This window comes from Herbaspirillum sp. 1130, assembly GCF_017833835.1.
Classification (GTDB): Bacteria; Pseudomonadota; Gammaproteobacteria; order Burkholderiales; family Burkholderiaceae_D; genus Herbaspirillum; species Herbaspirillum huttiense.
On sequence record NZ_JAFICQ010000004.1, the window covers coordinates 736,440 to 791,862 of the forward strand.

Here is a 55,423-nt window from a genome sequence, read left to right on the forward strand (position 1 = left end):
GCAAGACACGCTCGCCGAAGGGGCGCTGCACCTGCTCTTCCACCACCTTGCGGCCGATGTCGACCAGGCGCCCGTACTGCACGCCGGAGGGGCAAGTGGATTCGCAGTTGCGGCAGGTCAGACAGCGGTCCAGGTGCGATTGCGTGGCGGCCGTGGCGGGCTTGCCTTCGAGCACCTGCTTGATGAGATAGATGCGGCCGCGCGGGCCATCCAGTTCATCGCCCAGCAGTTGATAGGTGGGACAAGTGGCGGTACAGAAACCGCAATGCACGCAGGAACGCAGGATGCTGTCGGCTTCCTCGCCGGCCTGGGTGTTGCGGATGAAATCAGCCAAGTTGGTCTGCATGATGATCGCTTGGAAAAGAGGCGCTTACAGGCTGGCGTACAGGCGGCCGGGATTGAAGATGCCCTGCGGGTCGAATTGCTGCTTGAGACGGCGATGGATCGTTTCCACCGCCGGCTGCAAGGGGTGGAAGACACCGATGGCCTTGTCGCCGCCACGATGCAGGCTGGCGTGTCCGCCCACGGCCAGTGCGGCGGCACGGATGGCAACGGCATCCACATTTCCCTCAGGCCGCAGCCAGCGCTGCGCCCCGCCCCACTCGATCAGCTGGCGGCCCGGCAGGTCGACGGGCGGGGCCACCGACGGCACCGACAGACGCCACAGCGGGGCTTGCGGGTCGGCGAAGAAAGGATGGGTCTGCTCGCGCAGGTCGGTCCAGTAATCTTCCGGATTGCTTAATTCGGTGCCACCCATCTTTTTGATTGCTGAATCCACGGCAGCCTGTGCACCCGACAAACGGATCGTGAGCACATTGTTGACCCAGGCGCTGGCCACCAGCGGCAGGGGTTGCCCTGCGCTCTGGTTGAGCAGGCGCAGCGCACCTTCCTGGTTGATCTCGAAGACGCGGGTACTGCTGGCGATGGGACGCGGCAAGACCTTCAGCGAGACCTGCAGGATCAGTCCCAGCGTGCCCAGCGAACCGGCCAGCAGGCGCGAGATGTCATAGCCGGCGACGTTCTTCATGACCTGTCCGCCGAAGTGCAGTTGCTCGCCCTGTGCATCCATGAGCACGGCACCCAGTACGAAATCGCGCACGGCACCTGCGCTGGCGCGCGAGGGACCGGACAGGCCGGCCGCGACCATGCCGCCGACGGTGGCCGCACCACCGAAACGCGGCGGCTCCCAGGCCAGCATCTGCTTGTGCTGGGCCAGTGCCGCATCGATCTCGGCCAGGGGCGTACCGCAGCGGGCGGTGATGACCAGCTCGGTCGGTTCATAGTCGATGATGCCGCTGTAGGGGCGTGTGTCGAGCAGGTCACCGGCGGGCGCTTGTCCGTACCAGTCCTTGGTGCCGCCGCCACGGATCTGCAGGGCGCGGCCGGAGAGAATGCGTTCGCGGAAGGAGGCCAGCACGGCGTCCATGTCTTGTTGTGCTTGCATGGTCAGAATCTCGGCAGATCGGGAAAGCGCAGCTGGCCGCGCTGCACGTGCATCTTGCCGTACTCGGCACAGCGATGCAGGGTGGGAATGGCTTTGTCCGGATTGAGCAGGAAGGCCGGGTCGAAAGCGCGCTTCAACTTGAAGAAGGCCTCGCGCTCGGCGGGTGAAAACTGCACGCACATGGAGTTGATCTTCTCGATGCCCACGCCGTGTTCACCGGTGATGGTGCCGCCCACTTCCACGCACAGCTCCAGGATCTCGGCACCGAACAGTTCGGCGCGATGGAATTCGTCAGCGATGTTGGCATCGAAGAGGATCAGCGGATGCAGGTTGCCATCGCCCGCATGGAAGACGTTGGCGCAGCGCAGGCCGTATTTCTTTTCCATCTCGGCGATGCCCAGCAGCACTTGCGCCAGCTTCTTGCGCGGGATGGTGCCATCCATGCAGTAATAGTCGGGCGAGATGCGGCCGGCGGCCGGGAAGGCGTTCTTGCGGCCGGACCAGAAACGCAGGCGCTCGGCTTCCGACTGCGAGCAGGCAATCGCCGTAGCGCCGCTGGCGTTGAGCACGTCGGTCATGCGGCCGATTTCTTCCTCCACCTCTTCCACGGTGCCATCGGATTCGCACAGCAGGATGGCTTCGGCATCGATGTCATAGCCGGCTTTGACGAAGGGCTCGACCATGCGCGAGCTGGTCTTGTCCATCATCTCCAGTCCGGCCGGGATGATGCCGGCGGCGATCACGTTGGCCACTGCATTGCCGCCTTTGACCACATCGTCGAAGGAGGCCATGATCACGCGCGCGGCCTGCGGCTTGGGCACCAGCTTGACGGTCACTTCGGTGACCACGCCCAGCATGCCTTCGGAACCGATGAAGACGGCCAGCAGGTCCAGGCCCGGGGCATCCAATGCACCGCTACCGAGTTCCACGACCTCGCCTTCGATGGTGACCATGCGCACGCGCAGCACGTTGTGCACCGTCAGGCCGTATTTCAGGCAATGCACGCCGCCCGAATTCTCGGCCACGTTGCCGCCGATGGAACAGGCGATCTGCGAGGACGGGTCCGGCGCGTAATACAGGCCGTGCGGGGCCGCTGCTTCGGAGATGGCCAGGTTGCGCACGCCGGGCTGGACCACGGCGGTGCGCGAGTACTTGTCCATCTTGAGGATCTGGTTGAACTTGGCGGTGGAGACCACCACGCCATCGGCGATGGGCATGGCCCCGCCCGACAGGCCCGTGCCAGCACCGCGCGGCACGATCTGCACCTGCAGCGCGTGGCAGGCCTTCATGATGGCGATGACCTGCGCCTCGTTCTCGGGCAGCACCACCACCATGGGCAACTGGCGGTAGGCGGCCAGGCCGTCGCATTCGTAGGGGCGGGTGTCTTCCTCGTCGAACAGCACGCAGTGCGCGGGGACGACCCGGCGCAGGGCATCGACGACTTCGCGCTGGCGGGCCGGCGCGAAGGACGGTTGGGCGGGAGCATTCATGCTGGACCTCGGCGGTAAGCTAGGCAGGCGTGCGGCGCTGGATGTCCCTCTTCTTGCATCCGGTGCTGCGGCTCACGCTGTCTCGTTTGTTGTCAGCCCGCATGGTGCGGGCTTTTTCAGTCCGACAAGTGTAACGAATTTTGCCGCCCTGCACGGTGCCGTGTTGCCTGGCGGCCCACTGAAAAGAATTTCCGGCCGCCGTGAATTATTTTCAGGGCGGCCGGACGGGGCGGGCGATGCAAAGCCGGGTCAGATGTTGCGGAAGGCGTTCTGCATCCAGCTGATGAAGGTATCGACCTCCGGCCGCTCGCGCACCGCGCGCTCGTAGACCACGTAATACGCATGTGGCGGGGTACGCAGGCGCACATCGAACAATTCCACGATCTCGCCCCGGGCCAGCAGTTCTTCGGCGAAGTGCTGGCGCGTCAAGCCAATGCCGTAGCCGTGCCGCACCGCTTCCAGCAGCAGGCCCAGGTCGTCCACGCGCAGGCCGGACGAGGGTTCCACCCAGTCCTTCAGGCCAGCCGCTTCGAACCAGGGCTGCCAAGGTTCCAGCGCCGAGCGAAGCAGGGTCGCATGCTGCAGGTCGGAGGGCGACTTCATCGGCGGCAGGGTCTTCAGGTAGCCGGGGCTGGCCACGGCGAAGGCCGGTTCCTCGAACAGCTTCTCGGTGATGATGTTGGGATAGTTGCCGGCACCGAAGCGGATCTCGACATCGCTCTCCGAGAGCGACAGGTCATACAGCGGTACCGAGAGGTACAGCTCGACCACGATCTCCGGATGGCGCTGGGTGAAATCGGCGATGCGCGGCATGAGCAGGTGGCGCGCGAAAGTCGGCGGCAGCATCACCTTGATCTTGGGCTGTACGGCCGCATTGCGGTGGGGCATCGGGAAATCGGTCAGCGTGCGCAAGGCACTGCGCACCACGTCGAGGTAGCGGCGGCCGAATTCGGACAGGCCGATGGAACGGCCATCGCGATAGAACAGGCGCTCGCCCACAAAATCTTCCAGCAGGCGGATCCGGTGCGAGAGTGCCGACGGGGTGATGCACAGTTCCTCGGCGGCAATCGCAAACGAGTTGTGACGGGCTGCCGCTTCGAAGGCGGACAGGGCGTGAACGGGGGGAAGGCGGGTGGCCATGAATGGTGGATTCCTGCTGCGGTTCAAGCAAAACTGATGAAAACTAACATTGCGTTGCCGAAAAACTAAAAGGCCAAGCGCGTAAAACTAAGTTTTTCTCCCCTGGCCTGCGTGATGCATCGACCTCACTGCTCCCAGCGCAGGATCTTGCCGGGGTTCATGATGTTCTTCGGATCGAGCGCATGCTTGATGGCGCGCATGACGGCAATGGCGCCATCACCGTGTTCCTGGATCAGGAAATCCATCTTGTGCAGGCCCACGCCGTGTTCGCCGGTGCAGGTACCGTCCATGCCGAGGGCACGCGCCACCATGCGGGCGTTGACGCCTTCGGCGCGGGCGATGTCGGCCGGGTCGTTGGGGTCCACCATCATCTGCACGTGGAAGTTGCCATCGCCGACGTGGCCGATGATGGCGTGAATGAGCCCCTGCTCTTCGCAATCGGCCTTGGTGGCCAGCACGCATTCGGCCAGGCGCGAGATCGGCACGCAGCAGTCGGTGGAAATCGCACGGGCACCGGGGCGCAATTGCAGCAGCGCGAAGTAGGCGTTGTGACGGGCGGTCCAGAGACGGGTACGGTCTTCGGGGCGGGTAGCCCATTCGAAACCGAGCGCATGGAATTCCTTGGCGATGTCCTGCACCAGCTCGGCTTGTTCCTTGACGCCGTTCTCGCTGCCATGGAATTCGAACAGCAGCAGCGGGTTGACCGGCAGGTTCAGCTTGTCGTGGGCGTTGATGGCGCGCACGCCATTTTCATCGAGCAGTTCCACACGCGCCAGCGGCACGCCCATCTGGATGGTCTGGATGACGGTGTTGACCGCATCGGCCACGCTGGGGAAGGAGCAGATCGCGGCCGAAATGGCTTCCGGCTGCGGATACAGGCGCACGGTCACTTCGGTGATGATGCCGAGGGTGCCTTCGCTGCCCACATAGACGCGGGTCAGGTCGTAGCCGGCCGAGGATTTCTTGGCACGGGTGCCGGTCTTGATGATCTCGCCTTGTGCCGTGACCACGGTCAGCGTCAGCGTGTTTTCCTTCATCGTGCCGTAGCGCACGGCATTGGTGCCCGAGGCGCGGGTCGAGGCCATGCCGCCCAGCGAGGCATCAGCGCCCGGATCGATGGGGAAGAACAGGCCCGTATCCTTGATCTCCTGGTTCAGCTGCTTGCGGGTGACGCCGGCCTGGACGGTGGCCGTCAGGTCTTCGGCGTTGACGGCCAGGACCTGGTTCATCTGCGACAGGTCCACCGTCACGCCGCCCTGCAGGGCCAGCACATGGCCTTCCAGCGAGGTGCCGGCGCCGTAGGGGATGATGGGGGTGTCATACTGGCTGCAGAGCTTGACGAAGGCCGCGACTTCCTCGGTGCTGTGGGCGAAAACCACGGCGTCCGGCAGCATGGGATCGTAGGAGGATTCGTCGCGGCCGTGGTGCTCGCGCATGGCCAGGGTGGTGGAACAGCGCTCGCCGAAGAGGGCCTTGAGCTCGTCGAGCAGGGCCTGGGGCACGGGGCGTTTCAGTTTCCGGGCGTCAACTAGGTGGTTCATGCAATGTCTCTCAGGGGTCTGGTGTCTCGGTGTTCTTATGGTCTTGTGCGGGGAAGATGCAGGGCCGGTGAAGCGGCATCCCCTGCCGCTCCAGTGGACTGACCACTGATCCAATCGATGAATTTTACTCTCTTGCCGACTTTAGTTTGCGCAAATGTCCCCCTCCATGCTGCGTGATCGGACAAATCAAGTGAATTGTTTACGCCTTTTTCCAGCAGACGCGTCACGGCTCGCAGCGCATGGGAAGCGCTTGCCTTGGACGGGCCTTGCGCTTAAGCTCCCCGGCGGATCAACAAGGAGCAATGATGGGCAACCGACTTTCGAAGATCGCCACCCGCACCGGCGATGATGGCAGCACTGGACTGGGCGATGGCAGCCGCGTGGGCAAGGACAACCTGCGCATCCAGGCGCTGGGCGATGTGGATGAGCTCAATTCGCAGCTGGGCCTGCTGTTGTGCGAGACCCTGCCGGCCGCGCTGCGGGAGGAACTGGTGTCGATCCAGCATGACCTCTTCGACCTGGGCGGCGAGCTGTGCATCCCGGGCTATACGATGCTGGCCGATGCGCACCTGGCGCGGCTGGACGCCCTGCTGGAAAAGTACAACGCCACCCTGCCCCCGCTCAAGGAATTCATCCTGCCGGGTGGCTCGCGCACGGCCGCGCTGGCGCACGTATGTCGCACCGTGTGCCGTCGCGCCGAGCGCAGCGTGGTGATGCTGGAGAAGGCCGAGGCCGGCGTGAATGCGCCGGCGCGGCAGTATCTGAATCGCCTCTCCGACCTGTGCTTCGTGCTGGCGCGCGTGCTCAACCGGGAGGCGGGTGGACAGGATGTGTTGTGGGAGAAGGGGCGGGAACGCTGATCGGTGTTCCACCGCACGAGAAAAGCGAAACGCCCCGCGGGAAACCGGCGGGGCGTTTTCAGTTTGGGTGACGCAATGACTTAGATTTACGCGGCGATTTTCTTAGTTTCCGGCGGACAAAAACTAAGGTTGGGAAACGAGCATCCTCAGCCGTTGTTGACCACCAGCTTGGGCTCATCCTTGCCAAAGCGCTGGGTGATGGACTGGGCGATGCCATCGGCATCCAAGCCGCACTGGGCCAGCAGTTGCGCGGCGTCGCCATGATCGATGAAGCGATCCGGCAAGCCCAGGTGCAGTACCGGCTTGCTGATGCCGGCGGCGGCCAATGCCTCGGAGACGGCAGCACCGGCGCCGCCCATGATGCAGCCCTCTTCCACCGTCACCAGCGCATCGTGCGAGGCGGCCAGCTGCTTGACCAGTTCCACGTCCAGCGGCTTGATGAAGCGCATGTTGGCCACCGTGGCGTTGAGCTTGTCGCCCGCGCCCAATGCCGGTGCCAGCAGGCTGCCGAAGGCAAGGATGGCGACATCCTTGCCCTGGCGGCGGATTTCACCCTTGCCCAGCGGCAGGGTCTCGAGCGATTTCTCCACCGTCGCACCGATGCCGGCACCGCGCGGATAGCGCACCGAGGCCGGGCCGGGATACTGATAAGCGGTCGAGAGCATCTTGCGGCACTCATCCTCATCGGAAGCCGCCATCACCACCATGTTCGGGATACAGCGCAGGAACGCCAGGTCGTAATTGCCGGCGTGGGTCGCGCCATCGGCACCGACCAGACCGGCGCGGTCCAGGGCGAAGGTCACGTCCAGGTTCTGCAGGGCCACGTCGTGGATCAGCTGGTCGTAGGCGCGCTGCAGGAAGGTCGAGTAGATCGCCACCACCGGTTTCATGCCCTCGCAGGCCATGCCGGCGGCAAAGGTGACGGCGTGCTGTTCGGCGATGCCGACGTCGTAGTAACGGTTCGGGAATTTCTTTTCAAAGCCCACCATGCCCGAGCCTTCGCGCATGGCCGGGGTGATGCCGACCAGCTTCTCGTCGGCGGCGGCCATGTCGCACAGCCAGTCGCCGAAAACCTGGGTATAGGTCAGCTTGCCGCCCGCGCTGGGCTTGATGCCTTCGCTGGGGTTGAACTTGCCGGGACCGTGATAGAGCACCGGATCGGCCTCGGCCAGCTTGTAGCCTTGTCCCTTCTTGGTGACCACGTGCAGGAATTGCGGTCCCTTCAGGTGCTTCAGGTTCTGCAGCGTGGGGACCAGCGAGTCGAGGTCATGGCCATCGATGGGGCCGATGTAGTTGAAGCCGAATTCCTCGAACATGGTGGCCGGGACCACCATGCCCTTGGCATGTTCTTCCAGGCGCTTGGCCAGTTCCAGCACCGGGCCGGGCAGTACCGACTTGCCCACGTCACGCGCCTTGGCGTAGAACTTGCCCGACATCAGGCGCGCCAGGTAGCGATTGAGCGCTCCCACCGGCGGCGAGATCGACATGTCGTTGTCGTTGAGGATCACCAGCAGGTTGATGTCCTCGTGCACGCCCGCATTGTTGAGCGCTTCGAAGGCCATGCCGGCGGTCATCGCGCCGTCGCCGATGACGGCGATGGCATGGCGGTCCGAGCCCTGGGTCTTGGCCGCCAGCGCCATGCCGAGCGCCGCCGAGATCGAGGTCGAGGAGTGGGCGGTGCCGAAGGTGTCGTATTCACTTTCGATGCGGCGCGGGAAGCCCGAGATGCCCTCCTGCTGGCGCAGCGAGGCCATGCGCTCGCGGCGGCCGGTGAGGATCTTGTGCGGATAGGTCTGATGGCCCACGTCCCAGACGATGCGGTCCTGCGGCGTATTGAAGACGTAATGCAGCGCGATGGTCAGCTCCACCGTGCCCAGGTTGGAGGACAGGTGGCCGCCGGTCTTGGAGACCGAGTCCAGCAGGAAACCGCGCAGCTCTTCGGCCAGCGGCTTCAATTGATGGCGGGACAGGCGGCGCAGGTCGGCCGGGTCGTTGATGGTATTGAGGAGCATCTGTTCTTACCGTGTTGGGGTCTGAAGGCCGCGCCTGGCACATGCCGCGCGGTCCGTCTTCATGCCGGGTTACGTCGCTTAAGTCTTTCTCTGCACGATCAGGTCAGCCAGCTCGCGCAGGCGGCGGGCCTTCTCGCCGAAGGGTGCCAGCGCCGCGTGGGCATTGCCGCGCAGCTTCTCGGCCAGCGCCTGCGATTCGGCCAGGCCCAGGATCGAGACATAGGTCGGCTTGTTGTCCGCCGCATCCTTGCCGGCCGTCTTGCCCAGCGTGGCCGAGTCGGCCGTGGCATCGAGGATGTCGTCCACCACTTGGAAGGCCAGGCCGATGGCCCGCGCATACTCGTCCAGCGCTGCACTCTCGTCGGCGCTGAGCGCCTTGCCGCCCAGCGCGCCCAGCAGCACCGCTGCGCGCAGCAGGGCACCGGTTTTCAGGCGATGCATCTGTTCCAGCTCGGCCAGCGACAGGGTCATGCCCACGCTGGCCAGGTCGATGGCCTGGCCGCCGCACATGCCCACCGAACCGGCCGCCTGGGCCAGCAGGTTCAGCATGCGCAACTGGCGTGCCGTCACGCCGGCATCGCTCTTGCCAAGCTCGGCCTCCAGCGGGGCCGACAAGGTATCGAAGGCCTGCGCCTGCAGGGCATCGCCGACCAGCAGCGCAGTCGCTTCATCGTACTGTACGTGCACCGTGGGCTTGCCACGGCGCAGGGCATCGTCATCCATGCAAGGCATGTCGTCATGCACCAGCGAATACACGTGGATCATCTCCACCGCAGCAGCAGCCCGGTCCAGCAGCGCGCGCGGGGTGTCGAAGATGTCCCCGGCAGCATAGACCAGCAACGGACGCACGCGCTTGCCGCCATCCATGGCGGTATAGCGCATGGCTTCGTGCAGGCGCGCCGGCACCACCGAGGTCGCGGGCAGGAATCGGTCCAGCACGTCTTCCATGCCGCCCTGCACTTGGCGCATCCAGTCGGCAAACGTCAGCGGGGCCTGCGCACTGGCGGCCGGCATCTGTGCATTCATCAGTCGTCCCCGCCAGCAGCGTCCGCCGCATTGAACGGCTTGAGCATGTCGCCTTCGAGCAGCTTGACCTGGCTGTCCACCTTGTCGAGCTGGCCGGCGCAGAACTTCACCAGTTCGGAGCCGCGTTTGTAGGCAGCCACCGAGGCTTCCAGCGGCAGTTCGCCGGCTTCCATGCGGGCCACGAGCTGCTCCAGCTCTTCCATCGCTTCCTCGAAAGAAGCAGGCAAGGCGGCGCTCGCCGCAGAGGCGGCAGCAGAGGAAGCAGCGGCAGAGGTTCTAGGCATATCGACCCATTCAAAATTCCAACCCGGTATTTTAGAACAAACCGGCGATGCCCAAGTCAATCGAGGGCGTGGAAATGTCAGCGGATTTCGAGCCGAGCTTGTAAATTCGGCCAATTTACTGGCATTTTGGCCACAAAACCCGGCCCCTTATGGGGGTTTTGTGGCATAATCCTCGGTTCTGTCCAAAATTTCCTCTTCATATTATTTGAACACAGGTTTTTGCGGATTTTCTTCCTTAGGTTGGTGCAAATTAATTTGGGGGCGGAAATGTCCGATCTTGCTACTTTTGCCAAATTGGCGCGTTCAAACGCGCAACTTCCAGTCCACGTCTACTTTGACGAACCGCTCCATCAGCGGGAACTGAAACAACTCTTCCAGCAGGGACCTCGTTACGTCGGCCATGAGCTGATGGTGCCCGAGGCTGGCGACTACTCCACGCTGCCCTGGGAAAACGAAGGCCGCATGCTGGTGCGCAATGCGCAGGGCATTGAACTGCTGTCCAACGTCTGCCGCCACCGCCAGGCCAAGATGCTCGATGGCCGCGGTCACGCCAGCAACATCGTCTGCCCCCTGCATCGCTGGACCTATGATCTGAAGGGCGAATTGATCGGCGCGCCGCATTTCGGCGAGACGCCGTGCATGAACCTGTCCAAGACCCCGCTGCAAAGCTGGAATGGCCTGCTGTTCGAGAACAACGGCGTCAACATCGCCGACAAGCTCAAGCATCTGGGCGTGACGCGCGACCTGGACTTCTCCGGCTACCTGTACGACCACACCGAAGTGCACGAGTGCGACTACAACTGGAAGACCTTCATCGAGGTCTACCTGGAGGATTACCACGTCGAGCCCTTCCATCCTGGCTTGGGCAACTTCGTCAGCTGCTCCGACCTGAAGTGGGAATTCGGCCGCGACTACAGCGTGCAGACCGTGGGCGTGAACCACGGCCTGATCAAGTCCGGCTCGCCGACCTATGCCAAGTGGCAGGAAAAGCTGCTGCAATTCTCCAACGGCAAGCCGCCCAAGTACGGTGCCATCTGGCTCACGCTCTATCCCAACATCATGGTGGAGTGGTATCCGCACGTGCTGGTCGTGTCCACGCTCTGGCCGACCGGTCCGCAGAAGACCACCAACGTGGTGGAGTTCTACTATCCGGAAGAGATCGCCCTGTTCGAGCGCGAGCTGGTGGAAGCCGAGCGCGCCGCCTACATGGAGACCTGCGTCGAGGATGACGAGATCGCCCTGCGCATGGATGCCGGCCGTCGTATACTGATGGATCGCGGCACCAGCGAAGTCGGTCCCTACCAGTCGCCCATGGAAGACGGCATGCAGCACTTCCACGAGTGGTATCGCCAGCAGCTGGACGTGCCGCAAGGAACCAGCACACCATAACCAGGCCAACAGGCCGCGCAGGGGGAAAGCAGATGCAGGCATCGCGGCAAGCTCACGACGGACGTAGTCTGCGCCGTCATTGTCGCCCGCCCTCCCGCATCCGCCCCTCCCGCTCCAGCTGCAAGACGGCAGCCCCGGTTCACGCCGGGGCTGCCGTTTTATTTGGTGCTCGCCACGCGTGCGCCTTCCCCACTCTCCCCTCACACTACTGAACCGCCGCCATGCAATCGCTCTGGATGCTCGTCGCCTCATTCCTCTTTGCCGTCATGGGCGTGTGCGTCAAGCTCGCCAGCCAGTACTACACGACCTCCGAGATCGTGCTCTGCCGTGGCGTGATCGGCGTGCTCTTCATCCTCTGCCTGATCCGCCTGCGCGGGGGTACGCTGCGCACGCCTTTCCCGCGCGATCACTTCATTCGCGGCGGTGTGGGCGTGGTCTCGCTGTGGATGTGGTTCTATTCCTTCAGCCTGCTGCCGATCGCCACGGCCACCACGCTGAACTACATGTCCTCGATCTGGATTGCGGTGATGCTGTTCGTGGCCGGCTGGTGGCAGGGCCACAAGAAATTCGAATGGGGCCTGGCCGGCACGGTGGCGCTGAGCTTCCTCGGGGTGGCACTGCTGATGCGCCCATCGCTCAATGCCGAGCAGTTGCTGGGCGGTGCCATCTCGCTGGCCTCAGGTGTGCTCTCGGCACTGGTCTACTTGCAAGTACGCAAGCTGGGCCTGCTGGGGGAACCGGAGTACCGCGTGGTGTTCTACTTTTCTGCCACGGGCGTGTTGGCCGGCCTGGTCGGCAGCGTGGTGACGGGACGCGTGCCGCTGTGGCACAGCCACTCCTGGATCGGTGCGCTGCTGGTGCTCATGATAGGCTTGACGGCCACCACGGCGCAGATCGCCATGACGCGCGCCTACCGGCTCGGCAATACCCTGGTGACGGCCAACCTGCAATACACGGGCATCGTCTTTTCCAGCCTCTTCGGCGTGCTGATCTGGGATGATGCGCCGGGCTGGATCGGCTGGCTGGGCATGGCGATCATCCTGGCCAGCGGCATGCTGGCGACGTATCGCAACCAGCGCAAGAGCCAAGCCGTGGCCAAGAACGTACCCAAGGTGGACCCGATCGCCACCGAAGTCTGAATCCAGGAATCCATGAATCCCTGAATCCTGCCCGCTTGCAGGGCTTATGAACAAAAGGAGAGCCGCATGACCTACCAGACCCTCATCAGCGCCAGCGAATTGAAATCGCGTGCGCAGTATCTGAACGTTGTGGTCGTGGACTGCCGTCACGACCTGACCAACCCCGCCTACGGCCGTGAAGCCTATGCCGTCGGCCATCTTCCGCAGGCCCGCTTCGCCCACCTGGATGAGCTGCTCTCCGGTCCCAAGACCGATGCCGCCGGCCGCTTCCATGGCCGCCATCCGCTGCCGGACCGCCAGCAGTTCGTGCAGGCGATGCGCGACCTGGGCATCAACAATGACACCCAAGTGGTGGCGTATGACGCCCACGGTGGCATGTATGCCGCACGCCTGTGGTGGCTGCTGCGCTGGATCGGCCACAGCGACGTGGCCGTGCTCGATGGCGGCATGGAGGCCTGGCAGGCGCTGGGTGAAACGCTGACCAGCGAGACGCCGGCACCGGCTGCGCCGGGCAACATCCAGGATCTGTCCTCGCTGGTCAAGACCGTGGATGCGCAAGCCCTGCTCGACAATCTCAAGAGCCAAACCCTGCAAGTGGTCGACGCGCGCGCACCGGATCGCTTCCGTGGCGAGAACGAAACCATCGATGCAGTGGGTGGACACATTCCGGGCGCGAAGAACCGCTTCTTCAAGGACAACCTGCAGGCCGATGGCCACTTCAAGAGTGCCACGCAATTGCGCGAGGAATGGCTGTCGGTAGTGGGTGATCCGCAGGCTGCGGTCATGCAATGCGGCTCCGGCGTGACCGCCTGCCACAACCTGCTGGCGCTGGAAGTGGCGGGCTTGCCGGGGGCGCATCTGTATCCGGGTTCCTGGAGCGAATGGAGTTCCGATCCGCAGCGTCCGGTAGCCACCGGCAACTGATCCTTGCAGGGAGGCGGCTGCACCCTATGGCAGGTCGGGTGCCACGCTACCTGTCATTCCCGTGATCCCCGCCTCCTGCAGGCGGGTCACGAAAGCTTCCACGAACTGCTGCACCATGGCCGGCGCATCGCGTCGGCGCAGCAGGGCCACCTCCGAATGGAAATCGGCATCCTTGAGCGCGGGAAAACTGACGCCCGCCGAGAGTGAAATACTGGCCATGCTCTGCGGTACGACAGCGATGCCGAAGCCCGCATTGACCAGGCTCAGCAAGGAATTCTTGCGCGAGGTGGCACGCGCCACACGCGGATAGAAACCGTGCGCAATACAGCGCTCGGCCACCAGATAACTCAGCCCGCCGCGATCGCGGTGCGGCACCGTCACGAAGAATTCATCCCGCAATTCCGCAATCTCCACTTCGCTGCGCGCGGCCAGTCGATGGGTGGCAGGTACGGCCGCCACCAGACGCTCACGGTAGAGCACGGTGCTCTCCAGATTCGGATGCGCGCGCAGGATGGGCAAACGCGCCAGGCCGATATCGGCACTGCCTTCGACGATCTCGCGGGCCTGGTATTCGGAGGGAGCCTGCGAGATTTCCAGCGAGATGCCGGGGAAATCCTTCAACGCAGCATTGAGGGTCGGACCCAGCGGTGCCGACAGCGGCACCGAGCTGGAGTGCAGCAGGCGCAAGGCCCCGTGTTCGCCCTTGCCGATGGTGCGCGCCTGCGCTACGGCGCGGTCCAGGTCGAGCAGGATGCGGCGGCTGCGTTCATAAAAATCCTGGCCCGCCTGGGTCAGCTCGAAGGCCTTGGCCTCGCGCTTGATGAGCAGCACATCGAGGTCTGCTTCCAGCTCCTTGATCTGGCGGCTCAACGCTGATTGCGCGATGAAGAGGCGCTCGGACGCGCGGGTATAGCCGCGTGCCTCGACGATCTCGACGAAGTAGCGCAACTGCCGGATGGAAATCATGCTGTTCTCCCCTGCCCGGTTTCGCCGGCGCATCCATCTCGTTTCGAGATGGCGGGCCGGCTGATTTGATATTGGCGTACCGCGCGCGGCACCCCTACAGTGAAGCCATCCGCAACCCCGCCTTCAGGCGATGAAAGGATGGATCGTGCTCCAGGATCTCTTGTTGTTCTTCGGCCTGCTGGGCCTGGTCTGCAGCGTGGGCATGCGCTGGATATTGCGCCGGCAACGCGACACGTCCGCGCGGCCGGATGCCCTCAGTGAACGTGCGCCTGATGCGTCAGTGCCAGCACGATCAGCACGCCCGCTGCAATCAGGATCACCTGCGGGATCGTCTCGCGCAGCGTGGCGCGGCGCTGCATCTGCGGCATCAAATCGGAAACGGCGATGTAGATGAAGCCCGAGGAGGCAAACACCAGCACGAAGGGAATCCACTCCATGCCGCGTTCCAGCATGAAGTAGCCCAGCACGCCGCCGGCCACCGCCATCAGGCTGCAGATGAGGTTGTAGACATAGGCGCGGGTGCGCGAAAAACCGGCATTGAGCAGCACGATGAAGTCACCGATTTCCTGCGGGATCTCATGCGCGATGATGGCCAGTCCGGTGACCAGGCCCAGGTGCGGATCCGCCAGGAAAGCCGCCGCAATCAGGATGCCATCGGTGAAATTGTGCAGGCCGTCGCCGACCAGGATCATCCAGCCGGCCTTGCCGGCTTCCTTCTTGTCGTGACCGTGGTGATGGCCGTGGCCATCGTCTTCGTGGTGGTGCGAGTGGCGCAGGATGGCCGTCTTCTCCAGCAGGAAGAACACCAGCAGGCCACCCAGCAGCACCGCGAAGAGCGTATGCGGTTCGGCTTGCGATTCAAAGGCTTCCGGCAGCGCATGCAACAGCGAGGTCGACAGCATGATGCCCACCGACAGGCTGACCATGCGCTCGACCACCTTCGACAGCAGCGCGAAGGAGAACACCGCCGCAGCGGTAATGCTGACCACGCCGGCCAGGGTGGTGGCCAGCAGGATGGAGACGAGTGTGGAGTCGATGACGGACCTCGGGCGAAAGACGATGCAGGGGCAAATGGCAGGCGTGCCAGCCGCGCAGCCAAAGCCCGCTATTGTACGCCCGCCGCCCGGCCGCTGCCATCGACGCGGCGCGAGCCGGCCAGCAGCAGCGGATTGATGATGAGCACGATCTGCCCGTCCCCCAGTACGGTGGCCCCGACCATGCCGGCCAAGGTCGCCACCTGCGGCCCGACCGGCTTGACCACCACTTCGCGGCTGCCGCTGACGTGGTCGGCCATGATGACCATCAGTTCATCGCCGTTCTTGATGAGCAAGGCAAAGGCCGAACCGGCATCACTGGTGCCCGGCAGCGGCACTGGCGGCGGCTCGTCCAGCAGGACGTGCAGCGGATGCAGCAGCAGTTCCCGGCCATTGACCTCCAGCGTGCGCCGCGCCAGAGCCTGGCGCGCCTGGTCGCTGCGCAACTGGATGACGCTGTCGATGAGGGTGGAAGGAATGGCGTACTGCTGCTGCCCGTGATGCAGCAGGCAGACCTGCTGCACCGCCAGCGAGAGCGGCAGGTAGAGCGTGAAGAGCACGCCCTGGCCGGGCCGCGAATGCACCGTCATGCGCCCGCCCAGTGCCGCCACTTCGGCGCGCACCACATCCATGCCGATGCCGCGTCCGGCCAGGGCAGAGACTTGCGATTGCGTACTGAAGCCGGGTTCGAAGATCAGCTCGGCCAGGCGCGTTTCGCTCCACTGTTCCACGCCCGGCAATCCGCGTTGCATCGCCTTGTGGCGAATCGCGGCGAGGTCCAGCCCGCGGCCGTCGTCGCTGACGCGGATGACGGCTTCATTGCCCTCGTGCCCCGCCTGGATGCGCAGGCAGCCATTGGGCGGCTTGGCGGCCACGCGGCGCACCGGCGCTTCTTCGATGCCATGCACGGCGGCATTGCGCAACAGGTGCTCCAGCGGGCCCATGAGGCGTTCCAGGATGGCGCGGTCGATTTGCAGCCGGCAGTCCGACAGGTCCAGTACCAGTGGCTTGCCGGTTTCAGCCGCGACCTGGCGCACCAGGTGCTGCATGCGCGGCTCCATGCTGTTGAACTTGACCATGCGCGCATGCATCAGCTCCTGCTGCAGCTCGCGCGTGGTGCGGCCTTGCTGGCGCAGGCCTTCGCGGGTTCTCACCACCCGTTGCAGCAGCCGCTTCTGGCGCGCCACGGCAGCACTCAGGGCGGCTTCCATGGCCTTGGCCAGTTCGGTCAGACCGGTCGCGGCCTCGTCCCGGGGCTGCAGGCTGCCCTGCTCCCAACTGCGCTGCCATCGCTGCAGCTGCTGTGCCATGGCGTCCAGATCTTCACCCAAGAGGCGTGCGTCGCCCTGCAGGGCCCCGATTTCGTTGTCCAGCTGGGCACGACTGATGGAAACTTCACCTACCTGATTCAGCAGCTTGTCCAGCACGGTGGTACGGATACGGACCAAGGGCGCAGTCAGCCGCCCCTCTGCCGCTGCGGTGCCGGGCAAGGCGGAAGGGGCGGCCTGTGTGCCGGCTGCGGACAACGTGACCATGCCCTGTTCCAGCGTACTGAAATGCTCCACGGCCTGGTCATACAAGGCCAGCAGCGCCGCCACGCTCCGGGGGGCCGGGCTGCCCTCGCCGAGACGCTGCAGGGCTCCTTCCATGTCGTGCAGGCAGCGGCTCAGGTGCAAGGCCCCCACCATGCGCGCACTGCCCTTGAGCGTATGCAGCGGGCGCGCCAGTTCGGCCAGCAGACTGGCATCGACCGCACCAGGCTGTCCGCCCTCCGACAGCACCAGCAAGGTCTCGCCGATACCGGCGATGAGCTCTTGTGCTTCTTCCAGGAAGACCGGCAGCAGGAGTGGATCGATCAGCTCCGGTGCCTGCGGTTCGCTGGCCGGGGCAAGCGGGCCTTCCAGCTGGCTGGCCAGGGAATGGATGCCGGCTTCCAGCAGACTGCGGGTGCCTGCATGTGAGCTGCCATCGCTGCCCTGCTGCTGCAAGGTCTCCAGCAGTGCCGAGGCGGAGGAGGCAAAGGCAGCGGCACCGCTGGCACCGGCATAGTCACGCAGCGCCGCCAGCGTACGCAGGGCCAGTGCCGGCAGGCCGGGACGCGCTTGCTGCTGGTCGAGGCGGGCACACCAGGCGGCGCTTTGCTGGCGCACGATGGCCAGCAGCGGACGCAGGGTCTCGCGCAGACGCTCATCGCCCGCGCCGGACCGGATGCCGGATCCGGCCTGAGTCTGGACTGTTGCGTTGTCGGTACCGAGGATCATGGCAGCAGCACCGGCTCAGGAAACTTTGACGCGGAAACGCGAGACCGAGCTTTCCAGCTGGCGCGCCGCATCCCACAGTTCTTCATAGAGCGAGGCGACCTGTTCGCGGCTCTGCTCGATGATGTCGTTCTCGCTCAGGATGCCCTGGATCTGCTGGGCCACCCCATTGGCCGAGACCGCCTGTTCGCGGGTCGATACCGCCATGCCCTGGATCAGGTCGGCCAGGCGCTTGGAGACGCTGCGGATATCGGCCAGGGCGCTGCCGGCCGCGTCCGACAGCACGGCACCATCGGTGACGCCATTGGTGGATTTCTCCATGGCCACCACCACATCGCGGGTATCAGCCTGGATCATGCGCACCAGCGCGCCGATCTCGCGCGTGGCGGCGCTGGAGCGCTCGGCCAGGTGCTGCACCTCCTCGGCCACCACCGAGAAGCCGCGCCCGGCCTCGCCCGCCGACGCTGCCTGGATGGCGGCATTGAGGGCCAGCACATTGGTGCGTTCAGTGATATCCGAAATCAGGTCGGTGATCTCGCCGATCATCTGCGAGGACGCGCCCAAGCGCTTGATGCGCTCGGAGGTCTCGCGGATCTGCTCGCCGATGCCATCCATGGCCTTGACTGCATCTTCCACGGCACGCGCGCCGCGCTCGGCCACCACCACGGCGTGGCGGGCCACATCCGCGGATTCATCGGCCGACACCGAGATGCCGGTGATCTGGTTGGACATTTCCAGCATGGCCTGGGCGATGCGCTGGATGCGCCGGGCCTGCGCACGGGCAGCGGCCCCCAGCTCGGTGGTGGTGCCGCGCACGTGTTCGGAACTCCAGGCCACCTTGGCGGCCATCTGCGTGACCTGTTCGACCAGCCCGCGCAGGGCTTCCACGGTGTAGTTCACGGAATCGGCGATGGCACCGGTGACGTCGTCCGAGACCGTGGTGTGCACCGTCAGATCGCCATCTGCCACGCGCTGCAGCTCGGTCATCAGCCGCAGCACGGCGGCCTGGGTCAGGTGGTTGGCGCGCATGGCCTTTTCTTCTTCCTGCTGGGCCAGCTGGCGCTGCAGTTCGGCTTCCTGGCGGCGGGCTTCGGCGGCGGCGGCATTATTGCGGCTGCTCTGCAATTGCACCTGGGCGATGCCGATGGCACTGAGCAGGGCCATTGCCATGGCGCACAGCATGGCCCAGAAGGTCCAGGAGCGCGCTTTCAGGGCGACGCGGTAGGCATCCTGCAATTCGGTGAGGTGGCGTTTCAAGGTTTCGTTTTCCATGAACACCAGTTGCTCGGAACGCTTGGCCGCGATGAAATTCTGCAGGTTGCCGAGGATGCCGGCGATCTGCGGCTGGTATTCGCCGAAGACCCGCGTGAGTTCCTGCAGCTTGCTGCGCAGGTCAGCATCGGTGGCGGCGCGCAGGCGCAGCATCTCATTGCCTTCCAGCAGGCTCTTCAACAGGTCGCCAAAGGCGGTGATGTCCTTGCCGAGCATGAAGGCAGTTTCCGCATTGACGCCGTCGGAGGTGAGGAACTCATTGGAGCTGCGGCCCAGGCGCAGGGTCAGCATCACCAGCTGGCTGGCGGCGGCCATCTCGCGCGTGGTGGGCCGGCCCTGCGACTGCAGCATGGCGATCTGCTCGCTCAGATCCAGCATCACGGGCAGCAGCTGGTTGAGGCGCTTGAGCGTGGTACCGAAACCGGTCAATTCCTTTTCCATGCCGAGGATGGTCTCGGCGGCCAGATCGGTACGACGCCACATGCGGGCCACGTTGTCCAGTGCCGGCTTGAGCGCCGGATCGGGCAGGCCGATGTTCTGCCCTTGATACGGGCCGCCGCTGCTCAGCAGCAGCAGGCCGCGATTGAATTCGAGCCGGCTTTGCGCCAGCTGCACGAAGGCCTGGGGATTGCCCTGGATGGCATTGGGTACGGCCTTGCCAATGCGCTGGGAATGCATCACCAGATCCGAGGCCAGGTTGGTCTGCAATGTCGCCAGCAGGTACAGGCGCGCGCCCAGCCACATGAACAGGCACAGGGCCGCCAGCGACAGCGCCAGCACGCCCAGCAGCACCCGGGTCTGGGTACGCAGGGAATAACGGTGCAGCCAGGGCAGGCGCAGGCCAGGGCCGCCCTGCCCGGCCGACCGGCCTGGATCGTCTCCGGCCACGGCAGCGCTCCCGGTGCCGGCCCCAGGGGCGGCCGGGAACTTCTTTTTCGACAGATACGGCAAGGTCGGTTCCATGGCCGGCGTTCCTATTCCCTCTTTACAGATCTCGCAGATCTTCTGGATTTCTCAGGTTTTTCTGATTTTCAGGCCTGCAGCTGCAGTGGCTTGCAGAGGCCGCCTCGGCGTCGCTTGCGACACCGCTGCTAGCGGCCGATCTGCAGAAAACGGCTGTCCTGGCTCAGCAGCGACAGGTCCAGTTCATCCCATTGCTGACCACCGCTGTCTTTATAACGTCCGGCAAGGCCCAGCAAGGGAATTTCCGTATCGTAATTTTTCGATATTTGCGTCATTTCTGTGATGTCTCGCAGGCCCAATACCCTTGACACCAGCAAGCCGCATTGCGGTGCCAGGCCGTGAGCCAGCAGCAGGACGTGGCTGCTGCGGCCGATTTCCTGGGGGACGGCACCGGCCAGGCCCATGAGATCGGCCAGGCCGATCAGGCTGCCGCGGATGTTGAGCAGGCCGCGAAACCAGTCGCGGGTGGCGGGTACGGGGGTGATGGCAAGGCCGGACAGCGGTACGATCTCGCCGGCCTGAGCCAGCGGGACCAGATAGCAGTGTTCGCCCATGGCCACCGCCAGGCGGCGCGAGCGCATGCTTTCGTTGTCGGAAGCGGCCATGCGCGCCAGCAGCGAAGCCTGGAACTGCTCCAGTCCCTCGCGCTCCGGCAGGCCGGGAAAGCTGCGGGCGGCGGGCGCGTTGATGACGAAATCCTTGGTGTGTGGCATACCAGCCCTCATGAAGCGGTTAAGAAAGGCCATGCCGCCGCACGCTTGCGCGCACGCCGAAGCGGGCCAGCGGCGCGATGGCGGGGCTGGGCTCAATGGACAAGACCGTCGGGGGAGATGCCTTACAGGGGCCGGGCGGACGTCTGTGCGTCCTGTTATCCGGTCATGCGGGCAAAGCTGGTACTGCTCACGATTTTACCCAGAAAAGTTCGCTGCTTTTCCGCCCGGCAAAGACATGGCACCAGCAGGCAGAAAAAAATGATGGGAAAACGCGACGAAAACCGTGACAAAGCGAGAGTTTGATGTAGATCAAATCCCGTAAGGCGGGAAAACAGGAGGGTGAGCGGCAACTCCCGGCGAAGGAAGCGCCGCCAGCGTGCCGCCGGGCAGATGGCCGCGGGACGCAATGCCGAAGCCGTCGGCGGCGGTGCAGGCGATCAGGAAGCGATCAGATCGCGACCATCTCGAAATCTTCCTTGCGGGCGCCGCATTCCGGGCAGGTCCAGTTGATGGGCACGTCGTCCCAGCGGGTGCCCGGGGCGATGCCTTCTTCGGGCAGGCCTGCTTCTTCGTCGTAGATCCAACCACAGATCAGGCACATCCAGGTTTTGAATTCGGTTTGGCTGCTATTCGTCACGGCTGACTATCCCTAAAATCAATCAAGTAAAATGCTAAGTCAGCTATCTTAATCTACTCGACGTGCAAAACCAAACTCCTCCCCTCATCCTCAGCTTCGGCGCAGCTGATCCGGTCGGCGCCACGGGCGTCCAGGCCGATCTCGCCACTTTCGCCGCCATGGGCTGCCACGGTTTGTCGGTGGTGACGGCTTTGCTCATCGGCGACACCGCCCGCGTCGAAGACGTGCAGGTGGTCGACGTCGACTGGGTCGCCGACCAGGCCCGCGTGATCCTCGAAGACATGGCCGTGGCCGCCTTCAAGGTCGGTGCGCTGGGCAGCATCGAGAACATCTCGGTGATTGCCGAGATCGTCTCCGACTATCCCGACGTACCGCTGATCCTGGATCCCTTCATCAGTGCCCTGGCCAACCAGGAAGACGAGGATGATCGCCTGATCGCCATCCGCGAACTGCTGATCCCGCAGGCCACGGTGCTGATCTGCTCGGCCGGCGAACTGACCCGCCTGGCCGAAACCTGGCGCGAGCCGGTGCCGGGCGATGCGTTGGAGCTGGATGCGATGCGCATCATCGAAATGGGCTGCGAATACCTGCTGGTGACCAATACCCAGACCGACCTGCAGGAAGTGGCCAATTCGCTCTTCGACGAATCCGGCCTGGTGCGCCAGGATGCCTGGCCGCGCCTGCCGGGCTCCTTCGTCGGTGCCGGCAGCACGCTCTCGGCGGCCATGGCAGCGATGCTGGCCAATGACCTGGAAGTGCCGCTGGCGGCGTCCGAAGCGCAGGAGTTCACGCTGGCCGCGCTGGCCAATGCGCAGCGCATCGGCATGGGCAAGCTGCTGCCCGACCGCTATTTCTGGGCGCGCGAATCGGAAGATCCCGCCGATCTGGACGCGCCGCCTTCCATCAACTGATTCACTGCACCCGGACGGTATCGTCCGCACACTCATGACCAAGACCAATGCATCCCTGTTCGCCCGCGCCCAGCAAAGTACGCCGGGCGGCGTCAATTCCCCGGTTCGCGCCTTCCGCTCGGTAGGCGGCACCCCGCGCTTCATCGAACGCGCCGAAGGCCCCTGGTTCTGGGATGCCGAAGGCAAGCGCTACATCGACTACATCGGCTCCTGGGGCCCGGCCATCGTCGGCCACGCCCATCCGGAAGTGGTCAAGGCGGTACAGCAGGCAGCTGCACGCGGCCTGTCCTTCGGTGCACCGACCGAGGCTGAAATCGAGATGGCCGAAGAGATCATCAAGCTGGTGCCTTCCATCGAGCAGATCCGCCTGGTCTCGTCCGGCACCGAAGCGACCATGAGCGCGCTGCGCCTGGCCCGTGGCGCCACCGGCCGCGACAAGATCATCAAGTTCGAAGGCTGCTACCATGGCCACGCCGATTCCTTGCTGGTGAAGGCAGGCAGCGGCTTGCTGACCTTCGGCAATCCGACCTCGGCCGGGGTCCCTGAAGACTTCGCCAAGCACACCCTGGTGCTGGACTACAACAACGCCGCCCAGCTGGAAGAGGCCTTCAAGAATGCCGGCAACGAGATCGCCTGCGTGATCGTGGAACCGGTGGCGGGCAACATGAACCTGGTGCGTGCGTCGGATGAATTCCTGCGCACCATGCGCCGCCTGTGTACCGAATACGGCGCCATCCTGATCTTCGATGAAGTGATGTCGGGCTTCCGCGTGGCACGTGGCGGCGCCCAGGAATTGAACGGCATCGTTCCCGACCTGACGGCGCTGGGCAAGGTGATCGGCGGTGGCCTGCCGGTGGCCGCTTTTGGTGGCCGCGCCGAGGTGATGAAGCATCTGGCACCGCTGGGTGGCGTCTACCAGGCCGGTACCCTCTCGGGCAACCCCGTGACGGTGGCGGCCGGCATGGCGACCCTGAAGATCATCCAGCAGCCGGACTTCTACACCCATCTGACGGCCCAGACCCGCAAGCTGGCCGATGGCCTCGCCGCTGCCGCCAAGGCAGCCGGCGTGAGCTTCGCAGCCGATGCCATCGGCGGCATGTTCGGCCTCTACTTCGATGCCAAGGTGCCCACCAGCTATGCCGAGGTGATGCAGGGCGACAAGGAACGCTTCAACCGCTTCTTCCACAAGATGCTGGATGCGGGCGTGTACTTCGCGCCTTCAGCCTTCGAAGCCGGCTTCGTGTCGGCCCAGCACAGCGATGCGATCATCGAGGAAACCATCGCCGCTGCGGCCAAAGCCTTCATCGAACTGGGCTGAGGCTGGTGCGGGCAGTTCCGGTGGCGCCTGGCCGTTCCCGGAAATGCCCGCTGCACGGTGGGTCCAGGGCGATATGAAGGTTCTGGACATGAAAAAAGGACGCCGAGGCGTCCTTTTTCTTCATCTCCCCGCAAAGCTGCGCCAGGCGGGGAGTCTGGCAGCGCTTACACCGAGAACGAAGAGCCGCAACCGCAAGTGGTCGTGGCGTTCGGGTTCTTGATGACGAATTGCGCGCCTTCCAGGTCGTCCTTGTAGTCGATTTCGGCGCCCACCAGGTACTGGTAGCTCATCGAGTCGATCAACAGCTGGACGCCGTTCTTGCTCATGGTGGTGTCGTCTTCGTTGACGATTTCATCAAAGGTGAAACCGTACTGGAAACCCGAGCAACCGCCGCCCTGCACGAAGACGCGCAATTTCAGGTCGGGATTGCCTTCTTCCTCGATCAGCTGGGCCACCTTGGCGGCTGCGCTGTCGCTGAAGTTGATCGGGGCGGGCATGTCGGTTTGTTGCAGTTCGGCTACGGCATTCATTTCGGGCTCCTGCTGGGCTTGAGGCGGATCAATACATTAGATCGATAAAGCCATTATAAGCGCTTGCGGATTTTCATGCTTCCGACGATGCAGCCAGCTTCAGCACCGGCGTCTCCACCTGCTGGTCATGGCTGAGCTTGCCGGAGACCAGTGCCCCGCCATGCATCTCCAGCGCCTTGTAGAAGACATTGCCGGTAATGCGAGCCTTGGGCTGCAGCTCCAGCAGTTCGGTGGAGTGGACATCGCCGACGATCTCGCCGTTGACGATCAGGTGTGCCGCGCGCACCTCGCCGACCACCTTGGCGTGCTCGGAGATGACCAGCACGCTGGGCTGGCCGGTTTCGGCGTTGATGTTGCCGGTGATGGCGCCGTCGATGCGCAGGCCGCCCTTGAAGCCGACATCGCCCGTGATGCTGGTGGACATGCCGATCAGGCTGTCGATCGTGCTTTTGGTCTTGCGTGTAAACATGGAATCACCTCACAGATCTACCGACTGCTGGGCACGCACCTGGCCGCGGTCGAGAACTCGGACTGCCACCGACTTCACGATGGCACCTTCGGGAATGGTCAGCAGGCCTTCGACCCGCTGGTAATACTTGAATGCGAGCCGATAGCGCGCCTGGTCAGCGGAATTGCCTTCCGGGAAGTTGATGGTAACACCTTTGCCGCCCTGCACCATATTGACACTAAGCTGCAGGTTTCCTGCAAACTGTTGCGTTCCCCCACCACCTTGCATGACCAGCACGCGATAGCGCAGCTGGTTGGGCGCGGCTTGTTCGGCCTTGAAGCGCTGGATAGTGATGCCGGGTGCGCCCAGGTTGGTCGGCAGCAGGCTGTCGAAGAAGGCCAGATCTTCCTTCTGGCGGTTGATTTCCGCCTCCATGTTCTTGACCTGGGTCGCCAGCGTGGCTTGCGCCGTCTGGGCAATCTTCAGTTCATTTTGCGACGCGTTGGAGGCAGATTGCAAGCGCTCATTTTCCGCGGTCAGCTTCTTGACCTGTTCGCTCAGCTGCTCGATCTGCTCGCCGGCATCGCCATGCAGGCCGGGCAGGTTGTTGCGGCCGAGCTGGTAAGTCCAGACCGCCGCCGCCGCGCCCACGGCCACCACCGCTGCCCACAGAAGGATCAGCAGCGGCAGCGGCAGATGGCGCTTGATGGTCATCTTCGGCGCAGAAATCGTCATGCGCCGACGCCACAAGCGGTACTTCACGGCAGGACCGGGACCTGCTGCAGGCCGCTGGTTTCTTCCAGACCGAACATCAGGTTCATGCACTGCACGGCCTGGCCGGAAGCACCCTTGACCAGGTTGTCCTGGACCACCAGCACCACCACCGTGTCGCCATTGTCCGGACGATGCACGGCCAGGCGCAGCATGTTGGAAGCGCGCGTGGTGCGGGTCTCTGGATGCGAACCGAAGGGCAGCACGTCGACAAAGGGCTCGTCCTTGTAGGCGTCTTCGAACAGGGCCTGCAGGGCAGCGTTGTCGATGTCCTTGCTCAGGCGGGCGTACAGGGTGGAATGCATGCCACGGATCATCGGCACCAGGTGCGGCGTGAACAGCAGGCCGACCTTGTCGCTGGTCAGGTGCGACAGGCGTTCGATGGTTTCGGGCGAGTGGCGATGGCCGGAGACGCCATAAGCCTTGAAGTTGTCCGAGGCTTCCGAGAACAGCAGGCTCAGTTCCGCCTTGCGACCGGCGCCGGAGACGCCGGACTTGCAGTCGGCGATCAGGTGCGAGGCATCGATCACGCCGGCCTTCAGCAGAGGTGCGAAGCCCAGCTGCATGGTGGTCGGATAGCAGCCAGGATTGCCCACCACGCGCGCCTTGCGGATGGCCTCACGGTTCAGTTCGGGCAGGCCGTAGGCGGCTTCCTTGAGCAGGTCAGTGCAGCTGTGCGGCAGCTTGTACCACTTCTCGAAGGCGGCCACATCCTGCATGCGGAAGTCCGCGGCGAGGTCGATCACCTTCACGCCGGCGGCCACCAGTTCCGGGGCCTGGGCCATGGCCACGCCGTGCGGGGTGGCGAAGAAGACCACGTCGCAGTCGGTCAGGCGCGCCTTGTCGGGCGAGGAAAAGGCCACATCGACGCGGCCGCGCAGGGAGGGATACATCTCGGATACCGGCATGCCGTCTTCCTTGCGCGAGGTCACGGCCTCCACCCGGGCTTGCGGGTGGGTCGCAAAAATACGCAGCAATTCGACGCCGGTGTAACCGGTTCCGCCAACGATACCTACCTTGATCATGTCTGTTCCTTGCGAGAAAAGGCGAAGAGAAAACGCCGTGGCGGACGAGCGCCGGACGCGCGTGCAGGGCACGCTGAAAAGCGGTCAATTTTAGCAGGAGAATATTTCCCGCTGATTTCCGCTCGGACAGTAATTTCCGCAAATAGCCGAAATTATCGTCACACTACGAGACGTTGCGCAAGCAAGCCAAACCTGCAGCCGCAACGCATAAAAGCAAAAAGCCGCCGGCACAGATGCCGACGGCTTTCCGTAATACAAGAAACGATTAACGCTTCGAGAATTGCTTTGCGCGACGTGCCTTGCGCAGACCAACCTTCTTACGTTCGACTTCACGCGCGTCACGGGTGACGAAGCCCGCGTTCGACAGAGCCGACTTCAGGCCGGCGTCGTAGTCGATCAGGGCGCGGGTGATGCCGTGGCGAACAGCGCCGGCCTGGCCGGATTCGCCGCCACCGTGGACGTTCACCTTGATGTCGAAACGTTCGACGTTGCCGGTCAGTTCCAGCGGCTGACGGATCACCATCAGGCCGGTTTCGCGGGAGAAGTACTCAGCGGCGGGCTTGCCATTGACGATGATGTTGCCCGAACCTGCCTTGATGAAAACACGCGCCACTGCACTCTTGCGACGGCCGGTTCCGTAATTGTAGTTACCGATCATGTCTGTTCCTTAGAGGGCGAGGGGTTTCGGTTGCTGCGCGGCGTGCGGATGGTTGCCATCTGCATAAACCTTCAGCTTCTTGATCATGGCGTAGCCCAGCGGACCCTTGGGCAGCATGCCCTTGACGGCCTTCTCCAGCGCACGGCCGGGGAAACGCTGTTGCATCTTCAGGAAGTTGGTTTCGTAGATGCCGCCCGGATAACCGCTGTGGCGGAAATAGGTCTTCTCAGTGGCCTTGGTGCCGGTCACGCGCAGCTTGCCTGCGTTGACGACGACGATGAAGTCACCGGTATCGACGTGCGGAGTGAATTCGGGTTTGTGCTTGCCGCGCAGTCGGAGTGCCACTTCGCTGGCAACACGTCCGAGGACCAAGTCCGTCGCGTCAATCACGAACCACTCGCGCTGAACCTCATGGGCTTTAGCGGAAAAGGTCTTCATGTTTGACTTTCTCTATCAGTATATAAACGCTCAAATGGCGGTTCCGCTCATGCGGGCCAGCCGGCGGATGCCTGCTGTCCTGGGTACTTCGCTTCGCGGACTCATCCTTTTATCTTCCCGAGCGCATGGGAAAGCCGGCAAGTATAGCCTTTTCAAGGACTTAGCGTCAAAAGGTTTCGGGGGATTGTGGCGTCAATCCGGCAATTTGCCGGGGTTTTATCGCTGGAAGACTGCATTTCATTGCCGGTGGCACAACTTTGCGTCGCACTTTGGCCAAGCTTGGCGAAAAAAGGACAAAAAAAACCCGGACACTGAGGTTCCGGGTTTAATCCACACCAATGAGGAGGGTGGAGGAGACATCGTTACGTGCTGCAAAAACTTCCGTTGAATTCAATATAGCAAAGCGGTTTGTGCAACGCAATAACGCGAGGCGAATAAATTTGTAACTGTCTGCAAGCGGCGTCACTGCTGGGTTACAAGTTGCTGAAAGCACAGTGGAAACGCGATAGATGAATATTCATTCGACAATTTTTCCGCAGCGCAAAAATCACGGAGCTTCACATGCCCTCCCCTGCACCGGCTGCAGGTATGCGCGTCAAAAGCTACAATACGCAGCTTCATTGAACCGATTGGGACGAGACAGATGGAATGCACAGTACGTTGGACCGGCTTGTCCGGCATGACCTTCACGGCGGAAACCGGTTCGGGCCACCTGCTGACGATGGATGGCGCGCCCGATGGCGGCGGCCGCAACCTGGCCCCGCGTCCGATGGAAGTGGTGCTGGCCGGTACCGGTGGCTGCACCGCCTATGACGTGGTGGTGATCCTGCGCAAGAGCGGCCAGGACGTGCGCGGCTGCGACGTGACCCTCAAGTCCGAGCGCGCCGAGACCGATCCCAAGGTGTTCACCAAGATTCATTTCCACTTCACCGTGCGTGGCCGCAACCTCAAGACCAACGTGGTCGAGCGCGCCATCAAGCTGTCCCACGACAAATATTGCTCGGCCTCGATCATGCTGGAGAAGACGGCCGAGATCACGCACTCCTTCGAGATCATCGACGACCTCACCGATACGTCCTCTGCAGCCGTCCAGCAGCAGTAAGATCCGGATACAGGATGCAGCAAGAAAAAAGCGGCCGAGGCCGCTTTTTTCATGTCCGGCGATCCGGCTGTCTTCCGGATTCAGATCCGGTAAGCCACCGTAGTCATGACCTTGGCCATGGCCTTCATCAACCCGCGCACCGGCGCCGGCACCTCGGCAGCGCCCAGGTCACGTGCGGCCTGGCCGTGCTCGATCTCATCAAGACGCATCTGGTCGACGATGGCGCGCGAGCGGTTGTCCTGGGCCGGCAGCTTGTCCAGGTGGCCCAGCAGGTGGTGCTCGACCTGGCGCTCGGTCTCGGAGACGAAGCCCAGGTTGCGCGCATCGCCCAGCCGTGCGGCGATGCTGCCCAGCACATAGGCGCCGCCATACCACAGCGGATTGAGCAGGCTGGTATGCGACCCCAGTTCGCGCAGGCGTTCGGCGGTCCAGGCGAGGTGATCCTCTTCCTCGATGCCGGCGCGCCTGAAGGCCGCTTTGATATCTTCCGTCTGGGCGAAGCGGCCCTGGGCGTCGTAGAGCGCCTGGGCACAGACCTCGCCCACGTTGTTGACCCGCATCAGCCCGGCCGCGTGGCGCTTCTCGGCCTCGTTCATGACACCGTCCGGCAGGCCGCGCCCCGGGTTGGGACGGCTCTCGAACACCACGCCGCTGATCACGCGCAGCGCCTTGTCGAAATCGGTAATCAGTTCATCGACGACTTGCATACAGCTCGCCTTTCTCTCGTTGTGATGGACATCCCGGCCGCGCCGCCTGGGCGCGCGGACCGGGGACGAAGGAATACGGCTGATCCCTGAAACGGATCAGACCATCTTCCAGTGGATCTGTTCGCCCGCCGACAGCGGCACCACCGTGGCATCGCCCATGGGCAGCTCGGCCGGGATGGCCCAGGTCTCGCGCTGCAAGGTGACGGTGCCGGTATTGCGCGGCAGGTTGTAGAAGTCCGGACCGTTGAAGCTGGCGAAGGCTTCGAACTTGTCCAGCGCACCGGCGCTGTCGAAGGCCTGGGCATACAACTCCAGCGCATGCAGCGCGGTGTAGCAGCCGGCGCAGCCACAGGCGTGCTCCTTGGCCCCCTTGGCGTGCGGGGCCGAATCAGTACCGAGGAAGAACTTGTCATTGCCCGAAGTGGCTGCCGCCACCAGCGCCTTGCGATGGGTCTCGCGCTTCAAGACCGGCAGGCAGTAGTAGTGCGGACGGATGCCGCCCTTGAAGATCTCGTTGCGGTTGAAGAGCAAATGGTGCGCCGTGATGGTGGCGGCCGTCGGGCCTTCGCCGGCCAGCACGTAGTCGGCCGCTTCCTTGGTGGTGATGTGCTCGAAGACCACCTTCAGTTCCGGCATGGCCTGGCGCAGCGGCTTCATGATGCGCTCGATGAAGACCGCTTCGCGGTCGAACAGGTCGATCTCGGGATCGGTCACTTCACCATGGACCAGGAAGGGCATGCCCACTTCCTGCAGCACCTCCAGGGTCTTGTAGCACTTCGACAGGTCGGTCACGCCGGCGTCGGAGTTGGTGGTGGCACCGGCCGGATAGAGCTTCACGGCCTTGACGAAGCCGCTTTCCTTGGCACGGCGGATTTCCTCGGGCGGGGTGTTGTCGGTCAGGTAGAGCACCATCAGCGGCTCGAAGGACATGCCTGCGGGCAAGGCGGCCAGAATGCGATCGCGATACGCACCGGCCTGCGCGGTGGTGGTCACCGGCGGCTTCAGGTTGGGCATGACGATGGCGCGTGCGAACTGGCGTGCCGTATGCGGCAGCACGTCCTGCATGGTGGCGCCGTCGCGCAGGTGCAGGTGCCAGTCGTCCGGGCGGGTGATGGTCAGTACATTGCTCATTGCGGATCTTTCGGTCTTGGAGTGGTGTCGGTCTGAGGATTACGGATCAGGCAAGGCATCCCGGCGGATGCGGGCTGTGGAGAGCCAGCCGCGATGTCTTCAAGGGCGACATTCTACCGTAGCCGTCAAGCACCCCGGAGGGCAAGCCCTGACCCGCTTTTGACCTGGCACAAACGACAAGGGCCGCCCCGTTGCCGGGGCAGCCCTTGCCGCGATACCAATCTGCGCGATCAGTGGGTGATGATCTTGGCCAGGAAGTCGCGTGCGCGTTCCGAACGCGGCGAGGCGAAGAACTCATCCTTGGCGCAATCTTCCACGACCAGGCCCTTGTCCATGAACACAACACGGTTGGCGACCTTGCGGGCGAAGCCCATTTCGTGGGTCACGACCATCATGGTCATGCCTTCCTGGGCCAGGCCGACCATGACGTCGAGCACTTCATTGATCATTTCCGGATCCAGCGCCGAGGTCGGTTCATCGAACAGCATGGCGATCGGGTCCATCGACAGTGCGCGGGCAATCGCCACACGTTGCTGCTGGCCGCCGGAGAGCTGGCCGGGGAACTTGTCCTTGTGCGCCAGCAGGCCCACGCGGTCCAGGTACTTCAAGCCCTTTTCAGTGGCCTCTTCCTTGGAGCGGCCCAGCACCTTGATCTGGCCGATGGTCAGGTTCTCGCGGATGGAGAGGTGCGGGAACAGTTCGAAGTTCTGGAACACCATGCCGATGCGCGCACGCAGCTTGGACAGGTTGGTCTTGGGGTCGCCGACGGAGACGCCATCGACGGTGATGGTGCCTTTCTGGAAAGGCTCCAGGCCGTTGACGGTCTTGATCAGTGTGGACTTGCCGGAACCGGACGGGCCGCACACCACCACCACGTCGCCCTTCTTGACGGAGGTCGAGCAGTCGGTCAGGACCTGGAAGCTGCCATACCACTTGCTGACATTGTTGAGTTCGATCATTTGATTCTCCTGGATTTCTGAATTCTGGATTCACTGGCCGCCAGCCTGGCGCGACAAAGCGCGGGCGGCGGCCGTCAAAAACATTTAGCGGATGATGGCGATCTTCTTCTGGAAGCGCTTGACCAGTTGCGACAGGCCAAAGCTCAGCACGAAATACACCACGGCCACGAAGAGATACATTTCCACCAGGCGGCCATCACGCTGCGCGATCTTGGAAGCGCTGGTAACGAAGTCCGGCACCGAGCCCAGCACGTAGACCAGCGAGACGTCCTGGAACAGCACGATGGTCTGTGTCAGGAGGATCGGGGTCATGTTGCGGAAGGCCTGCGGCAGCACCACGTTGCCCATCATCTGCCAGTAGTTCATGCCGATCGCATAGCCGGCGAACACTTGCCCGCGCGGAATGGACTGGATGCCCGAACGCATGATCTCGCAATAATACGCGGCTTCAAACAGGATGAAGGTGATCAGGGCCGACTGGAACGCACCGACCTGGATGGGTTCGGAGGCACCAATGATCCAGGCACCGATGAAGGGCACCAGGAAGTAGAACCAGAAGATCACCAGCACCAGCGGAATGGAGCGGATCAGGTTGACGTAGGTGGTCGCGATGAACGACAGCGGCTTGTTGGACGACAGGCGCATCATGGCCAGCAGCGTGCCCAGGATGATCCCGCCCAGCATGGCCGAGAAGGTCAGGATGAGCGTGAACTTCAGGCCGGTCGTGAAGAGGTAGACCCACGAGCGCTGGATGACGTCGAAATCGAAATTGCTGAACATGGATCAATGCCCTCCTGCGCTGGTGCTGCCGCCGGTGATGTAGCCCGGAACGGCGGTGACCTTTTCCAGCAGGCGCGCCATCAACAGCGCGATCACGGAAATGATCAGATAGATGATCGTGGCACCGCTGAGCGCCTCGAAGGTCTGGAAAGTGAATTCGCGCATCGAGTAGGTTGCGGCAGTCAGTTCCACCAGGCCGATGGTCAGTGCCACCGAGCTGTTCTTGATGATGGCGGCGAACTCGTTGGTCAGTGCCGGGATGATGATGCGGAAGGCCATCGGCAGCAGCACGTAGCGATAGGTCTGCACCGGGGTCAGGCCCAGGGCGGCACCCGCCATGCGCTGGCCGCGCGGCAGCGCCTGAATGCCGGTGGTCACCTGCACGGCCACACGGGAAGAGGTGAAGAAACCCAGGGCCAGGGTCGCGGTCACGAAGGACGCATCCGGCAGGCTCTTGATCCAGTCACCGATGGCGCTGGGCAGCAGTTCCGGCACCACGAAATACCACAGGAACATCTGGACCAGCAGCGGAATGTTGCGGAACAGTTCCACGTAGCCGTTGGCAATGCGCACCACCCAAGGTTTGGTGGTGGTCCGCAGGGTACCGAAGATGGTGCCCAGGATCAGTGCCATGATCCAGGCGCAGGCGGCTGTGGCCAGGGTCCATTTCAGGCCCGCCAGCAGCGTGTCGATGTAGGGAATGCCATCGGGAGACATCTCCCAGAAGATTCCCCAATTCCAGTTGTAATGCATAAATGGCCTCGTCTGTGGTTCGAAGTCTGTGTTCTCGGGCGCGGTCACCAGGCAAATGCCGCGCCGCTTCTTGTTGGTTCAGCGCCTTGGCCACCCCGGCATTGCCGCAAGGCAAGCGGGACAGTTCCGGCTAAACAAAACGGGGGACAGGCCCCCGTTTCGTTCGATTGCACGAAGCAATGCGCTTTTACTTCTTCTTGCCCAGGTTCTTCTGCGCTTCCGGCACGACAGCGTAGGCAGCCGGATCGTAGGAGTCGGTCGGCTTGGCCAGAACGGCCTGCAGCTGCGGGCTCATCGGCACGTTCAGGTTGACACCCTTGGGCGGGATCGGCGACTGGAACCACTTCGCGTAGATCTTCTTGATGTCGTCACCCTTGTAGACCACGGTCAGGGCTTCGTCGACGACCTTCTTGAAGTCGTTGTCGCCCTTCGGCAGGATCAGGCCGTACGGCTCGACCGACAGGGCTTCCGAGGAAACCTGGTAGTCAGCCGGGGCCTTGGAGTTGGCGGCCAGCGAGGACAGCAGGATGTCGTCCATCACGAAGGCGGCGGCACGGCCGGTTTCCACCATCAGGAAGGCTTCGGCGTGGTCCTTGGCAGCCAGGATGTTCATGCCCAGGTTGCGTTCGGCGTTCAGTGCGGTGATCTGCTTCAGGTTGGACGTACCGGAGGTCGAGACCACGGTCTTGCCCTTCAGGTCATCCAGCGTCTTCAGGTTGGCCGACTTCTTGGACAGGAACTTGTTGGCGGTCACGAACTCGGTCACCGAGAAGGCCACCTGGTTCCAACGTTCCTGGTTGTTGGTCGCGGAGTCGCAGGAGATGTCGGTGGTACCGTTGGCGATCAGCGGGATGCGGGTGGCCGAGGTCACCGGCACCATCTTGATGTTCAGCGAGGTCAGGCCCAGCTTCTTCTGGATCGCGGTCGCGGCCTTCAGGCACAGGTCGATCGAGTAGCCCTGGTAGGACTGCTTGTCGTCCAGATAGGAGAAGGGAATCGACGAATCGCGCACGCCCAGCGTCAGGGTGCCCGAGTCCTTGATCTTCTTCAGACGGCCGGTGAATTCCTCAGCATGCACCGAGCTCATCAGTACGCTTGCCCCAACCAAAACCCCTGCTAGCTTCAATAACTTCATTGTGTGACCTCCTGGAAAAATTTTTTACGTAACGGTTCAAATGGCCTGGTAGCGAATCCGCTTGCGCGCTGCCCCTACCGGGCTGGCCGGCCGTATTGACGAGCCTGTTATTGTTCTCTGCCGTGTCGCCTATTCTGTGTGCTAACACAGTTCTTTGCCAGCTTTGTTTGCTCCACCACTGGCGATCTCTGGCGATGACCACCCCCTCGGTGAAGCGCAGACTGGCAAATTACCCGAGCGCAACTGTCGGCGGGCGCATTGTACGACATATGCCGCCCGGTCTGGCAATCCGCAGAAACCCTCATGGCGGCGGTACCACGATCCGACGCAATGAGGAGGGTTTCGCACCTCGCAGGAAGCCCTGAAGAGGACGTCGGCAGCACGGCAGCAACCCCATTCCTTTCAGCAATATCCATGCCAGAAACGCCATCCGCACGCAGCACGCGAGCGCATGGGCGTGCTGCGGCAGGCAGCATCATGACAGCGGTGATCGGGGAATGGACAGAAGCCGGAGGCACCAGCGCAGAGCCAGTGTGGACGCCGCTTGCAGGGCGATATGCAGAAACGTGCAGGGAAGAATGGAAGCCAGCGTCAGTGCGGCGAATGCGAGTGCGACAAACGTGAAGAGACAGGTCAAAACCACACCGTCCGATAACGTGCACGACATCGGCATGACAGGCCGCAGCAGCCCGTGCCGGATCATCCGCACATGCGGCAGCGCCCGGCATGTTGATGCCGGGTCCGTCACTGAAGATCTTGCGCCGCAAGGCTGGTTGGCCTGCGGTGCGCATGCGCACAGCAACCACGTCTCCTCCGAACCAGAGTGCTCTGGAATCATGCGGCCGACGGTCTGTGGCGCAGTGCGCCGCCGTCTTTGGCCGTGGTGGCCCGGTGCTCGCCGGACCGTTTTTTTTACAGCATCACTGCATCACGGATACAGGCCGCGCATTTCACGCGCCTGCAGCACGCGGGTACACGCCACGATGAAGGCCGCGGTACGCAGCGACACGTTCTTCTCGTCGGCCAGCTGCCAGACGGCGGCGAAGGCTTCGCGCATGATGCGGGTCAGGCGCAGGTTGATTTCGTCTTCGGTCCAGAAGAAGCTGGAGAAGTCCTGCACCCATTCGAAGTAGCTGACCGTCACGCCGCCGGCGTTGGCGATCACGTCCGGCACGATCAGCACGCCCTTGTCGCGCAGGATGTCATCGGCGGCCGGGGTGGTCGGGCCGTTGGCGCCTTCCAGGATGATCTTGGCCTTGATGTGATTGGCGTTGGCTTCGGTGATCTGCTGTTCCAGTGCGGCAGGCACCAGAATGTCGCAGTCGACCGACCAGAATTGGGCGCGGTCGGTGATTTCATCCGCACCTTCGAAGCCCTTGACGCTGCCATGCTTGGCCACGTAAGCCTGCAGTGCCGGCACGTCCAGGCCACCGGCATTGAAGACGGTGGTCACGTGATCCTGCACCGCCACCACTTTGGAACCGGCTTCAGCGAACAGGCGCGCAGCGATGCCGCCGACGTTGCCGAAACCTTGCACCGCGACCTTGGCATCCTTGATGTCCATGCCGCGCTTGGCAGCGGCTTCGCAACCGACCACGAAGACGCCACGGCCGGTGGCTTCATGGCGGCCCAGGCTGCCGCCCAGGGAGATGGGCTTGCCGGTGACCACGCCCGAGGACGTGCTGCCCTGGTTCATGGAGTAGGTATCCATCATCCAGGCCATGATCTGCGAATCGGTGTTCACGTCCGGCGCCGGGATGTCCTTGTTGGGGCCGATGATGATGCCGATCTCGCTGGTGTAGCGGCGCGTCATGCGCTGCAGTTCGCCACGGGAGAGCGTCTTGGGATCGACACGGATACCGCCCTTGGCACCGCCATAGGGCACGTTCACGGCGGCATTCTTGATGGTCATCCAGGCCGACAGGGCCATCACTTCGGACAGCGTCACATCCTGGTGGAAACGCACGCCGCCCTTGCCGGGACCGCGCGAAGTGTTGTGCTGCACGCGATAGCCCTCGAAGTGGGCAATGGTGCCGTCGTCGCGCTCGATGGGCACGTCGACCACCAGGATGCGCTTGGGACGCTTGAGGGTTTCCACCCAGCGGGCCAGCGAGCCCAGGTGGGGCGTGACGCGGTCGATCTGTTCGAGATAGACGCCCCACGGACCGATGCCGTGCGGGACGAGATAGGAAGGCACTTCGTGATTAGGTACGTTCGACATGATGCAATCGCTCCTTTGGATAGCCGTGCTGTTCAAAGACAAAAGGCCTGCAAATTCCGAAAGTCCGCCAGGCATGTTACTCCGTCGGCAGCGGCCTGCAAGCCGCACCACAAGGCGCGCAAGAAGGCGGCGACGGAGGCGCGCCCGCCAGCGCGGCGCGGGCTGCGCCTGCTGGAAATTCGTGCCTGTCCGATTCAGCGCCGCCATCGTAGCCAGCCGCTCAAAACAACGCTAATGCTTTGTGAGCATGCAATTATGCAGCGCTTGCATAACCTTTGAAATCCCTTGATGGATAAGGGATTGCGCCATTTTCACCTGTTAATTTTTGATCAGGAATCGCGTTTTTCAGCCGTGCGCGGACTTTTTCCGCCAGCCCCCTTGGAACGCTCCCCACGTTCACCGCGCTCGGCCTTTTCCTGCCGCTGCGCATCCAGCTCCACCAGGTATTCCCACAGCCGCGCCACCAGCGCCTTGCCGGTACGCTGGGCAGTCGGGCGCTCGCGATACAGCCGGATTTCCATCTCCACTTCCCACTCCCCGGTGGGCCCGTCGGTGCGCGCCAGCTGGCGGTTGCGCACTTCGCGCAGCACCGAGGATTCCGGCAGGAAGGCCACCCCATGGCCCTCCAGCGCCATCATCTTGAGGCTTTCCGACATGTCGGTCTCGTAGTGCTTCATCAGGTGCAGCGGGCGCTTGGTATCGGCCATCATCAGCTCCACCATGCGGCCCAGGTAGGCATTGCTGGTGTAGGAGAGGAAAGGCACGGGAGCCTTGGCGCTGCCGGGGAAGACGTAATCGGGCTTGCCGTTGCGGTCGCAGCGCGAATACGGGCGCAGGGTTTCGGTGCCCATGGTCAGCATGTCGTAGCGGCTGGCATCGAGCTGCACCGGCTGGCGCGGATGGTGATAGCACAGCAGCAAATCGCAGCCGCCTTCGACGATGGTCATCACGGCATCGTGGACATTGAGCGCGATCAGGCGCGTGTTGATGGAGCCGAAGCCAGACTCCAGGGCGCTCAGCCACTTGGGCATGTAGGTCAGCGACAGCGTATGGGGGACGGCGAAGTCGATGGTGGTCTGCGCCGTGGGCCGCTTGCCGCGCAGCAGCGCGCGCGTGTTGTTGATCTGGCCCAGCATGGCCACGGCCTGTTCATAGAAGACTTCACCGGCGGCCGTCAGGCGCGTGGGATAGGAGGTGCGGTCGATCAGGTCGGTGCCCAGCCAGGCTTCCAGCGACTGGATGCGCCGCGAGAAGGCCGGTTGCGTCACGTGCCGCAGCTCCGCCGAGCGACTGAAACTGCGCGTTTCCGCCAGGGAGACGAAATCCTCAAGCCATTTGCTTTCCATTGCCCGCCCACTTCCCGTTCTAGGTCGAATGCGCGAATTGTGCCGCTGTGCCCGCGCCGGCGCAAGCTGCGCGCGCGGGCGAGGGCCTCAGCGACGCTCGGCCGGCATCAGCACTGTCGGTTCGGCACCAGGCTCGGCCACCGGTGCCACGTCCTCCGGCTGCGGCACCACCGAACCGCCCTCCTCTTCCGCGCCGGCCTGCTGGCGCAGCCACATCTGCGCATACAGGCCATCGGCCATCAGCAGCCCGGCGTGGGTGCCGCGTTCGACGATGCGACCATGGTCCATCACCAGGATCTGCTGCGCATTGACGATGGTGGAGAGGCGATGCGCAATGACCAGCGTGGTGCGCTCGCGCGCGATCTCTTCGAGCTGCTGCTGGATGGCCTGCTCGGCGCGTGAATCGAGGGCCGAGGTGGCTTCGTCGAAGATGAGGATGGCCGGATCCTTGAGCAGGGTGCGGGCGATCGCCACACGCTGCTTTTCGCCGCCCGACAATTTCAGTCCGCGCTCGCCGACCATGCTGGCGTAGCCATCGGGGAGCGACTCGATGAAGTCATGGATATAGGCCGCCTTGGCCGCTGCCACGATCTGCTCGCGCGTGGCCCCCGGCTTGCCGTAGGCGATGTTGTATTCGATGGTGTCGTTGAAGAGCACCGTGTCCTGCGGCACGATGCCGATGGCCTGGCGCAGCGAGGCTTGCGTGACATTGCGCAGGTCCTGGCCATCAATGCGGATGGCCCCTTGGTCGACATCATAGAAGCGATACAACAGGCGCGACAACGTCGACTTGCCCGAACCGCTATGACCGACCACTGCCGTGGTGGTACCGGCCTGCACCTTGAAATCCACATCGAAGAGAATCTGGCGATTGCGCTCGTAGCTGAAGTCGACATGCTCGAAATGCAGCTCCGCGCCCTGCGTCTTCAAGGGCTGTGCACCGGGCCGGTCGGCCACTTCGCGGTTTTCTTCCAGCAGAGAGAACAGGCGTTCCATGTCGGCCAGGCTCTGCTTGATCTCGCGATAGAGCACGCCCAAAAAGTTGAGCGGAATGTAGAGCTGGATCATGAAGGCATTGACCAGCACCATGTCGCCCAGCGTCATGCTGCCATCGATGACGCCGGCGATGGCGCGCCACAGGATGAGCGTGACGGCGATGGCGATGATGGCCGACTGCCCGGTGTTGAGCAGCGACAGCGAACTCTGCGATTTGACGGCCGCGCGTTCATAGCGCTGCAGGCCTTCGTCATAGCGGCGCGCTTCGAATTCCTCGTTGCCGAAATACTTCACCGTCTCGTAGTTGAGCAACGAATCGATGGCGCGCGTGTTGGCATGCGAATCCAGTTCGTTCATGGTGCGCCGGAAATGCGTGCGCCACTCCGTCACGGTGATGGTGAAGAGGATGTAGAGCACCAGCGCACCGGCCGTGATGAGCGAGAACCAGATGTCGTAATGCGTGCTCAGGTAGGCCAGCACCAGCACGATCTCGATGATGGTGGGCAGGATGGAGAAGAGCGTATAGGACACCAGCGTGGAGACACCGCGCGTGCCGCGCTCGATGTCGCGCGTCATGCCGCCGGTCTGGCGGTTCAGGTGGAAGCGCAGCGACAGCGCATGCAGATGGCGGAAGACCTGCAGTGCGATGGTGCGCACGGCGCGCTGCGTGACGCGGGCAAACATGAGTTCGCGCAATTCGGTGAAGAGCGCCGTGGCCAGCCGCAGCGCGCCGTAGGCCACCAGCAGGCCGAGGGGCAAAACCAGCAGGGCTTGCGGATGCGCGGGCGTGATGGTCATGGCATCGACCAGTCTCTTCAGCACCAGCGGCACGCCTACGTTGGCCAGCTTGGCCCCGACCAGAAAGGCCAGCGCCAGCATCACGCGCCACTTGTAGGTCCACAGGTAGGGCAGCAGCGTGCGGACGACTTCCCAGTCGCCACGCTGGCGTTTGATGGGGGCTTGCGATGAGGAGGCGGAATTGGGGTAGCGGCGCATGGGCGGGTCGGGTTGAAAGGGGTCGGGCACGGCAACACAGCAGGAGGGCAACATCCGATACACTAGGCCGTTGCCGCGCCTGCGGGCGCACAGCAGCAAACCCGAATTATAAGAGCCATCCCGGCGCGCCGCCGGACATCACCTGCAAAGGAGCCTTCCATGTCATCCACCGTTTCCCAACTTCCGCCGGGCAAGGCACCGCAGCTGCGCGTCATGCCCATGCCGTCGGATGCCAATGTCTATGGCGACGTCTTCGGCGGCTGGATCATGGCCCAGGTCGACATCGCCGGCTCGCTGCCGGCCACCCGCCGCGCCAACGGGCGGGTGGCGACCATTGCGGTCAATTCCTTCCTGTTCAAGAATCCGGTGTTCGTGGGGGACCTGCTGTCCTTCTATGCCGATATCGTCAAGGTCGGCAATACCTCCATCACCGTCAACGTTGAAGTGTATGCGGAGCGCAATCGCCTGCAGACCGAAATCGTCAAGGTGACCGAAGCCACCCTCACCTACGTGGCCACCGATGAAAACCGCAAGCCGCGTCCGCTGCCGCCACTGGATCCGGTGCGCGAAGCGGGGGCCAGCCCGGCGATCTGAGCGCCGCCCTTCCCCTCCTGCGGGCTTGAAAATTTTTCAGCCCGCAGCGTGCGGCGCAGACGTATCGTTATGCCTCCCTCACTGTCTTCCTCTTCCTCTTCTTCATACTGCCCATGACCTCCTCCAGCCGCCCTGTCGTCCTCATCGTCGCCCGTCTGCCGCAACACCTGCTGGACTTGCTGCAGCAGAACTTCACCTGCCACAACCTCATCCTCGATCCACTCACCGAGGAAGCGCTCGCTGCCATCGCGCCGCAGGTGCGCGGCATTGCCGCCAATGGCGAAGCCAAGGTCGGGCGCGAGTTCATGGCGCGCTTTCCGGCGCTGGAGATTGTCTCGGTGTTCGGGGTCGGCTATGACGGGGTGGATGTACCGGCTGCCCGCGAGCGCGGCATCCATGTGACCCACACGCCCGACGTGCTCACCGAGGATGTGGCCGACATGGCCATTGCCCTGATGCTGGCCGTGGCGCGCAACGTGGTGCGGGCCGACCGCTTTGCTCGTAGCGGCGAATGGAAGAAGGGGCCCTTCCCCTTCACCACCAAGGTCAGCGGCGCGCGCCTGGGCATCGTCGGCCTGGGCCGCATCGGGCAAGCCATCGCGCAGCGGGCGGCGGCGTTCGACATGCAGATTGCGTATCACAACCGTTCGCGCAAGGACGTGCCCTACACCTATGTGGAAGACATCGTCTCGCTGGCGCGCGAGGTCGATTTCCTGGTGATGATCACGCCGGGTGGTGCCGGGACGCGGGCGCTGGTCAATGCCGAGGTGCTGGAGGCACTGGGACCCAAGGGCTTCCTCATCAATGTGGCGCGTGGTTCGGTGGTGGATGAAAAGGCGCTCATCGCGGCGCTGCAGGCTGGGACGATTGCCGGTGCGGGGCTGGACGTGTTCGAGAATGAACCGAACATTCCGGCCGAACTGGCCGCGCTGGAGAACGTGGTGCTGACGCCGCACATGGCCAGCGGCACGCTGGTCACCAGGACGGCCATGGCGGAACTGGCGTTCACCAATTTGCAGGCGCATTTTTCTGGCAAGCCCGTGGTGACGCCGGTGCCTGACTGAAGATTCATACAGGGGGAAAGCCGCTGCCGGAGGGGGTCACGGACAGCGGCTTTTTGCCGATGAGTTCAGGGGGAGCGGTTTCAGTCCAAGGAGTCTTGTCCTGAGTCATTCCATGCTTGGATGATGACTTGGGGTGTGCTGTCACTACTGCGTGTCTGCCTCGTCCAGCCACTCTTCAATGTCGATTCCCGAGAATGGGAATGTCGGCTCGCCGAACATGCGGAGAAGCGTCAGGTGCACATTGGCCTTCACTTTCACCAGATTGTCGAGCAGGAAACTCCCGCCCAGGACGATGGCGGGCTGGAAACCATATATTTCATGCGGATCAAGCGGACCTAGTTTGGATCGCGCACGTTCGAAGAGGGGCTGTCCATCCTCGTCTTTCAGGTCAAGCTGAGCTGGCTCAAGGCACGCAAATAGCGAACGAATCGAAAAATCCAAGTCTTCCTTGGATTTGGGCTTCAGTTCATTTTCGAAAGCAGAGACGCTATGGATCACGCAGTTCATCGAAACGCTTCTGCCTGTCTTCTCACCACACACGTAAAGTTTGCCAAATGCAGATCTCGCAATGACGTGGAAGACGTCAACCCCCTCCAATTCGGTGTCCGCGAGCCAGTCATCGACGAGACCTGCATAGTCATCAGGGTTAACTGTGCAAAAGAGTCCATTGGCATATTCGCACCATCCTTCTTGCTCCCAGTATTTCAATAGCTGATCGGAGAGTTTGTTGCGCCATTTGTTTAGGCTTTTGGCCGGTACCGGAGTGCGCTTGGTGGCCTCGCCAAATTTGCTTGAAAAATATTCGAAGTCTTCATCTCTCATCTCATTTCCTCGGTTTTATTCCTCTTAGAAAAATAAGGTGCTACGCCTGTTTTTTAACTGTCCTTTTTTTGAGTCATCCTTTCATGGCTGCATGGTTCAAGAATTGAGCAACTTTTCAATATCGATCCCGGAGAACGGTAGTTCCGGGTCGGCGAATTGGCGGAGAATCGTCAAGTGCACATTGGCATTCACTTTTGCCAGATTTTCGAGGAGGACTTTTCCTCCCAGTACGATGGCGGGCTCGAATCCATAGATTTCGTGCGGTTCAAGTGGGCCGAGTTTTACCCTGGCGCTTCCAAAGAACGGCACACCAAATCCAAGATCTCAGAAAATAAAATTCTTTAGTTTTTTTGCGATAGCCAATCCCATCGCCCTTTTGCAAATACTGTCACCGATTTGTCACTATCGTCCTCATACAAGAAGCCTCCGGCAGCCAGTGCAAGCTTAAGAAAGATACTCGTGCCCGTTTTTGAAAGAGGTGCACTGTCCCAATCTTGCAAAACCTTAAAGGCATATGCCCCTGGAACTTCAAATAACTTAAGTCCATTCAATTGAACATTTGGGAGGTTAGGAGACAGGCCAATCTCTAATAGTCCATCATCCGTTTCAGAAAAAGTTAGCTGCAAACCGTTCTCGTTCCAGTAGTCTCTTGATTCATCGAAGAAGCGACTTTTCTTTGTTGATAAAGGCGTACCTAATATTTGATGAACCTCGTACCTGTTCATTCCAAACCTAAGTGGCCCGACGCCTACGTAAGACGTAATGATATGTTCTTGCATGACGGTCAAAAATTCAAAGCTGATACGCTCTCATTGCCTCAAGATCTTCATCCCAATGGACGCGAGAAAAAGCTGAGATTGCCAGGTCGTCGTCGTCAGAATGCTCGAATCCCGTCACCGAAATACCGAGGTTCTTAAACACAATTATTCCCACATCTTCATAAGCGTCTTTGTCGAGATTCAATAACTCGACGAGGCGACTTCTTTTTGGCGGCGAGAATATCTGGATATTTTCCAATCTGGCATCAGTACAATGTCGCGAGAGGCCAATCTCAATGAGCTGGTTTTCGGATGAGTACGTTGTCGATACACTTACTCTGTACTCCACATACTGCTTTAAGAAATTCACCGAACGGCTATGGGGCTCCCCCCCAGATGTGAGCAACCTCAGCAGGTGTCATTCCGAACCGGACGTGATCAACTCCAACATAGGGAATGACTTCTTCTATCTTCAGGGGGGCCATGAAATTTTTTTCCAGGGTTGCCGTTTCAATTATGAAATCTGACTGCGTTGAACGGTTTAGGAATTCTGGTCACTGGACGTATTGAGATGTAATGGATTTAAAAATTGACTAAATCAAAAGGCTTCAAGTCACTAAGCTGGTCATCCCAGCGGCCTCGTTCGAACACGGTGACTGCCCGCTGGTAAATATCATCATCATGAAATCCCGTCAGCGTCATACCGAGATTGAGCAACACGATAAATCCAACACTTTCGTAGGGACTGCCGTCGATATTGACCAGGCTGCTGAATACATCCCGTGGTGGATCAGTGAATAGCTTGATGCCTTCATACTCCAATTCGAGTATGTTCCGGCTGAATCCCACTTCAACGAGCTCGTTCGTATTCAATCCGTAAGTGGTCAGTAGTCCATTTTCTCTTCTGTACTCGATGGTCTCTCCCAAGAAGCCTTTCTTTTTCCTCGACGCAGCGCCGATTAACTCTTCAACCATTGCATGGGTCATACCAAAGCGAAGATGTCCAGCACCTATATGCGGCTTGAGGTCAAAGCGGCTCGTCATAGTTTTCCCACCAATTCAGTAATCCGTGGTCCTCGTCTCTCATCTCAATGCCTTAGCTTGATTGATTCAAAAACCAGGCGACCTATGCCTGCGCCTGGATGAAGCATGTTTCAAGAGTCGAGTAATTTTTCAATATCGACCCCTGAGAATGGCAGTTCCGGGTCGGCGAATTGACGGAGAATCGTTAGGTGCACATTGGCATTCACTTTTGCCAGATTCTCCAGGAGGATTTTTCCTCCTAGTACGATGGCGGGCTCGAAACCATATATTTCGTGTGGTTCAAGCGGACCGAGTTTTGACCTGGCGCGTTCAAAGAGCGGCTGTCCATCCTCGTCTTTTATATCAAATCGTGCCGGCTTACTGAACGCAAAAAGTGAACGGATTGAATAATCCAGGTCTTCTTTAGTTTTCGCCTTTAATTCATTCTGTAGAGCAGAGACCATATTGAGGGCACAGGCAATCGTGACGCTACGCCCCGTCTTCTCACCACACACATAGAGATCGCCAAATGCAGTCCTTGCAATCACATGAAATGAGTCAATCTCAAGCGCGCGCACTCTTGCCGCCACTGCGCCATGCGCTCTGGCGAAGCAGCCTGAAACGGATTCAAGCCATAGGATTGCGGCGGCAGTTCTGGCGCGACCGGTGCGCCATTGATCTGGATGCCGACCTCGAACTCGCGGGCCGCGCGTCCCTGCGGCGCGTGCGCATCGGCAATGACGATGACGTCGGTATGCGGCTTGTACGGGGCCAGGTCCGATTCCTGCCTGACGCTGGAGCGGTTCAGTTCGCCGTAATACTCGTCGGAGGTGCTCGTACAGACGCACGCCATGGAACAGCATGCAGTTGGTACGCAAGGAAAGGTACTTCAACCACGGACCCAGCCTGGCTTCGTAGAATGCGACATCGCCGTCAGTCTTGACGAAGCGGAAGCTGAAGACGTAACCGGTGAAGTAGCGCAGGCTGCCGTCTTGCCGGACGAGCTCCACGCAAAGCAATTTGCCCTGGAGGTCCTTGAGTTCGAGCGTGGCGTTGTCGGCCAACAGCTCGACGGTGAATTCGAAGTCGCGCGACAGGCCTTCGCTGGCGTCAAGCTTGTTGACGAGCAGTTCAGAAAGGGGGGCGTCGTTGTGTGGGAAAGTGAGCCGCAGAATGCGGGCGTGCTGATAGTCTGAAAGCAGTTGCTCCAGACCCCGGAGGGTTTTGCGCATGCAGGATTCCTGTGTTCATCAAGTTTCCCTCCCTGATGTAACACCGGCGCGCATTTTAATATTTCCCAATGGAAACGCGCAACTCCTGAATGACGACGGCGGGCGACTGCATGAATTTTCGCCCCAAGGAGCGATACCCCTTCAGGCAAGGAGCCGGCCTGTCCCTCCCGAGAATCCGATCTGCCCAGGAAAATGACGACTCAACACCAGCCATCTCGTGTGAGCCCAAACTGAAAAGGCCTGAGTCCGGTGCAATACCGAACTCAGGCCTTGATGCAGAAACTGACTGACGAACGCAAGAAGATCAGATTACGGCAGCGCTCGTTTCATGCTGCCTGTTTCTGCGGCGCCTTCGCAGGATCATCCCGCAACTCGCGGCGCAGGATCTTGCCCACGTTGGTCTTGGGCAGCTCATCGCGGAACTCGATGTACTTGGGCTTCTTGTAGCCGGTGAACTGCTCCTTGCAGTAAGTCATCAGCTGCTCACTGGTCAGCGACTTGTCCTTGCGAACCACGAAGAGCTTGACCGCTTCGCCGGTGTGTTCATCGGGCACGCCCACACAGGCGCACTCCAGCACCGCAGGATGCTGCGCCACCACGCCTTCGATTTCATTCGGATAAACGTTGAAGCCCGAGACCAGGATCATGTCCTTCTTGCGGTCCACGATCTTGGTGTAGCCCTGCGCATCCATCACACCGATGTCACCGGTCTTGAAGAAACCATCCGGCGTCATGACCTTGGCCGTCTCATCCGGACGCTGCCAGTAGCCCGGCATCACCTGCGGACCACGAATGGCGATCTCGCCCGGCTTGCCCAGCGGTACTGGCTGGCCGTCATCATCGAGGATGGCGATTTCGGTGGATGGCAGCGGCAGGCCGATGGTGCCGGTGTATTCATCGATGGTGCAGGGGTTCGCGCTGGCAATCGGCGAAGTTTCGGACAAACCGTAACCTTCGATGATGGGACAGCCGGTCAGCTTCTTCCACTTGTCGGCCACGCTCTTCTGCACCGCCATGCCGCCACCCACACAGCAGCGATAGCCGGAGAAATCCAGCTTGGCAAAATCGGCATTGTTGAGCAGCGCGTTGTAGAGCGTGTTGACCGCGGGGAAGGTGTTGACCTTGTACTTGGCCAGCTCCTTGACGAAACCGGGAATGTCGCGCGGGTTCGGGATCAGCAGGTTCAGCGCGCCTTCACGCGTGCCCAGCAGGTTGCAGACGGTGAGCGCAAAGATGTGATACAGCGGCAGCGCGCAGACGAACACCAGCTGGTCGATGGGCTTGCCGGACTTCAGCGCCGGGGTCAGCCATTCTTCGGCCTGCAGCACGTTGGCGATCAGGTTGCGATGGGTCAGCACCGCCCCCTTGGCCACACCCGTGGTCCCGCCGGTGTATTGCAGGAAGGCGACGTCATCGGGCGTCAGCGATACCTTCTGCAACGTCTTGCCCTCGCCCTGCGACAGCGCGCGGCTGAAGGAGATGGCATTGGGCAGCGACCAGGACGGCACCATCTTCTTGACGTGCCGCACCACCAGGTTGACGATGGCGCCCTTGAGGGTGCCGAGCAGCTCGCCCATGCTGGCCACCACGATGTGCTTGACCTGGGTATGCGCCACCACCTTCTGCAGCGTGCAGGCAAAGTTCTCCAGCACGAAGATGGCTTCGGCGCCGGAATCCTTCAACTGGTGTTCCAGCTCGCGGGCCGTGTAGAGCGGATTGACGTTGACCACCGTGTAGCCCGCACGCAGGATGGCGGCGATGGCGATCGGGTATTGCAGCACGTTGGGCATCATGATCGCCACGCGGGCGCCCTTCTGCAGGCCCAGGCCTTGCAGCCAGGCCCCCATGGCGCGCGACATGGCATCGAGCTCGCCATAGCGGAGATACTTGCCCATGCAGACGTAAGCGTTGCGATCGGCATGCTTGGCGAAAGCCTCTTCGATCATCTGCACCAGCGAACCGTAACGGCTGGGGTCGATGTCAGCGGGAACGCCTGCGGGATACGATGCAAGCCAGAATCTTTCCATAGTGTGTCCTCTGTCTCCGGTCATAACGTGCGCTGGGGCTGGACGGTGATGCAAGGCCACCGCGTTGGCGCGCACAGCAAAAAAAGCACGAGTGTTTTTTTATTTATCGCAGATGCTATCCAGCATTCGACTGCGGGGCAAGCTTTTTGCGCCCCAAATTTGAGATTTTTTGCAAAAAGGTTGGCAACGGCTGCGATATCGCGGTCAGTCTGCGCGTATTGCACGGCCCGGCAAACCGGTATTGCATTCAAATTCATCCGGCATGATACGCCGGGTCGGTGCTCTTGGGCCGTTCCGTGGTGCAGGTGGGAAACATTTCCGCCTCCGCCTTGCCCGTGGTCAAGGGCGCGTCTCCCAGCGCAGCATGGCGTGCGGCCTTGTCCATGCGTGCCAGTGCGCGCACCTTGTCATAAAAATCGGGGAAGCCGCTGCTGCGGGCAAACAACTGACGGAAGGCAGGGACCAGGTCGTGATACGCCCCCACCAGTGCGAGATGCGCATTGGACAGCGGCATCGCGAACCAGCGGTCATACCCGGCATAGCCATTCCAGCGGGTGACCTTGATCTGCGCATATTCAGCGCGCAGGGCATCGAAGATGGCCGCCTTGCGCTGGCGCTTGTCGGCATCGCCGGCATCGCTGTCGTAGTTCTCCTTCAACCGGTCGCGGTACTTGTCCAGCAAGGCCAGGAACTCGCGCTTGCGGGCGGCAAAACGCTGGTAGGCCTGGACCATCGCCGGATCGTGGCGCGCCGCCAGCCAGCGCTCCACACCCAGCTCTTCCACCGCCACCGCAAACCCTTCATTGAAGGACGTATCACCGGGCGCATACACGGTCTGGTGCGCCAGCTCATGGAAGATCAGCCGCGCCAGTTCGCCATCGGGATACTGGATGAAGGTGGAGATCACCGGATCATCGAACCAGCCCAGCGTGGAATACGCCGGCACTCCGGCGACCTGCACGTCATAACCTTCGGCCTTGAGCGTGTCGGCATAGGCCTGCGCATCACTGAGGTGATAGTAGCCGCGATAGTCCACGCAGCCGGCAATGGGGAAACACCACTGCCGGGGCTTCAACGACAGCTCAGGCGCGGCCACCACATTCCACAGCACGAAAGGCCGGTCCAGTTGCGCGTAACTGCGATAGCTGCCGTTGTCGGGCAGATCGAGTTCGGTGACGGCATAGCGGCGGATCTCGCGCACCGTCTGCAGCTTGGACTTGAGCGCGGGCGAGGTGGCCGGGTCATCGAGCCACTCCTCCAGCGGTTTTGCCTGCGCCAGCAGCGAGAACTGGCCGTGCGCGGCCTGGGCGTAATACGAGACCGTAGAACAAGCCGACAGCCCGCACAGCGACGCCAGCACCGCCAAGGTCAGCCGCCAGCGCACAGAACGACGCAAGCCACGACGCAGCATGAAAAAACTCAGGCGGCCACGACCGGCTGCTGCAGTTTTTCCACCTGCACCAGCACGTCATAGAAGGTGGGCGCATTGCCCATGTCGGTCAGGCGCTGGCTGGTGACTTCGTTGGCGTTCTTGCCATCGGCGGCAAATTTCTTCCACCAGATCGACAGGCCCACCACCAGCCCCACGCGCGCCTTGTCGGTCACGCGCACGCGTGCCTGCATGCTGCCGCGATCATTGAAGATGCGCACCGTATCTCCCTGCGCAATGCCGCGTGCAGCGGCGTCCTGCGGATGCATGTCGAGGTGCGGTTCGCCCTCCGTATCACGCAGGCTCTGTACATTGACGAAGGAAGAATTGAGGAAATTGCGTGCCGGCGGCGAGATCATCGCCAGCGGATATTTCGCGCCCAGCTGCGGATTGCTGGCCACCGATTCATAGGGCGCGATATAGGTCGGCAAGGGATCGAGACCTGCACTCTTCATCTGCTCGGAATAGAACTCGCACTTGCCCGAGGGCGTGGCAAACCCGCCTTCGGCAAAGGGCGCGACCGGCACCGACAGGCGCTGCCATCCCTTCTCCTTCAACTGTTCCCAGTTGTAGCCGGCGCTGCGCGGATCATCGCGCTTGAAGGCCACGGCGGCCAATTGATCGTCGCTGTCCTTGAAGCAGTCTTCTTCAAAGCCCATCGCGGCCGCCAGCAGGCGGAAGATCTCGGTATTGGGCTTGGCCTCGCCCAGCGGCGCAATGGCAGCATTGTTGGCCATCATGTAGACGTGGCCATACGACGCATGTACGTCGATGTGCTCCAGCTGGGTCGTCGCAGGCAGCAGGATATCGGCGTAGTCGGCGGTATCGGTCTGGAAATGTTCCAGCACCACCGTGAACAGATCTTCGCGCGCAAAGCCCTGCGCTACCTTGCCCGACTCCGGGGCCACCGCCACCGGGTTGGAGTTGTAGACGATCACTGCTTCTACCTGGGGACCAAAGTCGGGCGAGGCCGGCTTCAACAGGTCATCGCCGATGGTGCTCATATTGATGATGCGGCTGGGCTTGCCGTGACGCGCGGCCAGGTCGGGACGGCTCAAGGCGGCCGTGTCCTTGGGGAAGCTGTCCGATACCGACAGCTGGATGCCCCCGGAAGCATGACGCCAAGCGCCGACCAACGCTGGCAGGCAAGCCACGTTGCGCGCGGCCATGCCGCCGCCGCGCACGCGCTGCAGGCCGTAGTTGGCGCGGATGAAGGCACCCTCGCCAGCCAGCGCCACTCGGGCATATTCGCGCGCCAGGTTCTGCACTTCCTCCGCACTGATGCCGCACACTTCAGCGGTACGGGCCGGCGTCCATTCAGCCACGCGCTCCTTGAGCTGCTCGAAGCCGAGCGTGTAGCGTGCGATGTAATCGTGGTCCAGCAAGTCTTCCGCGATCAGCACGTGCATCAGGCCCAGCGCCAGGGCCGCATCGGTCCCGGGCAAGAGCGCGATGTGCTGGTGGCACTTCTCGGCGGTCAGCGAGCGATACGGATCGATGGCGATCAGGCGCGCTCCATTGCGCTTGGCCGCTTGCACGCGGGTCCAGAAATGCAGGTTGGAGGCAATCGGATTGCCGCCCCAGATGATGATGAGCTTGGCGTGATCGACCTGTTCCAGATCGGTACCGATGCGCGCACCAATGGTGTAGCGATAGCCTGCGCCACCGGCGGAGGCACAGATGGTGCGGTCCAGCTGCGAGGCACCGAGACGATTGAAGAAACGGCCGGCCATCGATTCGCCCTGCACCTGACCCATGGTCCCGGCGTAGCTGTAGGGCAGGATGGCTTGCGGATCGCGCAAGGCGATCTGGCCCAGGCGCTGTGCGATGGTGGCGATGGCCTCGTCCCAGCTGATGCGCTCGAACTTGCCCTCGCCCTTCTTGCCCACGCGGCGCATGGGATGCAGCAGGCGGTCCTGGTGATAGGTGCGCTCGGCATAGCGAGAGACCTTGGTGCAGAGCACGCCGGCCGTCGGCGGGTGCTCCGGATCGCCGCGCACTTCCGTGGCGACGCCGTCCTTGACGGTCACCAGCAGGGCGCAGGTATCAGGGCAATCATGGGGACAGGCGGCACGGACGATGGTGGTGGTCATGGCAGAGAAGAAAGCGGGGAAAGAAAACAGGGAAGCCCTCGGCGCACGCGAGGCAGGCAGCTACTTTATCTTAAAATGGCGCGTCACGACTCTTCCGTAGTGCCGCCATGTCTCCTTCACCGTACTTCTGGCGTCCTCCCGCCTTGCCCTTCTTCGAAGGCCGTCGCGCCACCGGCAGCCTGTCCTGCTATGCGCCGCATACGCATGACAGTTTTTCCATCGGCGTCGTCGATGGCGGCCACAGCGTCTTTACGCTGGCCGATCGCAGCGAGCCCATTTTCCCTGGCGACGTGATCCTCGTGCGGGCAGGCGATGTGCACAGCTGCAATCCGGCCGACCTGCAGCGCTGGAGCTATCGCATGTTCCATCTGGACTCCAGCTGGCTGGCCGACCTGCTGGCGCAAACCCCGGACACATGCGGGTTGCTCGCGGGCATGCCGTCACAGGTGGTGCGCTCGCCGGAGGCACTGCAATGGCTGGACCGCATGACGCATACGCTGGAGCATGGCCATCCGGACCTGGAGCGCGAGGTAATACGTTGCCTGCAGCACGTGATGCGCGCGTGCGCCGATGCCTGCCCGCCCGCGCAGGCCAGCAATGCGCCCGAAGAAGACGGCCTGCAGCGTGCCCATGATTTCCTGCTGGCACATTGCCGCGACCGTGTCTCGCTGGCGACCCTGGCGGAACTCGCCGGCACCAGCCGCTACCAGTTGATCCGCCAGTTCCGCCGCCGCTTCGGCCTGACTCCGCATGCCCTGCAGCTGGACATGAAGATCCGCCAGGCGCGCACCCTGCTGCAGCAGGGCGCCAGCACCGTCCATGCCGCGCTTGATACCGGCTTCGCCGACCAGAGCCACTTCCATCGCGCCTTCAAGTCGCGGGTGGCGGCCACACCGCTGCAATATCGGCGGGCCTAGCTGCGGCTGGCCACCAGTGCGGCGGCAGCGAGCATCAACAGCAGGCCCGCGCCCCGCTCGATGAGCGGCAGCACGCGCGTGAGCGCCCGCATCACACGCTGCTGCGCGATGAAATACACCAGCCCGGCATCCCAGGCCAGCACGGCCCCAAACATCCAGACGCCATAGAAGAGCTTGGTCGACGCGCCGGTCTGCGCCGATACGATAACGGTGAACAGGCCAAAGTAAAACACGCCATTCTTGGGATTGAGTGCGGCCGAAAGAAAACCTGTCCCCAGTGCGGCCCATGGCGCGACCCTGGCAGGCGAAACGGCCGCAGCGGGCAACACCGCCGGGTGCCGTCCGGCGCGCCAGAAGACCCATCCCAGCCAGGCCAGGTAGAGCGCCGCCAGCCACTGCATGGCCGCCAGCAGCAGTGGTGCGCGCTGCAGGAGGCTGAAGCCGCCGATGGCCAGCGCGATGTAGAGTCCGTTGGCCAGCGCAATCCCGAACGATGCTGCCAACCCATAGCCCCGCCCATGGCGCAGGCTGCCCCGCAGCAGCAAGAGGAAATCCGGACCGGGACTGGCCAGCGCCAGCAAGTGCGCACCCGCCAGCAGGAAGAATTCGGAAGAAAGCATCATGTGTGTCGACGCCTGCCCGGCGCCCCCTGTTAAAAATGCGCATGCTAGGCAGGCCCGCGGCCGCTGTATTGAACGAAATTGCACAGGCGCTCCTGCGCCGCCAAGGCGCGGTAAGATAGGCACACTTGTTACCAACGCCATCGCACCAGACTTCCATGAAACTCATTGACCCCATCGTCCAGTTCCACGCCGACCTGCAGAAGATCCGCCGCGACATCCACGCCCATCCCGAGCTGTGTTACGAAGAAGTGCGCACCGCCGACGTGGTGGCGCAAAAGCTGACCGAGTGGGGGATTCCGGTCGTGCGCGGCCTGGGGGTGACGGGCGTGGTCGGCATCATCAAGAAGGGCGACAGCCCACGTGCCATCGGCCTGCGCGCCGACATGGATGCGCTGCCCATGTCCGAAATCAATACCTTCGACCATGCCTCGCGTCATCCCGGCAAGATGCACGCCTGCGGCCATGACGGCCACACCGCCATGCTGCTGGGCGCGGCCCGTTACCTGGCGCAGCATGGCGACTTCGATGGCACCGTGTATGTCATCTTCCAGCCCGCAGAAGAAGGCGGCCGTGGCGCCGAGCGCATGATCCAGGATGGCCTGTTCGACAAGTACCCGATGGATGCCGTCTTCGGCATGCACAACTGGCCCGGCATCCCGGCCGGTCACTTCGGCGTGACGCCGGGTCCGCAGATGGCCTCCAGCAACGAGTTCCACGTCACCGTCAAGGGCAAGGGTTCGCACGCGGCGCAGCCGCACAAGGCCATCGACCCGGTCATGACGGCGGTCCACATTGCCCAGGCCTGGCAGAGCATCGTGGCGCGCAACGTCAATCCGAATGATCCGGCGGTGGTGTCGATCACCCAGATCCACACCGGCAGCGCCACCAACGTCATCCCCGACGAAGCCATGATGGTCGGCACCGTGCGCACCTTCAGCCTGCCGGTGCTGGACCTCATCGAGCGCCGCATGCAGGAGATCGCCGAGCACACCGCCGCCGCCTTCAATGCCACGGTCGAGTTCCGCTTCAACCGCAACTATCCGCCGCTCATCAACCATCCCGAGGAAACTGCCTTCGCCGTCGAAGTGCTGACCGAACAGTTCGGTGCCGACCATGTGGATGCCAAGACCGAACCGACCATGGGCGCGGAAGATTTCGCCTTCATGCTGCAGCACAAGCCGGGCTGCTACGTGTTCCTCGGCAATGGCGATGGCGGCCACCGCGACCAGGGCCATGGCCTGGGTCCGTGCAACCTGCACAACCCCAGCTACGATTTCAACGACGACCTGCTGCCCATCGGTGCCACTTACTGGGTGCGGCTGGCCGAGAAATTCCTGCAGGCGAAGTAAGCGCCGCAGCGGCGTGCAGGGCATTGGCGCGCGGGCGCATTTCAGGCATGATCGCCAAAGCCCGCCGCCCGGCGCACTCTGCAACGCGCTGCGAAGGCGCGGCAAGAACGTATAACGACAACAGGGAGAAACCTTGCACACGCTCGCCACCATCCTGGTCCTGCTGGTCGCCCTTGAACATGTCTGGATCCTGATCCTGGAAATGTTCCTGTGGACCAAGCCGCTGGGTCTGAAGACCTTCCGCCAGTCGCGCGAAGCCGCCGAAGCCACCCGCGTGCTGGCCGCCAACCAGGGTCTCTACAACGGTTTCCTCGCCGCCGGCCTGTTCTGGAGCTTGGCCACGGGCGACCATGCGGTGCAAATCTTCTTCGTGAGCTGCGTGCTGGTGGCCGGTATTTACGGTGGACTCACCGCCAAGCGCTCCATCCTCTACATCCAGGGTCTGCCCGCCCTGCTGGCGCTGCTGGCCCTGCTGGCCAGCTGATACGGCGAGCCAACCATGAAGCGCGCCCTGCTCCTGACCCTGCTGCTCCTGCTGGCGCGCCACGGGCTGGCGCAGGATCCTGAGCCCGAGTGGTGGAACTACCAGGCCCAGCGCGGCGATCGCCTCACGGTGGTCAAACTGGACATGGGCTTGCGGCGCAGCTTTCCGCTTTCCGGATTTCCGTACGTGGTGGTCACGCGGGTGAGCTATGCGCCGGGTACGCCCGATGGTTTGCCGGCGCTGGCCGAGCAGGACCGGTTGGAAGCCCTGTCCGATCAGATGGCTGCGGCCATCGGCAAGAAGACCCGCAGCATCTATGCCGGCACTGCGTTCAGCCAGGGCCAGCAGCAGTCCTGGTTCTACGTGACCGATCCCAATGGCCTCGAAGCGGTGGTGGCCGGCGTGCATGCCCAGCTCTGCCAGGGCTGCAAGACCAGCACCGCCATCCTGGCCGATCCCGCCTGGGCGCTGTACCGCGACCAATTGTTGCCGGACGGGGAAACCCGGCAGCGCTATGGCTTGCGCAGTTATTGAGGTCCGCGCCGCAGGGGCGGCGTAAAGTTTGGCACGACAGCTGCCGATAACAAGTTTCCTGGCAGCATCAGCATTGACACCGCGTCATCACAACCAGTCCGGCACGCCGCATGGCCTTGCCGGCGCAACAACAACATCGGACACGGTCCGAGGGGAAGCCGCATGAAACAGATCAAACTCATCCTCAAGGACGATATCTACGACTCGCTGGAGCGGGATTATCACAACTTCGTGCGGCTCTCGACCAAGATCGATTCGGGTTTCGTCAAACCTTCCTTCGACAGCTACCTGCTGGCCAAGCTCTCCGAGAACACCAACTTCCTCACCGAAGAGGCGGTGCAGCACCTGATGCTCTCGGGCCAGTATGCGTGGGCGCGCCGGGCGATGGACAAGGAATTCCCGGACGTGGTGCAGATCCTGATCGAACAGGCGGCCAATTACGGGTTCTGGATTGCGGTGCGCCACGACTGGGGCACCGAGGAACTGGTCAATGCCTCGCGCGCCTGGGCCGGCGCCATCATCAAGCAGGCCAAGGGCGATGAAACGCAGATCGACGTGCTGGCCTCGCAGATCAAGGCGTCCGCCACGAATATCGCGGTAGTGCAGGAACGCCTGAAGACACCGGCCTCGCAACTGGCCCATGCCATGGTGCAGGAATTGCGCGAGACCCATATCGCCATCGAACATGCCTCGGGCATGGTGGCGCGGGAAAAGCTGGGAGCCCTGCGCACCCTGCTGAAACTCGGGCGCGCCTATGGAAATGTCTCGGAGAAGGCCGAGCAGGACATGATGGACAAGCTCAAGCGCGAAAAGCCCTGGCTCTTCGAGACCGGCCCCAAGGGCTTCTGGGGCCACGTCGCCGCCTGGTGGCGCGGGGTCTGAGCCCGCGGCACGTCAATGCTCAGGGAGCCGGCACCGCCTGCGCATCGCGCATCAGGCGGATGTCGCCATACCAGGCTTCCATCTTCTGCACGGTGTTGTCGGTATCGGTGAGCACGCCCACGCCGATCAGGCGGCCGGGCTTTTCACCGAAGGCACGCTCGTAGTCTTCCGCGACGTTGCGCTGGTAATTGCGCCACTGCCCCACATGCTCCGCACCGCTTTCCACCACCAGCATCTGGATGCGGCCGGTGCGGCCGTTGGCGATCACCGTGCCG

Annotated in this window: 57 protein-coding genes and 1 pseudogene (2 of these 58 only partly in view); 16 read left to right on the plus strand and 42 right to left on the minus strand. The window is 62.5% G+C overall.

Annotated elements, in window-relative coordinates:
* The 5 genes from glcF to JOD78_RS21165 form a co-directional block, all read right to left on the minus strand.
* A protein-coding gene (gene glcF / locus JOD78_RS21145; RefSeq protein ID WP_209567598.1) for a glycolate oxidase subunit GlcF crosses the window boundary here: on the minus strand, window positions 1–346 show its 5' end (the start). 896 nt of this gene lie to the left of the window's left edge; 346 of the gene's 1,242 nt are visible here — the first part of the coding sequence; its start codon is at window positions 344–346; the stop codon falls past the left edge of the window.
* 24 nt (window positions 347–370) lie between these two features.
* The gene (gene glcE, locus JOD78_RS21150) at window positions 371–1,444 is read right to left on the minus strand and encodes a glycolate oxidase subunit GlcE (RefSeq protein ID WP_209567599.1); all 1,074 of its coding nucleotides are present in this window, start codon (window positions 1,442–1,444) and stop codon (window positions 371–373) included.
* Window positions 1,445–1,446: 2 nt separating this feature from the next.
* Entirely contained in the window at window positions 1,447–2,934 is a 1,488-nt protein-coding gene (locus JOD78_RS21155) for an FAD-linked oxidase C-terminal domain-containing protein (RefSeq protein ID WP_039786927.1), read from the minus strand.
* A gap of 249 nt (window positions 2,935–3,183) precedes the next feature.
* Window positions 3,184–4,074, minus strand: coding sequence for a LysR substrate-binding domain-containing protein (locus tag JOD78_RS21160; protein ID WP_121043818.1), 891 nt, complete (start codon window positions 4,072–4,074; stop codon window positions 3,184–3,186).
* A 125-nt stretch (window positions 4,075–4,199) separates the two neighbouring features.
* Entirely contained in the window at window positions 4,200–5,615 is a 1,416-nt protein-coding gene (locus JOD78_RS21165) for an FAD-linked oxidase C-terminal domain-containing protein (protein WP_088755702.1), read from the minus strand.
* A 305-nt stretch (window positions 5,616–5,920) separates the two neighbouring features.
* On the opposite strand from JOD78_RS21165, the gene JOD78_RS21170 reads away from it, so the two are divergent.
* Window positions 5,921–6,475 (plus strand): cob(I)yrinic acid a,c-diamide adenosyltransferase, encoded by a 555-nt coding sequence (locus tag JOD78_RS21170; protein WP_209567601.1) that lies wholly within the window; start codon window positions 5,921–5,923, stop codon window positions 6,473–6,475.
* 146 nt (window positions 6,476–6,621) lie between these two features.
* On the opposite strand, the gene dxs is transcribed toward JOD78_RS21170, so the two are convergent.
* The 3 genes from dxs to JOD78_RS21185 form a co-directional block, all read right to left on the minus strand.
* Window positions 6,622–8,487: a 1-deoxy-D-xylulose-5-phosphate synthase gene (gene dxs, locus JOD78_RS21175; RefSeq protein WP_209567603.1), complete on the minus strand. Its 1,866-nt coding sequence runs from the start codon at window positions 8,485–8,487 to the stop codon at window positions 6,622–6,624.
* A gap of 78 nt (window positions 8,488–8,565) precedes the next feature.
* Window positions 8,566–9,513: a polyprenyl synthetase family protein gene (locus JOD78_RS21180; protein WP_121043827.1), complete on the minus strand. Its 948-nt coding sequence runs from the start codon at window positions 9,511–9,513 to the stop codon at window positions 8,566–8,568.
* Window positions 9,513–9,797 carry an exodeoxyribonuclease VII small subunit gene (locus JOD78_RS21185; protein WP_051156416.1) on the minus strand — a complete coding sequence of 95 codons (285 nt, stop codon included), beginning with the start codon at window positions 9,795–9,797 and terminating at the stop codon, window positions 9,513–9,515. The genes JOD78_RS21180 and JOD78_RS21185 overlap by 1 nt, the downstream gene beginning before the upstream one ends.
* A 267-nt stretch (window positions 9,798–10,064) precedes the next feature.
* Here JOD78_RS21185 and JOD78_RS21190 point away from each other — a divergent pair, with 267 nt between their 5' ends.
* The 3 genes from JOD78_RS21190 (at window position 10,065) to JOD78_RS21200 (ending at window position 13,249) form a co-directional block, all read left to right on the plus strand.
* Window positions 10,065–11,186: an aromatic ring-hydroxylating dioxygenase subunit alpha gene (locus tag JOD78_RS21190; protein WP_121043832.1), complete on the plus strand. Its 1,122-nt coding sequence runs from the start codon at window positions 10,065–10,067 to the stop codon at window positions 11,184–11,186.
* Between the two features lie 221 nt (window positions 11,187–11,407).
* Window positions 11,408–12,325, plus strand: a complete 918-nt coding sequence (locus JOD78_RS21195; RefSeq protein ID WP_034330513.1) for a DMT family transporter — start codon at window positions 11,408–11,410, stop codon at window positions 12,323–12,325.
* A gap of 66 nt (window positions 12,326–12,391) precedes the next feature.
* Complete coding sequence (locus tag JOD78_RS21200) at window positions 12,392–13,249, plus strand: sulfurtransferase (protein ID WP_209567606.1); 858 nt, start codon at window positions 12,392–12,394, stop codon at window positions 13,247–13,249.
* Between the two features lie 24 nt (window positions 13,250–13,273).
* On the opposite strand, the gene JOD78_RS21205 is transcribed toward JOD78_RS21200, so the two are convergent.
* The 5 genes from JOD78_RS21205 to JOD78_RS21225 form a co-directional block, all read right to left on the minus strand.
* Window positions 13,274–14,215 carry a LysR substrate-binding domain-containing protein gene (locus tag JOD78_RS21205; protein ID WP_121043837.1) on the minus strand — a complete coding sequence of 314 codons (942 nt, stop codon included), beginning with the start codon at window positions 14,213–14,215 and terminating at the stop codon, window positions 13,274–13,276.
* Between the two features lie 254 nt (window positions 14,216–14,469).
* Window positions 14,470–15,204, minus strand: a complete 735-nt coding sequence (locus JOD78_RS21210; RefSeq protein ID WP_034330510.1) for a ZIP family metal transporter — start codon at window positions 15,202–15,204, stop codon at window positions 14,470–14,472.
* A 116-nt stretch (window positions 15,205–15,320) separates the two neighbouring features.
* Window positions 15,321–17,510: an ATP-binding protein gene (locus JOD78_RS21215; protein WP_209567608.1), complete on the minus strand. Its 2,190-nt coding sequence runs from the start codon at window positions 17,508–17,510 to the stop codon at window positions 15,321–15,323.
* A 15-nt stretch (window positions 17,511–17,525) separates the two neighbouring features.
* On the minus strand, window positions 17,526–19,742 hold the full coding sequence (locus JOD78_RS21220) for a methyl-accepting chemotaxis protein (RefSeq protein ID WP_209567610.1): 2,217 nt from the start codon (window positions 19,740–19,742) through the stop codon (window positions 17,526–17,528).
* Between the two features lie 128 nt (window positions 19,743–19,870).
* Complete coding sequence (locus JOD78_RS21225; RefSeq protein ID WP_121043846.1) at window positions 19,871–20,455, minus strand: chemotaxis protein CheW; 585 nt, start codon at window positions 20,453–20,455, stop codon at window positions 19,871–19,873.
* A 95-nt stretch (window positions 20,456–20,550) separates the two neighbouring features.
* On the opposite strand from JOD78_RS21225, the gene JOD78_RS21230 reads away from it, so the two are divergent.
* Window positions 20,551–20,742 (plus strand): hypothetical protein, encoded by a 192-nt coding sequence (locus JOD78_RS21230; RefSeq protein ID WP_208328028.1) that lies wholly within the window; start codon window positions 20,551–20,553, stop codon window positions 20,740–20,742.
* Between the two features lie 161 nt (window positions 20,743–20,903).
* Here the strand turns inward: JOD78_RS21230 and JOD78_RS21235 are convergent, their stop codons facing one another.
* Window positions 20,904–21,056, minus strand: coding sequence for a rubredoxin (locus JOD78_RS21235; protein WP_006461975.1), 153 nt, complete (start codon window positions 21,054–21,056; stop codon window positions 20,904–20,906).
* 98 nt (window positions 21,057–21,154) lie between these two features.
* Here JOD78_RS21235 and JOD78_RS21240 point away from each other — a divergent pair, with 98 nt between their 5' ends.
* Window positions 21,155–22,003: a bifunctional hydroxymethylpyrimidine kinase/phosphomethylpyrimidine kinase gene (locus tag JOD78_RS21240; RefSeq protein WP_039786906.1), complete on the plus strand. Its 849-nt coding sequence runs from the start codon at window positions 21,155–21,157 to the stop codon at window positions 22,001–22,003.
* Window positions 22,004–22,037: 34 nt separating this feature from the next.
* On the plus strand, window positions 22,038–23,321 hold the full coding sequence (hemL, locus tag JOD78_RS21245) for a glutamate-1-semialdehyde 2,1-aminomutase (RefSeq protein ID WP_134136565.1): 1,284 nt from the start codon (window positions 22,038–22,040) through the stop codon (window positions 23,319–23,321).
* 164 nt (window positions 23,322–23,485) lie between these two features.
* Here the strand turns inward: hemL and erpA are convergent, their stop codons facing one another.
* The 6 genes from erpA to rplM form a co-directional block, all read right to left on the minus strand.
* Complete coding sequence (gene erpA / locus JOD78_RS21250; RefSeq protein WP_008331898.1) at window positions 23,486–23,851, minus strand: iron-sulfur cluster insertion protein ErpA; 366 nt, start codon at window positions 23,849–23,851, stop codon at window positions 23,486–23,488.
* A 73-nt stretch (window positions 23,852–23,924) separates the two neighbouring features.
* A complete protein-coding gene (locus JOD78_RS21255) occupies window positions 23,925–24,320 on the minus strand; it encodes a polymer-forming cytoskeletal protein (RefSeq protein ID WP_039786903.1) in 396 nt (131 codons plus the stop codon).
* A 9-nt stretch (window positions 24,321–24,329) separates the two neighbouring features.
* Window positions 24,330–25,034, minus strand: coding sequence for a DUF6776 family protein (locus tag JOD78_RS21260; RefSeq protein ID WP_121044014.1), 705 nt, complete (start codon window positions 25,032–25,034; stop codon window positions 24,330–24,332).
* 23 nt (window positions 25,035–25,057) lie between these two features.
* Window positions 25,058–26,095, minus strand: a complete 1,038-nt coding sequence (gene argC / locus JOD78_RS21265) for an N-acetyl-gamma-glutamyl-phosphate reductase (protein ID WP_121043852.1) — start codon at window positions 26,093–26,095, stop codon at window positions 25,058–25,060.
* Window positions 26,096–26,360: 265 nt separating this feature from the next.
* On the minus strand, window positions 26,361–26,753 hold the full coding sequence (rpsI, locus tag JOD78_RS21270) for a 30S ribosomal protein S9 (protein WP_006461968.1): 393 nt from the start codon (window positions 26,751–26,753) through the stop codon (window positions 26,361–26,363).
* 9 nt (window positions 26,754–26,762) lie between these two features.
* Window positions 26,763–27,191 (minus strand): 50S ribosomal protein L13, encoded by a 429-nt coding sequence (gene rplM, locus JOD78_RS21275; RefSeq protein ID WP_013235788.1) that lies wholly within the window; start codon window positions 27,189–27,191, stop codon window positions 26,763–26,765.
* Between rplM and JOD78_RS21280 the strand changes: the two genes are divergently transcribed.
* Window positions 27,190–27,579: a hypothetical protein gene (locus tag JOD78_RS21280; RefSeq protein ID WP_134136562.1), complete on the plus strand. Its 390-nt coding sequence runs from the start codon at window positions 27,190–27,192 to the stop codon at window positions 27,577–27,579. The genes rplM and JOD78_RS21280 overlap by 2 nt on opposite strands.
* A gap of 255 nt (window positions 27,580–27,834) precedes the next feature.
* A complete protein-coding gene (locus tag JOD78_RS21285; protein ID WP_134136561.1) occupies window positions 27,835–28,293 on the plus strand; it encodes an OsmC family protein in 459 nt (152 codons plus the stop codon).
* Window positions 28,294–28,373: 80 nt separating this feature from the next.
* On the opposite strand, the gene coq7 is transcribed toward JOD78_RS21285, so the two are convergent.
* The 9 genes from coq7 to JOD78_RS21330 form a co-directional block, all read right to left on the minus strand.
* Window positions 28,374–29,000: a 2-polyprenyl-3-methyl-6-methoxy-1,4-benzoquinone monooxygenase gene (gene coq7 / locus JOD78_RS21290; protein WP_034329872.1), complete on the minus strand. Its 627-nt coding sequence runs from the start codon at window positions 28,998–29,000 to the stop codon at window positions 28,374–28,376.
* A 96-nt stretch (window positions 29,001–29,096) separates the two neighbouring features.
* A complete protein-coding gene (gene pyrC, locus JOD78_RS21295; RefSeq protein WP_121043855.1) occupies window positions 29,097–30,131 on the minus strand; it encodes a dihydroorotase in 1,035 nt (344 codons plus the stop codon).
* Window positions 30,132–30,361: 230 nt separating this feature from the next.
* Entirely contained in the window at window positions 30,362–31,090 is a 729-nt protein-coding gene (locus JOD78_RS21300; protein WP_008331909.1) for an amino acid ABC transporter ATP-binding protein, read from the minus strand.
* Window positions 31,091–31,174: 84 nt separating this feature from the next.
* Window positions 31,175–31,870 carry an amino acid ABC transporter permease gene (locus JOD78_RS21305; RefSeq protein WP_039786895.1) on the minus strand — a complete coding sequence of 232 codons (696 nt, stop codon included), beginning with the start codon at window positions 31,868–31,870 and terminating at the stop codon, window positions 31,175–31,177.
* A gap of 3 nt (window positions 31,871–31,873) precedes the next feature.
* Window positions 31,874–32,623, minus strand: a complete 750-nt coding sequence (locus JOD78_RS21310) for an amino acid ABC transporter permease (RefSeq protein ID WP_121043858.1) — start codon at window positions 32,621–32,623, stop codon at window positions 31,874–31,876.
* A 187-nt stretch (window positions 32,624–32,810) separates the two neighbouring features.
* Window positions 32,811–33,758 carry an amino acid ABC transporter substrate-binding protein gene (locus JOD78_RS21315; RefSeq protein ID WP_121043861.1) on the minus strand — a complete coding sequence of 316 codons (948 nt, stop codon included), beginning with the start codon at window positions 33,756–33,758 and terminating at the stop codon, window positions 32,811–32,813.
* 928 nt (window positions 33,759–34,686) lie between these two features.
* Entirely contained in the window at window positions 34,687–35,979 is a 1,293-nt protein-coding gene (locus JOD78_RS21320; protein WP_209567612.1) for a Glu/Leu/Phe/Val dehydrogenase, read from the minus strand.
* Between the two features lie 329 nt (window positions 35,980–36,308).
* A complete protein-coding gene (locus JOD78_RS21325; RefSeq protein WP_039786886.1) occupies window positions 36,309–37,325 on the minus strand; it encodes a LysR family transcriptional regulator in 1,017 nt (338 codons plus the stop codon).
* A gap of 87 nt (window positions 37,326–37,412) precedes the next feature.
* Window positions 37,413–39,317 (minus strand): ABC transporter ATP-binding protein/permease, encoded by a 1,905-nt coding sequence (locus tag JOD78_RS21330; protein WP_121043867.1) that lies wholly within the window; start codon window positions 39,315–39,317, stop codon window positions 37,413–37,415.
* Window positions 39,318–39,476: 159 nt separating this feature from the next.
* On the opposite strand from JOD78_RS21330, the gene JOD78_RS21335 reads away from it, so the two are divergent.
* Both JOD78_RS21335 and JOD78_RS21340 read left to right on the plus strand, forming a co-directional pair.
* Complete coding sequence (locus JOD78_RS21335; protein WP_008331921.1) at window positions 39,477–39,911, plus strand: acyl-CoA thioesterase; 435 nt, start codon at window positions 39,477–39,479, stop codon at window positions 39,909–39,911.
* Window positions 39,912–40,024: 113 nt separating this feature from the next.
* The gene (locus JOD78_RS21340; protein WP_121043870.1) at window positions 40,025–40,975 is read left to right on the plus strand and encodes a 2-hydroxyacid dehydrogenase; all 951 of its coding nucleotides are present in this window, start codon (window positions 40,025–40,027) and stop codon (window positions 40,973–40,975) included.
* 144 nt (window positions 40,976–41,119) lie between these two features.
* On the opposite strand, the gene JOD78_RS21345 is transcribed toward JOD78_RS21340, so the two are convergent.
* From JOD78_RS21345 to JOD78_RS21395, 11 genes and pseudogenes are all read right to left on the minus strand, one after another.
* Complete coding sequence (locus JOD78_RS21345; protein WP_134136557.1) at window positions 41,120–41,797, minus strand: GAD-like domain-containing protein; 678 nt, start codon at window positions 41,795–41,797, stop codon at window positions 41,120–41,122.
* Between the two features lie 96 nt (window positions 41,798–41,893).
* The gene (locus JOD78_RS21350) at window positions 41,894–42,106 is read right to left on the minus strand and encodes a T6SS immunity protein Tdi1 domain-containing protein (protein WP_227022729.1); all 213 of its coding nucleotides are present in this window, start codon (window positions 42,104–42,106) and stop codon (window positions 41,894–41,896) included.
* 32 nt (window positions 42,107–42,138) lie between these two features.
* Window positions 42,139–42,576: a hypothetical protein gene (locus tag JOD78_RS21355; protein ID WP_209567614.1), complete on the minus strand. Its 438-nt coding sequence runs from the start codon at window positions 42,574–42,576 to the stop codon at window positions 42,139–42,141.
* A gap of 13 nt (window positions 42,577–42,589) precedes the next feature.
* The gene (locus tag JOD78_RS21360; protein WP_209567616.1) at window positions 42,590–42,814 is read right to left on the minus strand and encodes a hypothetical protein; all 225 of its coding nucleotides are present in this window, start codon (window positions 42,812–42,814) and stop codon (window positions 42,590–42,592) included.
* A 323-nt stretch (window positions 42,815–43,137) separates the two neighbouring features.
* Window positions 43,138–43,599 carry a hypothetical protein gene (locus JOD78_RS21365; RefSeq protein ID WP_209567617.1) on the minus strand — a complete coding sequence of 154 codons (462 nt, stop codon included), beginning with the start codon at window positions 43,597–43,599 and terminating at the stop codon, window positions 43,138–43,140.
* A 110-nt stretch (window positions 43,600–43,709) separates the two neighbouring features.
* A complete protein-coding gene (locus tag JOD78_RS21370) occupies window positions 43,710–44,168 on the minus strand; it encodes a T6SS immunity protein Tdi1 domain-containing protein (RefSeq protein ID WP_348534277.1) in 459 nt (152 codons plus the stop codon).
* A complete protein-coding gene (locus JOD78_RS21375) occupies window positions 44,123–44,431 on the minus strand; it encodes a DUF2169 domain-containing protein (RefSeq protein ID WP_245202249.1) in 309 nt (102 codons plus the stop codon). Before JOD78_RS21375 ends, JOD78_RS21370 begins: the two co-directional genes overlap by 46 nt.
* 13 nt (window positions 44,432–44,444) lie before the next feature.
* Window positions 44,445–44,810 (minus strand): annotated as a pseudogene (locus JOD78_RS21380) (contractile injection system protein, VgrG/Pvc8 family); the annotation flags it as partial.
* A gap of 326 nt (window positions 44,811–45,136) precedes the next feature.
* On the minus strand, window positions 45,137–46,837 hold the full coding sequence (locus JOD78_RS21385; protein WP_209567618.1) for a long-chain fatty acid--CoA ligase: 1,701 nt from the start codon (window positions 46,835–46,837) through the stop codon (window positions 45,137–45,139).
* Window positions 46,838–47,090: 253 nt separating this feature from the next.
* On the minus strand, window positions 47,091–48,248 hold the full coding sequence (locus JOD78_RS21390) for an aminopeptidase (RefSeq protein WP_134136552.1): 1,158 nt from the start codon (window positions 48,246–48,248) through the stop codon (window positions 47,091–47,093).
* An 8-nt stretch (window positions 48,249–48,256) separates the two neighbouring features.
* The gene (locus tag JOD78_RS21395) at window positions 48,257–50,359 is read right to left on the minus strand and encodes a molybdopterin oxidoreductase family protein (RefSeq protein WP_209567619.1); all 2,103 of its coding nucleotides are present in this window, start codon (window positions 50,357–50,359) and stop codon (window positions 48,257–48,259) included.
* 107 nt (window positions 50,360–50,466) lie between these two features.
* Here JOD78_RS21395 and JOD78_RS21400 point away from each other — a divergent pair, with 107 nt between their 5' ends.
* Window positions 50,467–51,276, plus strand: coding sequence for an AraC family transcriptional regulator (locus JOD78_RS21400; RefSeq protein WP_209567620.1), 810 nt, complete (start codon window positions 50,467–50,469; stop codon window positions 51,274–51,276).
* On the opposite strand, the gene JOD78_RS21405 is transcribed toward JOD78_RS21400, so the two are convergent.
* A complete protein-coding gene (locus tag JOD78_RS21405; RefSeq protein WP_245202222.1) occupies window positions 51,273–51,899 on the minus strand; it encodes a LysE family transporter in 627 nt (208 codons plus the stop codon). The two genes, JOD78_RS21400 and JOD78_RS21405, sit on opposite strands and share 4 nt — an antisense overlap.
* 155 nt (window positions 51,900–52,054) lie before the next feature.
* Between JOD78_RS21405 and JOD78_RS21410 the strand changes: the two genes are divergently transcribed.
* From JOD78_RS21410 to JOD78_RS21425, 4 genes are all read left to right on the plus strand, one after another.
* Complete coding sequence (locus JOD78_RS21410; RefSeq protein WP_121043897.1) at window positions 52,055–53,248, plus strand: M20 aminoacylase family protein; 1,194 nt, start codon at window positions 52,055–52,057, stop codon at window positions 53,246–53,248.
* Window positions 53,249–53,381: 133 nt separating this feature from the next.
* On the plus strand, window positions 53,382–53,732 hold the full coding sequence (locus JOD78_RS21415) for a DUF1304 domain-containing protein (protein ID WP_034333253.1): 351 nt from the start codon (window positions 53,382–53,384) through the stop codon (window positions 53,730–53,732).
* 15 nt (window positions 53,733–53,747) lie between these two features.
* Complete coding sequence (locus tag JOD78_RS21420) at window positions 53,748–54,266, plus strand: DUF695 domain-containing protein (RefSeq protein ID WP_039786873.1); 519 nt, start codon at window positions 53,748–53,750, stop codon at window positions 54,264–54,266.
* 162 nt (window positions 54,267–54,428) lie between these two features.
* A complete protein-coding gene (locus tag JOD78_RS21425; protein ID WP_121043903.1) occupies window positions 54,429–55,148 on the plus strand; it encodes a DUF4088 domain-containing protein in 720 nt (239 codons plus the stop codon).
* Between the two features lie 19 nt (window positions 55,149–55,167).
* Here JOD78_RS21425 and JOD78_RS21430 read toward each other — a convergent pair whose 3' ends face one another.
* On the minus strand, window positions 55,168–55,423 hold the 3' end of the coding sequence (locus JOD78_RS21430; RefSeq protein WP_204726032.1) for a DUF3047 domain-containing protein. Its footprint extends 530 nt past the window's final position; only the last 256 of its 786 coding nucleotides appear in the window; its start codon lies beyond the right edge, outside the window; the stop codon is at window positions 55,168–55,170.

What these genes read in the sequence shown, in the direction of transcription:
- JOD78_RS21300 (WP_008331909.1), bottom strand. Translation starts at nt 31,090, where the DNA reads ATGATCGAACTCAACAATGTCAGCAAGTGGTATGGCAGCTTCCAGGTC.
- JOD78_RS21160 (WP_121043818.1), bottom strand. Translation starts at nt 4,074, where the DNA reads ATGGCCACCCGCCTTCCCCCCGTTCACGCCCTGTCCGCCTTCGAAGCG.
- JOD78_RS21320 (WP_209567612.1), bottom strand. Translation starts at nt 35,979, where the DNA reads ATGTCGAACGTACCTAATCACGAAGTGCCTTCCTATCTCGTCCCGCAC.
- JOD78_RS21285 (WP_134136561.1), top strand. Translation starts at nt 27,835, where the DNA reads ATGGAATGCACAGTACGTTGGACCGGCTTGTCCGGCATGACCTTCACG.
- JOD78_RS21230 (WP_208328028.1), top strand. Translation starts at nt 20,551, where the DNA reads ATGGACAAGACCGTCGGGGGAGATGCCTTACAGGGGCCGGGCGGACGT.
- rplM (WP_013235788.1), bottom strand. Translation starts at nt 27,191, where the DNA reads ATGAAGACCTTTTCCGCTAAAGCCCATGAGGTTCAGCGCGAGTGGTTC.
- JOD78_RS21375 (WP_245202249.1), bottom strand. Translation starts at nt 44,431, where the DNA reads ATGGCGTGCGTCTGTACGAGCACCTCCGACGAGTATTACGGCGAACTG.
- JOD78_RS21345 (WP_134136557.1), bottom strand. Translation starts at nt 41,797, where the DNA reads ATGAGAGATGAAGACTTCGAATATTTTTCAAGCAAATTTGGCGAGGCC.
- JOD78_RS21395 (WP_209567619.1), bottom strand. Translation starts at nt 50,359, where the DNA reads ATGACCACCACCATCGTCCGTGCCGCCTGTCCCCATGATTGCCCTGAT.
- erpA (WP_008331898.1), bottom strand. Translation starts at nt 23,851, where the DNA reads ATGAATGCCGTAGCCGAACTGCAACAAACCGACATGCCCGCCCCGATC.
- dxs (WP_209567603.1), bottom strand. Translation starts at nt 8,487, where the DNA reads ATGCTCCTCAATACCATCAACGACCCGGCCGACCTGCGCCGCCTGTCC.
- JOD78_RS21340 (WP_121043870.1), top strand. Translation starts at nt 40,025, where the DNA reads ATGACCTCCTCCAGCCGCCCTGTCGTCCTCATCGTCGCCCGTCTGCCG.
- JOD78_RS21315 (WP_121043861.1), bottom strand. Translation starts at nt 33,758, where the DNA reads ATGAAGTTATTGAAGCTAGCAGGGGTTTTGGTTGGGGCAAGCGTACTG.
- JOD78_RS21205 (WP_121043837.1), bottom strand. Translation starts at nt 14,215, where the DNA reads ATGATTTCCATCCGGCAGTTGCGCTACTTCGTCGAGATCGTCGAGGCA.
- glcE (WP_209567599.1), bottom strand. Translation starts at nt 1,444, where the DNA reads ATGCAAGCACAACAAGACATGGACGCCGTGCTGGCCTCCTTCCGCGAA.
- coq7 (WP_034329872.1), bottom strand. Translation starts at nt 29,000, where the DNA reads ATGCAAGTCGTCGATGAACTGATTACCGATTTCGACAAGGCGCTGCGC.
- JOD78_RS21185 (WP_051156416.1), bottom strand. Translation starts at nt 9,797, where the DNA reads ATGCCTAGAACCTCTGCCGCTGCTTCCTCTGCTGCCGCCTCTGCGGCG.
- JOD78_RS21220 (WP_209567610.1), bottom strand. Translation starts at nt 19,742, where the DNA reads ATGGAACCGACCTTGCCGTATCTGTCGAAAAAGAAGTTCCCGGCCGCC.
- JOD78_RS21155 (WP_039786927.1), bottom strand. Translation starts at nt 2,934, where the DNA reads ATGAATGCTCCCGCCCAACCGTCCTTCGCGCCGGCCCGCCAGCGCGAA.
- JOD78_RS21365 (WP_209567617.1), bottom strand. Translation starts at nt 43,599, where the DNA reads ATGACGAGCCGCTTTGACCTCAAGCCGCATATAGGTGCTGGACATCTT.
- rpsI (WP_006461968.1), bottom strand. Translation starts at nt 26,753, where the DNA reads ATGATCGGTAACTACAATTACGGAACCGGCCGTCGCAAGAGTGCAGTG.
- JOD78_RS21280 (WP_134136562.1), top strand. Translation starts at nt 27,190, where the DNA reads ATGTTTGACTTTCTCTATCAGTATATAAACGCTCAAATGGCGGTTCCG.
- pyrC (WP_121043855.1), bottom strand. Translation starts at nt 30,131, where the DNA reads ATGAGCAATGTACTGACCATCACCCGCCCGGACGACTGGCACCTGCAC.
- JOD78_RS21195 (WP_034330513.1), top strand. Translation starts at nt 11,408, where the DNA reads ATGCAATCGCTCTGGATGCTCGTCGCCTCATTCCTCTTTGCCGTCATG.
- JOD78_RS21200 (WP_209567606.1), top strand. Translation starts at nt 12,392, where the DNA reads ATGACCTACCAGACCCTCATCAGCGCCAGCGAATTGAAATCGCGTGCG.
- JOD78_RS21355 (WP_209567614.1), bottom strand. Translation starts at nt 42,576, where the DNA reads ATGCAAGAACATATCATTACGTCTTACGTAGGCGTCGGGCCACTTAGG.
- JOD78_RS21310 (WP_121043858.1), bottom strand. Translation starts at nt 32,623, where the DNA reads ATGCATTACAACTGGAATTGGGGAATCTTCTGGGAGATGTCTCCCGAT.
- JOD78_RS21215 (WP_209567608.1), bottom strand. Translation starts at nt 17,510, where the DNA reads ATGATCCTCGGTACCGACAACGCAACAGTCCAGACTCAGGCCGGATCC.
- JOD78_RS21425 (WP_121043903.1), top strand. Translation starts at nt 54,429, where the DNA reads ATGAAACAGATCAAACTCATCCTCAAGGACGATATCTACGACTCGCTG.
- argC (WP_121043852.1), bottom strand. Translation starts at nt 26,095, where the DNA reads ATGATCAAGGTAGGTATCGTTGGCGGAACCGGTTACACCGGCGTCGAA.
- JOD78_RS21170 (WP_209567601.1), top strand. Translation starts at nt 5,921, where the DNA reads ATGGGCAACCGACTTTCGAAGATCGCCACCCGCACCGGCGATGATGGC.
- JOD78_RS21330 (WP_121043867.1), bottom strand. Translation starts at nt 39,317, where the DNA reads ATGCGCCGCTACCCCAATTCCGCCTCCTCATCGCAAGCCCCCATCAAA.
- JOD78_RS21405 (WP_245202222.1), bottom strand. Translation starts at nt 51,899, where the DNA reads ATGATGCTTTCTTCCGAATTCTTCCTGCTGGCGGGTGCGCACTTGCTG.
- JOD78_RS21255 (WP_039786903.1), bottom strand. Translation starts at nt 24,320, where the DNA reads ATGTTTACACGCAAGACCAAAAGCACGATCGACAGCCTGATCGGCATG.
- JOD78_RS21180 (WP_121043827.1), bottom strand. Translation starts at nt 9,513, where the DNA reads ATGAATGCACAGATGCCGGCCGCCAGTGCGCAGGCCCCGCTGACGTTT.
- JOD78_RS21410 (WP_121043897.1), top strand. Translation starts at nt 52,055, where the DNA reads ATGAAACTCATTGACCCCATCGTCCAGTTCCACGCCGACCTGCAGAAG.
- JOD78_RS21190 (WP_121043832.1), top strand. Translation starts at nt 10,065, where the DNA reads ATGTCCGATCTTGCTACTTTTGCCAAATTGGCGCGTTCAAACGCGCAA.
- JOD78_RS21335 (WP_008331921.1), top strand. Translation starts at nt 39,477, where the DNA reads ATGTCATCCACCGTTTCCCAACTTCCGCCGGGCAAGGCACCGCAGCTG.
- JOD78_RS21225 (WP_121043846.1), bottom strand. Translation starts at nt 20,455, where the DNA reads ATGCCACACACCAAGGATTTCGTCATCAACGCGCCCGCCGCCCGCAGC.
- JOD78_RS21305 (WP_039786895.1), bottom strand. Translation starts at nt 31,870, where the DNA reads ATGTTCAGCAATTTCGATTTCGACGTCATCCAGCGCTCGTGGGTCTAC.
- hemL (WP_134136565.1), top strand. Translation starts at nt 22,038, where the DNA reads ATGACCAAGACCAATGCATCCCTGTTCGCCCGCGCCCAGCAAAGTACG.
- JOD78_RS21260 (WP_121044014.1), bottom strand. Translation starts at nt 25,034, where the DNA reads ATGACGATTTCTGCGCCGAAGATGACCATCAAGCGCCATCTGCCGCTG.
- JOD78_RS21235 (WP_006461975.1), bottom strand. Translation starts at nt 21,056, where the DNA reads ATGTGCCTGATCTGTGGTTGGATCTACGACGAAGAAGCAGGCCTGCCC.
- JOD78_RS21165 (WP_088755702.1), bottom strand. Translation starts at nt 5,615, where the DNA reads ATGAACCACCTAGTTGACGCCCGGAAACTGAAACGCCCCGTGCCCCAG.
- JOD78_RS21325 (WP_039786886.1), bottom strand. Translation starts at nt 37,325, where the DNA reads ATGGAAAGCAAATGGCTTGAGGATTTCGTCTCCCTGGCGGAAACGCGC.
- JOD78_RS21390 (WP_134136552.1), bottom strand. Translation starts at nt 48,248, where the DNA reads ATGCTGCGTCGTGGCTTGCGTCGTTCTGTGCGCTGGCGGCTGACCTTG.
- JOD78_RS21385 (WP_209567618.1), bottom strand. Translation starts at nt 46,837, where the DNA reads ATGGAAAGATTCTGGCTTGCATCGTATCCCGCAGGCGTTCCCGCTGAC.
- JOD78_RS21400 (WP_209567620.1), top strand. Translation starts at nt 50,467, where the DNA reads ATGTCTCCTTCACCGTACTTCTGGCGTCCTCCCGCCTTGCCCTTCTTC.
- JOD78_RS21420 (WP_039786873.1), top strand. Translation starts at nt 53,748, where the DNA reads ATGAAGCGCGCCCTGCTCCTGACCCTGCTGCTCCTGCTGGCGCGCCAC.